56 protein-coding genes (1 of these 56 running past the window's edge) are annotated in these 54,971 nt (G+C 72.6%); 32 read left to right on the top strand and 24 right to left on the bottom strand.

Annotation, left to right across the window (positions count from 1 at the left end; translation table 11 throughout):
• Positions 1-189 precede the first annotated feature (189 nt).
• From ACQPYE_RS30820 to ACQPYE_RS30830, 3 genes are all read right to left on the bottom strand, one after another.
• On the bottom strand, positions 190-1,089 hold the full coding sequence (locus tag ACQPYE_RS30820; protein WP_498716423.1) for a proteasome assembly chaperone family protein: 900 nt from the start codon (positions 1,087-1,089) through the stop codon (positions 190-192).
• 19 nt (positions 1,090-1,108) lie between these two features.
• On the bottom strand, positions 1,109-2,041 hold the full coding sequence (locus tag ACQPYE_RS30825; protein ID WP_498716424.1) for a TetR/AcrR family transcriptional regulator C-terminal domain-containing protein: 933 nt from the start codon (positions 2,039-2,041) through the stop codon (positions 1,109-1,111).
• Between the two features lie 211 nt (positions 2,042-2,252).
• Positions 2,253-2,468, bottom strand: coding sequence for a hypothetical protein (locus ACQPYE_RS30830; protein ID WP_498716425.1), 216 nt, complete (start codon positions 2,466-2,468; stop codon positions 2,253-2,255).
• Between the two features lie 23 nt (positions 2,469-2,491).
• Between ACQPYE_RS30830 and ACQPYE_RS30835 the strand changes: the two genes are divergently transcribed.
• Positions 2,492-2,773, top strand: coding sequence for a hypothetical protein (locus ACQPYE_RS30835; RefSeq protein ID WP_498716426.1), 282 nt, complete (start codon positions 2,492-2,494; stop codon positions 2,771-2,773).
• Positions 2,774-3,180: 407 nt separating this feature from the next.
• The gene (locus ACQPYE_RS30840) at positions 3,181-5,055 is read left to right on the top strand and encodes an ABC transporter ATP-binding protein (RefSeq protein WP_498716428.1); all 1,875 of its coding nucleotides are present in this window, start codon (positions 3,181-3,183) and stop codon (positions 5,053-5,055) included.
• A gap of 7 nt (positions 5,056-5,062) precedes the next feature.
• Here ACQPYE_RS30840 and ACQPYE_RS30845 read toward each other — a convergent pair whose 3' ends face one another.
• The gene (locus ACQPYE_RS30845; RefSeq protein ID WP_498716430.1) at positions 5,063-5,242 is read right to left on the bottom strand and encodes a hypothetical protein; all 180 of its coding nucleotides are present in this window, start codon (positions 5,240-5,242) and stop codon (positions 5,063-5,065) included.
• Positions 5,243-5,448: 206 nt separating this feature from the next.
• On the opposite strand from ACQPYE_RS30845, the gene ACQPYE_RS30850 reads away from it, so the two are divergent.
• From ACQPYE_RS30850 to ACQPYE_RS30890, 9 genes are all read left to right on the top strand, one after another.
• Positions 5,449-6,132 carry an aspartate/glutamate racemase family protein gene (locus tag ACQPYE_RS30850; RefSeq protein WP_498716432.1) on the top strand — a complete coding sequence of 228 codons (684 nt, stop codon included), beginning with the start codon at positions 5,449-5,451 and terminating at the stop codon, positions 6,130-6,132.
• A gap of 91 nt (positions 6,133-6,223) precedes the next feature.
• The gene (locus ACQPYE_RS30855; protein ID WP_498716433.1) at positions 6,224-6,766 is read left to right on the top strand and encodes a hypothetical protein; all 543 of its coding nucleotides are present in this window, start codon (positions 6,224-6,226) and stop codon (positions 6,764-6,766) included.
• A 207-nt stretch (positions 6,767-6,973) separates the two neighbouring features.
• Entirely contained in the window at positions 6,974-8,179 is a 1,206-nt protein-coding gene (locus ACQPYE_RS30860; RefSeq protein WP_498716434.1) for a DUF6801 domain-containing protein, read from the top strand.
• A 362-nt stretch (positions 8,180-8,541) separates the two neighbouring features.
• Positions 8,542-9,831 (top strand): PucR family transcriptional regulator, encoded by a 1,290-nt coding sequence (locus ACQPYE_RS30865; protein WP_498716435.1) that lies wholly within the window; start codon positions 8,542-8,544, stop codon positions 9,829-9,831.
• A 159-nt stretch (positions 9,832-9,990) separates the two neighbouring features.
• Entirely contained in the window at positions 9,991-10,311 is a 321-nt protein-coding gene (locus ACQPYE_RS30870; RefSeq protein WP_498716437.1) for a YciI family protein, read from the top strand.
• Entirely contained in the window at positions 10,308-11,528 is a 1,221-nt protein-coding gene (locus ACQPYE_RS30875; protein WP_498716439.1) for an RNA polymerase sigma factor, read from the top strand. The genes ACQPYE_RS30870 and ACQPYE_RS30875 overlap by 4 nt, the downstream gene beginning before the upstream one ends.
• 93 nt (positions 11,529-11,621) lie before the next feature.
• Positions 11,622-11,768, top strand: coding sequence for a hypothetical protein (locus ACQPYE_RS30880; protein ID WP_498716440.1), 147 nt, complete (start codon positions 11,622-11,624; stop codon positions 11,766-11,768).
• A 169-nt stretch (positions 11,769-11,937) separates the two neighbouring features.
• Positions 11,938-13,191 carry a YncE family protein gene (locus ACQPYE_RS30885; RefSeq protein WP_498716442.1) on the top strand — a complete coding sequence of 418 codons (1,254 nt, stop codon included), beginning with the start codon at positions 11,938-11,940 and terminating at the stop codon, positions 13,189-13,191.
• Positions 13,192-13,263: 72 nt separating this feature from the next.
• The gene (locus ACQPYE_RS30890; RefSeq protein WP_498716444.1) at positions 13,264-13,878 is read left to right on the top strand and encodes a TetR/AcrR family transcriptional regulator; all 615 of its coding nucleotides are present in this window, start codon (positions 13,264-13,266) and stop codon (positions 13,876-13,878) included.
• Here ACQPYE_RS30890 and ACQPYE_RS30895 read toward each other — a convergent pair.
• Both ACQPYE_RS30895 and ACQPYE_RS30900 read right to left on the bottom strand, forming a co-directional pair.
• On the bottom strand, positions 13,859-14,968 hold the full coding sequence (locus tag ACQPYE_RS30895; protein ID WP_498716446.1) for a Gfo/Idh/MocA family protein: 1,110 nt from the start codon (positions 14,966-14,968) through the stop codon (positions 13,859-13,861). The two genes, ACQPYE_RS30890 and ACQPYE_RS30895, sit on opposite strands and share 20 nt — an antisense overlap.
• A complete protein-coding gene (locus ACQPYE_RS30900; protein ID WP_498716448.1) occupies positions 14,965-15,699 on the bottom strand; it encodes a sugar phosphate isomerase/epimerase family protein in 735 nt (244 codons plus the stop codon). Before ACQPYE_RS30900 ends, ACQPYE_RS30895 begins: the two co-directional genes overlap by 4 nt.
• Positions 15,700-15,849: 150 nt before the next feature.
• Here ACQPYE_RS30900 and ACQPYE_RS30905 point away from each other — a divergent pair, with 150 nt between their 5' ends.
• Together ACQPYE_RS30905 and ACQPYE_RS30910 are read left to right on the top strand one after the other, a co-directional pair.
• Positions 15,850-16,632 carry a MerR family transcriptional regulator gene (locus ACQPYE_RS30905; RefSeq protein WP_498716449.1) on the top strand — a complete coding sequence of 261 codons (783 nt, stop codon included), beginning with the start codon at positions 15,850-15,852 and terminating at the stop codon, positions 16,630-16,632.
• Between the two features lie 29 nt (positions 16,633-16,661).
• Positions 16,662-17,864: an alpha/beta hydrolase gene (locus ACQPYE_RS30910; protein WP_498716451.1), complete on the top strand. Its 1,203-nt coding sequence runs from the start codon at positions 16,662-16,664 to the stop codon at positions 17,862-17,864.
• A 95-nt stretch (positions 17,865-17,959) separates the two neighbouring features.
• Here the strand turns inward: ACQPYE_RS30910 and ACQPYE_RS30915 are convergent, their stop codons facing one another.
• A complete protein-coding gene (locus ACQPYE_RS30915) occupies positions 17,960-19,045 on the bottom strand; it encodes a polyprenyl synthetase family protein (RefSeq protein WP_498716453.1) in 1,086 nt (361 codons plus the stop codon).
• A 370-nt stretch (positions 19,046-19,415) separates the two neighbouring features.
• Between ACQPYE_RS30915 and ACQPYE_RS30920 the strand changes: the two genes are divergently transcribed.
• The 3 genes from ACQPYE_RS30920 (at position 19,416) to ACQPYE_RS30930 (ending at position 22,745) form a co-directional block, all read left to right on the top strand.
• A complete protein-coding gene (locus ACQPYE_RS30920) occupies positions 19,416-21,182 on the top strand; it encodes a 1-deoxy-D-xylulose-5-phosphate synthase (protein WP_498716455.1) in 1,767 nt (588 codons plus the stop codon).
• A gap of 236 nt (positions 21,183-21,418) precedes the next feature.
• Positions 21,419-22,099, top strand: coding sequence for an SDR family oxidoreductase (locus ACQPYE_RS30925; RefSeq protein ID WP_498716457.1), 681 nt, complete (start codon positions 21,419-21,421; stop codon positions 22,097-22,099).
• A gap of 22 nt (positions 22,100-22,121) precedes the next feature.
• Positions 22,122-22,745: a DUF4230 domain-containing protein gene (locus ACQPYE_RS30930; RefSeq protein WP_498716459.1), complete on the top strand. Its 624-nt coding sequence runs from the start codon at positions 22,122-22,124 to the stop codon at positions 22,743-22,745.
• On the opposite strand, the gene ACQPYE_RS30935 is transcribed toward ACQPYE_RS30930, so the two are convergent.
• A complete protein-coding gene (locus ACQPYE_RS30935) occupies positions 22,729-23,400 on the bottom strand; it encodes a TetR/AcrR family transcriptional regulator (protein ID WP_498716460.1) in 672 nt (223 codons plus the stop codon). The two genes, ACQPYE_RS30930 and ACQPYE_RS30935, sit on opposite strands and share 17 nt — an antisense overlap.
• A gap of 98 nt (positions 23,401-23,498) precedes the next feature.
• Between ACQPYE_RS30935 and ACQPYE_RS30940 the strand changes: the two genes are divergently transcribed.
• Positions 23,499-24,089 (top strand): DUF4386 domain-containing protein, encoded by a 591-nt coding sequence (locus ACQPYE_RS30940; RefSeq protein ID WP_498716462.1) that lies wholly within the window; start codon positions 23,499-23,501, stop codon positions 24,087-24,089.
• Positions 24,090-24,177: 88 nt separating this feature from the next.
• Positions 24,178-25,080 (top strand): RluA family pseudouridine synthase, encoded by a 903-nt coding sequence (locus ACQPYE_RS30945; RefSeq protein WP_498716463.1) that lies wholly within the window; start codon positions 24,178-24,180, stop codon positions 25,078-25,080.
• A 14-nt stretch (positions 25,081-25,094) separates the two neighbouring features.
• On the opposite strand, the gene ACQPYE_RS30950 is transcribed toward ACQPYE_RS30945, so the two are convergent.
• Both ACQPYE_RS30950 and ACQPYE_RS30955 read right to left on the bottom strand, forming a co-directional pair.
• A complete protein-coding gene (locus ACQPYE_RS30950) occupies positions 25,095-25,664 on the bottom strand; it encodes a DUF305 domain-containing protein (RefSeq protein ID WP_498716465.1) in 570 nt (189 codons plus the stop codon).
• 88 nt (positions 25,665-25,752) lie between these two features.
• Complete coding sequence (locus ACQPYE_RS30955; RefSeq protein ID WP_498716466.1) at positions 25,753-26,511, bottom strand: lytic polysaccharide monooxygenase; 759 nt, start codon at positions 26,509-26,511, stop codon at positions 25,753-25,755.
• Between the two features lie 194 nt (positions 26,512-26,705).
• Between ACQPYE_RS30955 and ACQPYE_RS30960 the strand changes: the two genes are divergently transcribed.
• Together ACQPYE_RS30960 and ACQPYE_RS30965 are read left to right on the top strand one after the other, a co-directional pair.
• Complete coding sequence (locus ACQPYE_RS30960; RefSeq protein ID WP_498716468.1) at positions 26,706-27,722, top strand: C40 family peptidase; 1,017 nt, start codon at positions 26,706-26,708, stop codon at positions 27,720-27,722.
• Positions 27,723-27,733: 11 nt separating this feature from the next.
• Positions 27,734-28,567: an alpha/beta fold hydrolase gene (locus tag ACQPYE_RS30965; protein ID WP_498716469.1), complete on the top strand. Its 834-nt coding sequence runs from the start codon at positions 27,734-27,736 to the stop codon at positions 28,565-28,567.
• A 42-nt stretch (positions 28,568-28,609) separates the two neighbouring features.
• Here ACQPYE_RS30965 and ACQPYE_RS30970 read toward each other — a convergent pair whose 3' ends face one another.
• Positions 28,610-29,677, bottom strand: coding sequence for a glycoside hydrolase family 19 protein (locus ACQPYE_RS30970; RefSeq protein WP_498716471.1), 1,068 nt, complete (start codon positions 29,675-29,677; stop codon positions 28,610-28,612).
• Positions 29,678-29,865: 188 nt separating this feature from the next.
• Between ACQPYE_RS30970 and ACQPYE_RS30975 the strand changes: the two genes are divergently transcribed.
• Together ACQPYE_RS30975 and ACQPYE_RS30980 are read left to right on the top strand one after the other, a co-directional pair.
• On the top strand, positions 29,866-30,642 hold the full coding sequence (locus ACQPYE_RS30975; RefSeq protein ID WP_498716473.1) for an AraC family ligand binding domain-containing protein: 777 nt from the start codon (positions 29,866-29,868) through the stop codon (positions 30,640-30,642).
• 158 nt (positions 30,643-30,800) lie between these two features.
• A complete protein-coding gene (locus ACQPYE_RS30980) occupies positions 30,801-31,310 on the top strand; it encodes a carboxymuconolactone decarboxylase family protein (protein ID WP_498716474.1) in 510 nt (169 codons plus the stop codon).
• Here the strand turns inward: ACQPYE_RS30980 and ACQPYE_RS30985 are convergent.
• Together ACQPYE_RS30985 and ACQPYE_RS30990 are read right to left on the bottom strand one after the other, a co-directional pair.
• Complete coding sequence (locus ACQPYE_RS30985; protein WP_498716476.1) at positions 31,303-32,778, bottom strand: alpha/beta fold hydrolase; 1,476 nt, start codon at positions 32,776-32,778, stop codon at positions 31,303-31,305. The genes ACQPYE_RS30980 and ACQPYE_RS30985 overlap by 8 nt on opposite strands.
• Positions 32,775-33,641: an LLM class flavin-dependent oxidoreductase gene (locus ACQPYE_RS30990; protein ID WP_498716477.1), complete on the bottom strand. Its 867-nt coding sequence runs from the start codon at positions 33,639-33,641 to the stop codon at positions 32,775-32,777. Before ACQPYE_RS30990 ends, ACQPYE_RS30985 begins: the two co-directional genes overlap by 4 nt.
• Positions 33,642-33,927: 286 nt before the next feature.
• On the opposite strand from ACQPYE_RS30990, the gene ACQPYE_RS30995 reads away from it, so the two are divergent.
• On the top strand, positions 33,928-36,702 hold the full coding sequence (locus tag ACQPYE_RS30995) for a glycoside hydrolase family 9 protein (protein WP_498716478.1): 2,775 nt from the start codon (positions 33,928-33,930) through the stop codon (positions 36,700-36,702).
• Positions 36,703-36,985: 283 nt separating this feature from the next.
• On the opposite strand, the gene ACQPYE_RS31000 is transcribed toward ACQPYE_RS30995, so the two are convergent.
• Both ACQPYE_RS31000 and ACQPYE_RS31005 read right to left on the bottom strand, forming a co-directional pair.
• The gene (locus ACQPYE_RS31000) at positions 36,986-37,717 is read right to left on the bottom strand and encodes a maleylpyruvate isomerase family mycothiol-dependent enzyme (RefSeq protein ID WP_498716479.1); all 732 of its coding nucleotides are present in this window, start codon (positions 37,715-37,717) and stop codon (positions 36,986-36,988) included.
• 9 nt (positions 37,718-37,726) lie between these two features.
• Positions 37,727-38,395, bottom strand: a complete 669-nt coding sequence (locus ACQPYE_RS31005) for an alpha/beta fold hydrolase (protein ID WP_498716481.1) — start codon at positions 38,393-38,395, stop codon at positions 37,727-37,729.
• A gap of 42 nt (positions 38,396-38,437) precedes the next feature.
• Between ACQPYE_RS31005 and ACQPYE_RS31010 the strand changes: the two genes are divergently transcribed.
• Positions 38,438-39,394 (top strand): helix-turn-helix transcriptional regulator, encoded by a 957-nt coding sequence (locus tag ACQPYE_RS31010; protein WP_498716482.1) that lies wholly within the window; start codon positions 38,438-38,440, stop codon positions 39,392-39,394.
• Here ACQPYE_RS31010 and ACQPYE_RS31015 read toward each other — a convergent pair.
• A complete protein-coding gene (locus ACQPYE_RS31015) occupies positions 39,348-40,055 on the bottom strand; it encodes an SDR family oxidoreductase (protein WP_498716484.1) in 708 nt (235 codons plus the stop codon). The genes ACQPYE_RS31010 and ACQPYE_RS31015 overlap by 47 nt on opposite strands.
• A 100-nt stretch (positions 40,056-40,155) precedes the next feature.
• On the opposite strand from ACQPYE_RS31015, the gene ACQPYE_RS31020 reads away from it, so the two are divergent.
• Positions 40,156-41,196, top strand: coding sequence for a serine hydrolase (locus tag ACQPYE_RS31020; protein ID WP_498716486.1), 1,041 nt, complete (start codon positions 40,156-40,158; stop codon positions 41,194-41,196).
• A gap of 67 nt (positions 41,197-41,263) precedes the next feature.
• Here ACQPYE_RS31020 and ACQPYE_RS31025 read toward each other — a convergent pair whose 3' ends face one another.
• The gene (locus ACQPYE_RS31025) at positions 41,264-41,431 is read right to left on the bottom strand and encodes a DUF397 domain-containing protein (RefSeq protein WP_498723019.1); all 168 of its coding nucleotides are present in this window, start codon (positions 41,429-41,431) and stop codon (positions 41,264-41,266) included.
• Positions 41,432-41,433: 2 nt separating this feature from the next.
• Positions 41,434-42,309 carry a helix-turn-helix domain-containing protein gene (locus tag ACQPYE_RS31030; protein WP_498716487.1) on the bottom strand — a complete coding sequence of 292 codons (876 nt, stop codon included), beginning with the start codon at positions 42,307-42,309 and terminating at the stop codon, positions 41,434-41,436.
• Positions 42,310-42,464: 155 nt separating this feature from the next.
• Here ACQPYE_RS31030 and ACQPYE_RS31035 point away from each other — a divergent pair, with 155 nt between their 5' ends.
• A complete protein-coding gene (locus ACQPYE_RS31035; protein ID WP_498716489.1) occupies positions 42,465-42,734 on the top strand; it encodes a hypothetical protein in 270 nt (89 codons plus the stop codon).
• 75 nt (positions 42,735-42,809) lie between these two features.
• Here the strand turns inward: ACQPYE_RS31035 and ACQPYE_RS31040 are convergent, their stop codons facing one another.
• The gene (locus tag ACQPYE_RS31040) at positions 42,810-43,670 is read right to left on the bottom strand and encodes a PP2C family protein-serine/threonine phosphatase (RefSeq protein WP_498716490.1); all 861 of its coding nucleotides are present in this window, start codon (positions 43,668-43,670) and stop codon (positions 42,810-42,812) included.
• 181 nt (positions 43,671-43,851) lie between these two features.
• Positions 43,852-44,823, bottom strand: a complete 972-nt coding sequence (locus tag ACQPYE_RS31045; protein WP_498716491.1) for a quinone oxidoreductase family protein — start codon at positions 44,821-44,823, stop codon at positions 43,852-43,854.
• Positions 44,824-45,037: 214 nt separating this feature from the next.
• Here ACQPYE_RS31045 and ACQPYE_RS31050 point away from each other — a divergent pair, with 214 nt between their 5' ends.
• Together ACQPYE_RS31050 and ACQPYE_RS31055 are read left to right on the top strand one after the other, a co-directional pair.
• A complete protein-coding gene (locus ACQPYE_RS31050) occupies positions 45,038-45,625 on the top strand; it encodes an SRPBCC family protein (RefSeq protein ID WP_498716492.1) in 588 nt (195 codons plus the stop codon).
• Between the two features lie 100 nt (positions 45,626-45,725).
• Entirely contained in the window at positions 45,726-47,093 is a 1,368-nt protein-coding gene (locus ACQPYE_RS31055) for a Dyp-type peroxidase (protein WP_498716494.1), read from the top strand.
• On the opposite strand, the gene ACQPYE_RS31060 is transcribed toward ACQPYE_RS31055, so the two are convergent.
• The 3 genes from ACQPYE_RS31060 to ACQPYE_RS31070 are packed head-to-tail and all read right to left on the bottom strand — an operon-like array spanning position 47,090 to position 50,174.
• On the bottom strand, positions 47,090-47,923 hold the full coding sequence (locus ACQPYE_RS31060) for a sugar phosphate isomerase/epimerase family protein (RefSeq protein WP_498716496.1): 834 nt from the start codon (positions 47,921-47,923) through the stop codon (positions 47,090-47,092). The two genes, ACQPYE_RS31055 and ACQPYE_RS31060, sit on opposite strands and share 4 nt — an antisense overlap.
• A complete protein-coding gene (locus ACQPYE_RS31065) occupies positions 47,920-49,038 on the bottom strand; it encodes a dihydrodipicolinate synthase family protein (RefSeq protein WP_498716498.1) in 1,119 nt (372 codons plus the stop codon). The genes ACQPYE_RS31060 and ACQPYE_RS31065 overlap by 4 nt, the downstream gene beginning before the upstream one ends.
• Positions 49,035-50,174, bottom strand: a complete 1,140-nt coding sequence (locus ACQPYE_RS31070) for a Gfo/Idh/MocA family protein (RefSeq protein ID WP_498716500.1) — start codon at positions 50,172-50,174, stop codon at positions 49,035-49,037. Before ACQPYE_RS31070 ends, ACQPYE_RS31065 begins: the two co-directional genes overlap by 4 nt.
• Before the next feature lie 245 nt (positions 50,175-50,419).
• Between ACQPYE_RS31070 and ACQPYE_RS31075 the strand changes: the two genes are divergently transcribed.
• From ACQPYE_RS31075 to ACQPYE_RS31090, 4 genes are all read left to right on the top strand, one after another.
• Positions 50,420-51,460, top strand: a complete 1,041-nt coding sequence (locus ACQPYE_RS31075) for a LacI family DNA-binding transcriptional regulator (RefSeq protein WP_498716502.1) — start codon at positions 50,420-50,422, stop codon at positions 51,458-51,460.
• Between the two features lie 151 nt (positions 51,461-51,611).
• Entirely contained in the window at positions 51,612-52,961 is a 1,350-nt protein-coding gene (locus ACQPYE_RS31080; protein ID WP_498716504.1) for a hemolysin family protein, read from the top strand.
• Positions 52,958-53,992 (top strand): hemolysin family protein, encoded by a 1,035-nt coding sequence (locus tag ACQPYE_RS31085; protein ID WP_498716505.1) that lies wholly within the window; start codon positions 52,958-52,960, stop codon positions 53,990-53,992. The genes ACQPYE_RS31080 and ACQPYE_RS31085 overlap by 4 nt, the downstream gene beginning before the upstream one ends.
• A 52-nt stretch (positions 53,993-54,044) precedes the next feature.
• Entirely contained in the window at positions 54,045-54,503 is a 459-nt protein-coding gene (locus tag ACQPYE_RS31090) for a nuclear transport factor 2 family protein (RefSeq protein ID WP_498716507.1), read from the top strand.
• Here ACQPYE_RS31090 and ACQPYE_RS31095 read toward each other — a convergent pair.
• Positions 54,472-54,971 carry the 3' portion of an LmbU family transcriptional regulator gene (locus ACQPYE_RS31095; RefSeq protein ID WP_498716508.1) on the bottom strand. It continues 175 nt past the right edge of the window, so only the last 500 of its 675 coding nucleotides appear in the window; the start codon falls outside the window, past its right edge — the gene reads right to left on this strand; the stop codon is at positions 54,472-54,474. The two genes, ACQPYE_RS31090 and ACQPYE_RS31095, sit on opposite strands and share 32 nt — an antisense overlap.

Consider the following 54,971-nt stretch of genomic DNA (forward strand, 5'->3'; position numbering starts at 1 on the left):
CCGCACGGCGCGGTCACCCTCACAGAACGTCAGGCAAGCGCCGCGGGGCAGGCAGGTCCGTTCGCAGTCCCGCAAAACGCTTGCGGCACTGCGAGCGAACACGGGTCGGTTGTGGCACAGACCCGCCCGACCCGGCGTGGTGTGACGCGGGGCCTGAGGACAACCGGTGGATATGTGGTTGGGAGGTGATCAGTGGTCGCGTTGCTGTTCGGCCAGGAAGCGTTCGAATTCCGCGCCGAGTTCGTCCGCGCTGGGCAGCGGTTCGTCGTCGTTGATCAGCAGGTTGTCCGAGGCCTCGGTGAAGGCGTCGTACTGCCGCTCCAGCGCCTCGACGACCTGCGCGACCTCCGCCGACTCCGACACCTGGCGGGTGATCTCGGCGTCCGTCCGCCGGGCCGCCTCGTTCAGCGCAGCCGCCTGGACGACCAGGCCCGTCGACTTCGTCAACGCCTGGAGCAGACTCAACGCGGCGGCGGGGTAGGTGCCCTGCGCGAGGTAGTGCGGCACGTACGCGGCGAAGCCCATGGCGTCGTGACCGGACTCACCGAGCCGCAGCTCCAGCAGCGCCGACAGGTTGCCCGGCACCTGCACCCGGCTGAACGGCGAACCCTCCACGACCAGTTCCGGCCTGGTGGCGTGCGAGATCACCGACAACTTCCGGGTGTGCGGCACGCCCATCGGGATGCCGTGGAAGCCGATCGCGAGGCGCAAGCCCCACCGCTCGATCAGCGACCGCACCGCCGCGACCACCGCTTCCCACCGGCGATCCGGCTCGGGACCGGTCATCAGCAGGAACGGCGTGCCCACCGCGTCGTGCATCAGGTGCACGACCAGCTCAGGCGCGTCGTAGGACTCCCACCGGTCGGTGGCGTAGGTCATCGTCGGCCGCCGGGCGCGGTAGTCGATCAGGTCGTCGATGTCGAACCGGGCGATCACCCGGTGTTCGTGCACCTCCAGCAGGTGGGCGGCCAGCGCCGCGCCCGCCGCACCGGCGTCCATGAAGCCGTCGAAGTGGTGCAACAACACCGCTCCGGTCAGGTCCGGGACGTCGGAGTCGACCTCGAACAGATCCTCCGGGTCCAGCGCCACCGCGTGCCTCCCCAAGTGCTCACATGCCAGTCCTCCTATCCGTCAACGTCGACCGACCGCTGATCCATTCCCCGATCCCGTCGAGCATTCGAGCAAGACCGAATTCGAAGAGCGTGTCCAACCTCAAGTCCAGGTCGGAGGCCACCACGCGGCTGAACATCGGGAACTTCCCGGTGGCGACGATGTCCAGCAGGGCCGGCGCCTGCTGGACCATCCACTCGCCCTCGGCGATCCCGGTACCGCGACCCTGCTCGACCTCCGGTTCGAGGTTCACCGCAACACCTCGCACGAAGCCGAACACCGTCACGGCGGCGTGCATCATCTCCTCCAGGCTCAGCCCCTTCCCGTCGAGCGCTCGCAGGATCCACTCGGTGTGCGCGACCGCGCTGGGGAGCAGTTGCGGCCTGGTCAACGACATGGCCGGCGCCAGCCACGCATGTTCCTGGAACAACTTCCACTGCACTCTCGCGCACACCTCCAGCCGTTCCCGCCAGGTCTCGGGCCCGGGCTCGGGCAACGCCTCCTTCCTCAACACCTGGTCGATCATCCGGAGGACCAGTTCGTCCTTGTTCTCCACGTGCCGGTACAGCGACATGGTCGCCACACCCAGCTGTGACGCCACCCGCCGCATCGACAACCCGTCGAGCCCTTCCTCGTCCGCCAAGCGGACCGCCGCGAGGACCAGTCGCTCGCCGGTCAGGTCGGTTTCCCGTGCGCGCGGCCGCACAGGCTCCCCACCTTCCGACGACACGACCGTGCCCACCCCGGCCACGGGACGCACGAAGCCCTCGGAGCGCAAGGTGACCAGCACCTTGGTCGCGGTGGCCATCGCGACGTTCCACCGCACGGTGATCTCGCGCGTGGACGGCACGCGATCACCCGGCCTCAGCCGGCCCGACTCGATCGATTCGCGGATCTCGCGCGCTATCCGCTGGTAGATCGCGTCATTCATGCCCGCCTCCTCGAAGGTAGTGCACCGGATGCTATAGCACTAGTGCACTATCGAGTGATTGACCACGCAGAACACTGATGTACGTTGTACGCATGAACACCGTAATGATCTCCGGTACCGGCATCGCCGGCCCCACGCTCCCCTGCTGGCTGCGCCATCACGGCTCCATCCCGACTGTCGTCGAGCGGGTGCCGGCGCCACGACCCGGCGATCAGGCCGGCGACCTGCGCGGAACGGCACGCGAGGCCACTGAGCGGATGGGCGTGCTCGACCACGTGCGCACCACCACGCCGCCCGACCCGACGAGCGACTCGGGCGGCGTGATCGCCGAGCTGGAGATCCTGCGGGGCGACCTGGTCCGCGTCCCCCACGAGGCGACCGCGACCGGGGCCGAGCACGTCTTCGGCGACGGCACCACCTCGCTCACCCAGACCGGGTTCCGGGGCGGCGGTGACCTTCGAACACGACGAGCCACGCACGCTCGACCCCGTCATCGGCGCGGACGGGTCGCACTCCGGGGTCCGGTCGCCGGCGTTCGGCCCCGAGCCGCGGTTCGCGCACGACCTCGGCGCCTGCATCACCGCCTTCGGCACGACTCAACGGAAAGACCTGTGCGGTTGGCAGCCGATGCACACCGTGCCCGGTCGTAGCGCAGCCATCGGCTCCACTCCGGACGGCTCCGCCAAGGCGATGTTCGTGTTCGCCTCGCCCGGCGGAACACGACCTGCGTAACCCGGCACGGCAGCGCGGGCTGATCGCCACCACGTTCGCGGACGACGGGTGGGAGGTGCCCAACTGCCCGGAATATGCGCCACGCGCCCGACTTCCACTTCGACCGGCTCTGCCGGATTCGGATGACCACCTGGTCGGACGGCACGAACATGGCGTGGGTCGGGCGCGTGCGTCCCCGCAGGCGAGCCGACCACCACACCGGACCACGTCACGGCGTTCGGACGGTACGAGGAGGTGATGCGCGAGTACGTGAGACGGTGCCAGAAGTTCGCGCTGGGCGGGTCGCCCAGCCTGCTGCCGAAGTCGCGGGTGTTCATCCGCATGCGCGACTTCACGCGGCGCGTCGTCGCGGGATTACCGGCCCCGGAGCTTGACCTCCAGCTGGCTCCAGGTCTTACGTTCCGGGCATGGACATGGAGACCACGGCCTGGATGTCGCTGTACCACGTGACGAACGCGCAGGACGACAAGCGGCCGTTCTCCGTCGCCACGTTCCGCCGGATCTGGGCGTTCGCCCAACCGCACCGGGTGAGGTTGGCCCAGTACCTCACCCTGAGCGTGGTCGTGGCGGTGCTGGCGGTGGTGACACCGGTCCTCGCGGGCCGGATCGTGGACGCGATCGTCAACGGCTCGGCCTACCAGGTCGTGCTCGTGCTCGCGGCCGTCATCGCGGGCATCGCGATCGTCGAGGCGGGGTTGGGCCTGGTGACGCGGTGGCTGTCCGCGAGCATCGGCGAAGACCTGATCCTCGACCTGAGGACCACGGTGTTCGACCACGTGCAGCGGATGCCGATCGCGTTCTTCACCCGCACCCGCACCGGGGCGCTGGTGAGCCGGCTCAACAACGACGTGATCGGGGCGCAGCGGGCGTTCAGCGACACCCTGTCCAGCGTGGTGGGCAACCTGGTCACGTTGGCGCTGACGCTGGCGGTGATGATCAGCCTGTCGTGGCAGATCACGCTGCTCGCGCTGGTGTTGCTGCCGGTGTTCGTGGTGCCGGCGCGACGGATGGGGACGCGGTTGGCGCGACTCGAACGTGAGGCGGCCAACCACAACGCCACGATGGGCACGCAGATGACCGAGCGGTTCTCGGCGCCGGGCGCGACGCTGGTGAAGCTGTTCGGCAGGCCCGCGCACGAGTCGGCCGAGTTCGCGACGCGGGCGCGGCGGGTGCGGGACATCGGGGTGCGCACGGCCATGGTGCAGACCGTGTTCCTGACCGCGCTGACGCTGGTCTCGGCGCTGGCGTTGGCCGTGGTGTACGGGTTGGGCGGGTTCTACGCGCTGCGCGGCGAGTTGGACCCGGGGTCGGTGGTGGCGCTGGCGTTGCTGCTGACCAGGCTGTACGCGCCGCTCACGGCGCTGGCCAGCGCGCGGGTCGAGGTGATGAGCGCGCTGGTCAGCTTCGAGCGGGTCTTCGAGGTGCTCGACCTGAAGCCGTTGATCACCGAGAAGCCCGACGCGAAGTCCGTGCCGGACGGTCCGGTGTCGGTGGAGTTCGAGAACGTCCGGTTCGCCTACCCGGCGGCGGACAAAGTGTCCTTGGCGTCCTTGGAAGAGGTCGCGGTGCTCGACAACCGCGGCGGAGTGGAGGTGCTGCACGACGTGTCGTTCCGGGCCGAACCGGGCCAGGTGGTGGCGTTGGTCGGCTCGTCGGGCGCGGGGAAGTCCACGATCGCCTCGTTGTTGCCCCGGCTCTACGACGTGGACTCGGGGACGGTGCGCCTGTCCGGTGTGGACGTGCGCGACCTGTCCGCCGACTCGGTGCGCGGCGCGTTGGGCATGGTGACGCAGGACGGTCACCTGTTCCACGAGTCGATCCGGTCGAACCTGTTGCTCGCCCAGCCGCAGGCGACCGAGGCCGACCTGTGGGAGGTGCTGGGCCGGGCACGACTGGCCGATCTGGTGGCGTCGCTGCCGGACGGGCTGGACACCGTGGTCGGCGAGCGCGGCTACCGGTTGTCCGGCGGTGAGCGGCAGCGGTTGACGATCGCCCGGCTGCTGCTGGCGAAGCAGCGCGTGGTGATCCTGGACGAGGCCACCGCGCACTTGGACTCCACCTCGGAGGCGGCGGTGCAGGCGGCGTTGGGCGAGGCGTTGCACGGGCGGACGGCGGTGGTGATCGCGCACCGGCTGTCGACGATCCGGGCGGCCGACCTGATCCTCGTGGTGGAGGGCGGTCGGGTGGTGGAACGGGGCACCCACACCGAGTTGCTCGCCGCGGGCGGGCGTTATGAAGAGCTGTACCGGACCCAATTCGCAGAGGAGGCGCGAACGTCGTAACCAACACCTACGCGCGGCGCACCGCGTCGTCGGCGGCGGCCGTCGTGCCGGCGGTGGCATCAGCGGCGACGAGACCGAGGATGCCCACGGCCGGCTCGCACCGGGGGTCTTCTGGTGCGAGCCGGCCGGCGCAGAACCACCGCAGCGGCCCGGCGATCAACGGCTCGGCGCCAGAGCGCAGGCGCACCCACGCTGCGGTGCCGACGTGTGAGATGCCCGACGTGTGTGGTGCCCGACGTGTGCCGGAGGTCGATCGGGTCGTCCGCCGACAGCGCCGGCCACCGCGTCGGCGTGGTGCCTGTCGACCAGTGCGTTCCGATCACCCGCACCACGTTGACCAGTGGCAACGCTATCTCGGTTGCCCGTGGGCGGTGGGTCGGCACAATCGTCGTCATGCGCACCATCGGGTTGATCGGCGGGATGAGCTGGGAATCGTCCGCCGAGTACTACCGGCTGCTCAACGAGGAGACGCGGCGCAGGCTCGGCGGTCACCACTGCGCGCCCAGCCTGCTGCTGACCGTCGACTTCGCCGAGATCGAGGAGTTGCAGCGGACGGGCCAGTGGGAGCGGTCGGGTGAGGTGCTGGCCGAGGCCGCGCGCAAGCTCGGAGGCGCGGGCGCCGAGTTGGTCCTCTTGTGCACCAACACCATGCACAAGGTCGCCGACGCGATCACGGACGCCGTCGAGGTGCCGTTCGTGCACATCGTGGACGCCACGGCGAGGAGGTTGACCGAGTACCGCAAGGTCGGTCTGCTCGGCACGCGGTTCACCATGGAGGAGGACTTCTACCGCGACCGGATGCGCGGGCACGGCATCGAGCTGGTCGTCCCGGACGAGCCGGACCGCACGCTCGTGCACGACGTGATCTACCAGGAGCTGACCAGGAACCGGGTCGAGCCGGCGTCACGCGCCGCCTACCGGGACGTGATGGCACGCCTGGTCGACCGGGGCGCGGAAGCGGTGATCCTGGGCTGCACCGAGATCACCCTGCTGGTCGACCAGTCCGACAGCACCGTGCCGCTGGTCGACTCCACCCGCGTCCACGTGGAGACCGGCGTCGACCTCGCGCTGGCCTAGACCCCGGCCGCGCGCCACCGAGCAGCCGGATCCTGCCAGGTCAGGGTTTCCCCTGAGGCTCGGCCCGGTCGTGTGCGGCAGAGTGGACGGCATGGAGATCACCCCGCGCGCCCTGTTCGGACTGGCCAGGACGACCGTCGAGACCGCCGTGTCGGTGCCGGGCCGCGTGCTCGACCTGCTCGGCGCGGCGGAGGCCGTCGTGCGCCGTGCCGATGAGATGGTCACCCGCACCGAACGGGTGCTGGCCGAGACCGAGGCGCTGGTCGGGCGGGCGAAGGCGGTCACCGCGACGGCCGAGGACGTCACCACCGACGTCGGCCGCACCGCCCGGACGTCACGCGAGCTGCTGGACAGCTACGCGCCCATCGCGAAGAAGGCGCAGCCGCTGGCCCAGCGGTTCGTGGACGACCTGTCGCCCCACGAGGTGGACGCCGCCGTGCGGCTGGTGGACCAGTTGCCGGTGCTGACCAAGCACCTGATCGAGGACGTGCTGCCGATCCTGGCCACGCTGGACCGCGTCGGGCCGGACATCCACCAGCTGCTGGACGTCACCAACGACGTCCGGCAGGCGATCCTGGGCATCCCCGGGTTCACCTTCATGCGCCGCCGCGGCGAGGCCAAGGAAGACGACTAGGCGCACCGGCGTTATTCGCGCGATCACGAGTTCGACGCGCCGCGTTCTTGTCACCACGTGAGTGCCGTCAGCGACACCCCAACAATGTCCGGTGCGTTGTTTAGCGGGTTTCGAAGGTTTTCCGGGCAACCCTTGCCGCTGGTCCGCGCACCTCATTAGCTTCCGTCGAGTCGGCAGATTTCCGGCAGATTCGAGGAAGGACCACCCGTGAGGTTGAAGACCATACTGGGCGCGGGCGTGACGTCCGGGTTCGTCGTGGCCGGTCTGCTCGTCGGCGTCGGCACCGGCTCGGCCGCGCCCGTCCAGGTCGACAAGACGCTGACGTTCACCTGCCCGTTCCCGCTGATCGGCAACCAGGTGCTGAGCACCCGGATCCGGGCCACGATCGACGCGCCGGCCTCGGTCGGCGGCGAGGTGAAGACCACGGACTTCTCCGCGACGGTCACCGTGCCGCCGACCGCGACGCAGGGCCTGACGCTGGTCGGCTCCGCGACGGTGGAGGGCTCCGCCGAGGCGGGCGTGACGCTGGACAACGCCGGCGGCAAGATCGACATCGGGATCCCCGGCCTGACCGTGCCGAAGACCCCGGTGCCCGCCGAGGGCGCGTTCGACGTGGTCGCGAGCGGCCCGGTGCCGACCGCGGTGATCACCGGAGCGGGCACGACGACGGTGACGGTCGGCAACTACAGCACGACGTTGACCCCGAAGAAGACCGACGGGACCGACACCGGGCTCGGCACGTTCACGTCCGACTGCGTGCTGGACCCGGGCCAGGACCCGACGCTGATCCGGTTCGACGTGTCGGGCGGCGGCCCGACGACGACGACGACGACCACAACTACTACAACGACGACCACCGTCCCCACGACAACCACGACCACGACGACCCGGCCTCCCGGCGGCATCAAGCACGCCTACTCGCTGAACGGCACGTCGAAGATCAAGAAGCTGGGTGGCGCGGTCGCGCTCGGCCCCGGCAGCCTGAACGCCGACCTGGACCTGGCCACCGGCGCCTTCACCGGCGACCTGGCGCTGCCGCCGACCTCGGGCAGGTTCAGCCTGTTCGGGTTCGTGCCGGTGAAGGCGAAGATCGAGTTCGTGCCGGCGGGCAAGACCACCGGCACGCTCACCGCCGGCGCGGTGAGGTCGAGCTCGAAGGTCACCATCAAGCTGCCGTCGGTCACCGCGTTCGGCATCCCCATCAGCCACGACCCGAACTGCCGCACCACCACGCCCGCGGACATCGGACTGGCCTCGGCGGCGGGCTTCGACCCGCTCAAGGGCGGTGAGCTGTCGGGCACGTACACGATCCCGGCGCTGACGGGCTGCGGTCCGCTCAACGACTTCGTCAGCGGTCTCACCGCGGGTCCGGGCAACACGATCAACCTGACGCTCACCGCCAAGACCGCATGAGAACCACGGGAAGCCCACCGGAGACCGCCGCGTCCGACCGCGGCGGTCTCCTCAGCACCCGGGCGGATCAGCGGTTGGAGGAGGGGGAGGATGTCTTTCGCGGACCGACACGTCCCAGGAAATGTGACGGAGATAATGCGCAGTGCATTAATACGGGCCGGCCAGTCCGGGTCGACCGGTCGACTTGTCATCCGCGTGCGTGTTTCCACAACCGAAGTTGTAATGCTCCTACAACAAGCATCATCACTCGAAAGAGTGAACGCCGGGCAAGACCGGAAGAATATTTGACACGCCGTCGCGGGTGATTTTATGGTCAGCCGGGCGAAGTCCCAGGGCGGTGCTTCGCGCAAGGCGGAGGCGGCATGACGATCTCACCGGACGGCGGGTCGGTGCGGCAGCGGACGCACAGCGCGGCGCGCCGGCCGTGGTCCACCATCCCGGGCGAGCTGGCCGAGAAGCTGGCGCCGCTGTCGGGCGGCCTGGTGCGGGACGTGGTGCGGGAGATCCGCCGGTCCGTGCCCGCGTACGCGCAGCCGCTGGAGGGCAAGTTCCGCGAGGTGCTGGTGGGCGCGGTCGAGATGGCGATCGTGAAGTGCTTCGAGAACATCGCCAACCCGGACGCGGCGCAGGCCGACTGGCAGGCCGTGCTGCGCTACAGCGGGCGGATGGAGTACCTCGAAGGCCGCACCACGGACTCGTTGCAGACCGCGGTGCGGGTCGGGGCACGGGTCGTGTGGCGGCACCTGAGCGAGCACGGCCGCGCCGCGGGCGTCTCCACCGACACCTTGTTCGTGGTGGCCGACGCGATCTTCGCGTGGGTCGACGAGCTGTGCCGGGTGGCCATCGAGGGCTACTCGGAGGCGCGGGCCAACGCCGGCGGCGCGTTGGAGCGCAGGCGGCGGCAGCTGCTCAAGCTGGTGCTGGCCGAGCAGCCGCCGTCGCCGAGGTCGCTCGCGGACCTGGCGGGCACGACGGACTGGCCGCTGCCGGAACGGGTCGCGGTGGTGGCGCTGGAGTACCGGGAGGACCAGCACCGGCTGCCGCCGGTGACGCTGGGCCGTGACGTCCTGGTGGACCTGGAGAGCTCCACGCCGTGCCTGGTGGTGGCCAACCCCGAGGGGCGGTCGCCGCTGGAGCTGCGCGGTCGGCGTGCCGCGGTCGGTCCGACGGTCCCGCTGGCCGAGGCGCGGCAGTCGTCGGCGTGCGCGCGGCGGGCGCTGGGGTTCGTGCGGCGCGGCCTGCTGCCCGCCGTGCCGGTGACGTGGTGCGACGACCACCTGGCCACGTTGGCGCTGCTGTCGGACGAGTTCCTGGTGGGCCGGCTCAGCAGGCGGGCGCTGGGTGCGTTCGACGGCCTGACGGTGAAGCAGCGGGAACGGCTGGAGACGACGTTGCTGGCGTGGTTGGAGACGCGTGGCGGCATCGGCGAGATCGCGAGCCGGCTCGACGTGCACCCGCAGACCGTCCGGTACCGCATGCACCAGCTGGAGGAGCTGCTCGGCGACCGCCTGGCCGATCCCGACGAGCGCTTGGCGCTGGAGATCGCGTTGCGCGCCCGGCGGCTGCTCCGCCGGGCGCGTGACGCTCAGCAGGCGTCGCGCGCGGGCACGCAGGCGGAGCGCGCCCCCAGCCGGGCGAAGGCCTCCGGGTAGGCCGCGACCAGGCCGCGTGCGCCGGCACGGGCGAGGTGCTGGACTTGGCGTTCGCGCCCGGGGCGCACCGGCCTCACGGCACGGATCGCAGGAGGGTGTCCTTCTCGGCGGTCCCCGTTCGTCGTAGTGGTGGAATGCACCGGACGACAGGAGTGACCGATGAAGTACATGCTGCTGATCTGCGTGGACGCCGACATCGAGCCGACCGCGGGCGACCCGACCATCGAGCAGTGGCTGGCCGAGGTCGGGGACAGGCGACTGGACGGCTCCCAGCTGCGGTCGGTGCAGGACGCCACGACCGTGCGGACGCGGGGTGACGAGGTGCTGCTGAGCGACGGGCCGTTCGCCGAGACGAAGGAGCAGATCGTGGGCTACGACGTCGTCGACTGCGCCGACCTGGACGAGGCGATCCGGATCGCCTCGCGGCACCCGTGCGCGCGGTTCGGGTCGGTCGAGGTGCGGCCCTTCTACACCGGATGACGGTCGAGGCGGAGGTCTCGGAGCTGTTCCGGGCCGAACGGGGGCGGATCGTGGCCACGCTGATCCGCCTCACCGGCGACTGGGACCTCGCCGAGGAGTGCCTCCAGGACGCCTTCGCGCGGGCGCTGGAGTGCTGGCCGCGCGAGGGCGTCCCCCACCGTCCCGGCGCGTGGCTGACCACGACCGCCCGCAACCGCGCGCTGGACCGGTTGCGGCGGTCGAGCGTGGAGGCGGCGAAGCTGCGGGAGGTGGCGGCGGTGCCGGACGACTCGCCGGGAGGGGAAGAGGACGACGGCATCGGCGACGACCTGCTGCGGCTGATCTTCACGTGCTGCCACCCGGCGTTGACGCTGGAGGCGCGGGTCGCGCTGACCCTGCGCACCGTCGCCGGCCTGACCACGGCGGAGATCGCGCGGGCGTTCCTGGTGCCGGAGGCGACGATGGCCAAGCGGCTGGTGCGGGCGCGGCAGAAGATCCGCAACGCCCGCATCCCGTACCGGGTGCCCCCTGCCCACCTGCTGCCCGAACGCACGGGTGGCGTGCTGGGTGTGCTGTACCTGCTGTTCAACGAGGGGTACGCGGCCGGCGGTGGCGCCGACCTGTCGCGGCGCGACCTGTGCGTGGAGGCGATCCGGCTGGCCCGCACGCTGGTCGCGTTGATGCCCGATGAGCCGGAGGCGGTCGGCCTGCTCGCGTTGGCCCTGGTGCAGGACTCCCGCCGGGACGCGCGGTTCGACCGCGCGGGCGACCTCGTGCCGCTCGACGAGCAGGACCGGTCCCGGTGGGACGGCGGGCAGGTCGAGGAGGGCGTGGCGCTGCTGGACTCGGCGCTGCGCCGCGGCCGGCCGGGGCCGTACCAGGTGCAGGCCGCCATCGCCGCCTGCCACGCCACGGCCGCACGCGCGCAGGACACGGACTGGCCCCAGATCGCCCTGCTCTACGGCGAACTGGCCAAGCTCGTCCCGTCGCCGGTCGTGCGGTTGAACCGGGCGGTGGCCGTGGCGATGGCGGACGGCCCGGCGGCCGGCCTGGCGCTGGTGGACGACCTCGCCGACGAGGTGACCGGCCACCTGCTCCCGGCCACCAGGGCGGACTTCCTGCGCCGCCTGGGCCGGACGACCGAAGCGCTCGCCGCCTACGAGCAGGCCCGGGCGCTGGCCCCGACCGACGCCGAACGCCGCCACCTCACCCGCCTGATCAGCGCGCTGGGTGGGTGAGGCCGATCCGCCGGGGCCTCGGAAACGCAGGTCCACCAGGTAGTCGTACCCCACCTGGGCGGTGACGAGGGCGTCACGCGGCTGGTCGTTCACGTGGAACTGCCGCACCCCGGGGAAGTGGGCCCGGTGCACCGCCACCGGGTCGACCCCGCCGACCACCGCCGAGTGCAGGTCCAGCTCCAGGTGCACGTTGCGAACGTGCGGCGGGACGGCATGGGTGACTCCTCGATCAGCGGATGATGACCTGTGGCCCAGCTCACGAGCGCCATTCTGTTCAGAATCAACCGAAGTTGACAATGCTTTCGCTGGTTCTAGACAAAAGCTAGGCCCCGGCGGCCGGCAGACCTGCGTCCGCGCGCACGGTCCGTCACTACCGACGCCCTGGTCGGCGGTGGTCCACAATGGTCCGGTGGACGTGCTGCCGTGCGGGCATGCCGCGTACGCCGCCGAGTCCCGTGGCTGCGCGCACCTCGTCGTCGAACGGCCCCCTGACCACTACGGGTGGTTCACCGGGGTCGGCTTGGCCTACGACCGGCTGTGCGAGGCGTGCGCGAAGTGGGAGGACCCGCCCCTGATCGTGCTGTGCGTCGGGTGCGCGGAGCGGGTGGACGACTACAGCGACCTGGTCGGCTGGCTCGGCCGGCCGGAGGTCCGCCGGCACGACACCGATCCCGGCGGCACGTGGACGACCGCGCGGTGCCCGGTCGAGCCGCTGAACGCGTGGTGCGTGGCGCCGTTGCCCGGCGGTTGGCTGGTGCTCGCCGAAGCCGGCCTGGTGCGGGTCGACGAGGCCGGGACGGCGTTCGTCGCGCCGGTGTCGCCGCCCGTCGAACCGGCGGACCTCCGCTCGGCCGACCCGCCGCGCCCGGCGGTGCACGCCTCGCCGGACGGGCGGCACGCGGCGGTGGTCACCGACTTCGGCCGGTACGGCGTCGTGCTCGACCTGGTCGCCGGCACGCCGGTGCTGACCCTGGACCGGGGCGACTACCGCTACCGCCACACGTGCTTCCCGCTGGCGTTCGTCGGATCGGACCGGGACGCGGTCGTCGTCGCCGCGACCGACTGGAACCGGCTCGACGCGTTCGACCTCGCCTCCGGCCGACTGCTCACCGAGCGGGTGACGGCGTGGTCGGGCAACGGCCCGAAACCCGAGCACTACCTGGACTACTTCCACGGCGCGCTGCTCCTCGACCCGTCGGGGCGGTGGCTGCTGGACGACGGCTGGGTGTGGAGCCCGTCCGGCGTGACGCTCGTGCACGACGTGGCGGCGTGGCTGGGCGGTGACGCGCACGCGACCGAGCACGGCAGGCAGCTGGCCGTGCGGGAGGCGTGGGACGTGCCGATGGCGTGGCTGGACGAGCGCACCGCGGTGCTCCAGCCGATCGACCGCCACGACCGGCCGGCGGTGGCCGGCGTCGAGGTGCACGACGTCGTGGACGCGCGGCGGGTGGCGGCGTTCGCCGGTCCGGTCGGGCGGATGTGGGGGCACGACGGCCTGCTCTACGTCGGCGCGTCGGCGGGGCTGGAGGTCTGGGACCCGGTGGACGGCGCGCGGACGGGCGTGGTCGAGGGCTTCACGCCGATCGTGCACAACCCGCGCACCGGCAGGTTCGCCGAACTGGCGGCCGGCCGGCTCAGGACGTGGACCCCGCCAGCACCGTGAGCAGGAATCCCAGCGCTGCGCACGGGCCCGCGAGGCGCGCCGCAGTCAGGGACCGTGCGGCATGATGTCCGGGTGCGCGAGACGACGGCGGGCCCCGCGACCGGCGGTTACCTGAAGGGCCGGATCCGCCGCGAGGACATCATCACGGCGGCGGTCGCGGTGTACGGGGAGGCCGGCTACCACGGGTCGTCGCTGCGCGAGATCGCCAAGCGCGCCGGGATCACGCACGCCGGGTTGCTGTACTACTTCCCCACCAAGGAAGCGCTGCTCGCCGCCGTGCTGGAACGGCGTGACGCGGAGGACGCCGAGCGGGAGCGGCTGGCGGTCGCTCCCGGCGTCGACGTCCTGCGCCACTTCCTCGCCCTGGCCGAGCACAACGTCCGCCACCCCGGCATCGTCGACCTCTACTCGCGCCTGGCCGCCGAGGCCGTCGCCGCGGACCACCCGGCGCACGACTACTTCGTCCGCCACTACCGGGCGGCGCGCGAGGGCGTGGTCGGCTCGTTCCGGGCCCTCGCGGACCGCGGCGAGCTGCGCCCGGGCGTCGACCCGGCGGCGGCGGCGCTGGCGTTCATCGCGTTGATGGACGGCTTGCAGGTCCAGTGGCTGACCACGCCGGACGAGGTCGACCTGGTCGGCTCGTTGCGGTTCTACCTGGGTGGCCTGCTCACCGTTCCGCTCGACTGAGGGTCGGCGCGTGCGGGTCCCAGTCGACCGGCAGCGCGGGCGGCGGCTCGACGGTGCTGCCGACCTCCACCGGGCGCCCGAGCTCGATGGACCGCTCCGCAGCCAGCATGGCGTCCAGCACGTGGTGGGCGAGCTCGCCGGAGGCGCGTTCCGGCTCGCCGGCCCGGATCGCCCGCGCCAGCTCCAGCACGCCCGTGCCGCGCGACGCCGGATGCCCCTGCGGCGCAAGCGTTTGCACGCCGTCGAACAGGTGCAACGCGGTCGGGCCTGCGAAACCGTTCGGGTCCGGCAGCACGGCCGTGCCCAGCGTGCCGGCGACCTCCACGAAACCCGTGCGCGACAACGCCGAGTCGAAGCTGAACACGGCCTGCGCGGTGCCGCCGCGCTCGAACTCGACCAGCGCGGTCACCGTGGTGGGCACGGTCACCGCGAACTCGACGCCCGCGCGCGGCCCGGAGCCGATCACCCGCGTGTCCCGCGCCCGACCGCCGGTGGCGGTGACCCGGCGGATCGGGCCGAGCAGGTGCACCAGCCCGGTCAGGTAGTACGGGCCCATGTCGAGCAGCGGCCCGCCGCCCGCCTGGAACAGGAACTCCGGCGCGGGGTGCCAGCTCTCCGGACCCGGCGTCTGGAACAGGGCCAGCGCGGTGCGCGGCTCGCCGATCCGACCGGCGTCGACGGCCCGCCGCGCGGTCTGCCACCCGGCGCCCAGCAGGGTGTCGGGCGCGCACGCGACCCGCAGACCCCGTCGTGCGGCCAGGTCGAGCAGGTCGCGCGTGCCCCGCAGGTCCAGCCCGAGCGGTTTCTCCACCCACACGTGCTTCCCGGCCTCGATCGCGGCCCGGCTGACCGCGACGTGCGCGGCGGGCACGGTCAGGTTGACCACGATCCCGATGTCCGGGTCGGCCAACAGCTCCTCCACAGTGGACGATCGCGGCACGCCGTGCCGGGCCGCCCGCGCCGCCGCGCGTTCCGGGTCGAGGTCGGCGACGGCCGACACCCGCAGGTCGGGGAACGCGGTCAGGTTGCGCAGGTACTCCTCGCTGATGACGCCCGTGCCGACGACCCCGACGCCGACCGGGGCGCTCACGCCGCGACCCCGGCGAGGAACGCGTAGCTCTGGGCGAGGGCGGCGAACACGTCGCCGTCGTAGGCGTCGAACTCGACCACGCGCAACGCGTCCGGCGCGGCGGCCAGCACGTCCGCCACCGGCACGCGCCCCTGTCCGGCCGGGACCTGGCCCGACGCGTCCCGCGCGAGGCCGCCGTCCTTGACGTGGATCGCGTGCACCCGGTCGCCGAGGCGGCGCAGCAACGCGGGCGCGTCCTCACCGCCGACCGTCGCCCAGTAGGTGTCGACCTCCAGCACCACCTCGGGGTCGAGGTGGTCCGCCAGCAGCTCGAACGCGCTGCGACCGTCGATCCGGGACGCCAGTTCCCACCAGTGGTTGTGGTAGCCGACGCGGACGCCGTGGTCGGCGGCGATCCGGGCGGCGGCGTTGAGCGCGGACGCGGTGGCGGCGACGTCGGCCGGGTCCCGCCACCGCTCCGCGTCCACGTGCGGGTCGATCACGACCTCGATGCCGCACTCGGCCGCGGCGGCGAAGACGGCGGGCTGGTCCGCGCCGATGAGCCGCGCGTGCGCGGTCGGGGCGGTGAGGCCGTGCTCGGGCAACGCGGTGCGCAGCACGTCGACGTTCTCCAGGACGCCGTAGGGCTCGACGCGGGTGAAGCCGATCGCGGCGAGGCGTCGCAGGGTGTCGGGGGGATCGGCCGCGAACGCGTCGCGGACGGAGTACAACTGCACGGAGGTTCTGCTCATCACGGGCTCCTGACGTCGTCGTCGGCATGCGTGGAAGCGCTCCCACAGATTTCTACCACTTGGTAGAAATCTGCGCCACGACCGAACGCCGTCACCCGACCGTGAAACGGACTTGAACCTGACGTCGCGTGAGGTTCTAGGGTCTGTGCCATGAGCGCGAAGGGGGGCCTCGACCAGCCGCGGTGGAGCGTCGGCGCGCTGGCCAGGGTCGCCGGGATGACGGTGCGGACGCTGCACCACTACGACGAACTGGGCCTGCTCCGGCCGAGCGAGCGCACGGCGTCCGGGCACCGGCGCTACACCGAGGCCGACCTGCACCGGCTCTACCAGATCCGGCTGCTGCGGCAGCTCGGCATGTCGTTGGAGGAGATCGGCGGCGTGCTGTCCGGCGCGTCCGACGCGGGACCGCTCGGCCGGGTGCTCGCCGCGCACCTGGAACAGCTGGACGAGCAGGTCTGGCGGCTCAACGCGTTGCGCCGCCGGACGAGGGGGCTGCTCGCCCAGCTGACCGGACCGACCCGGCCGGACCCCGACCGGCTCCTCGCGTTGCTGGGCAGCACCACGATCTTCGACGGGCACCTCACCCGGGAACAACGCGACTTCCTGGACGAGCACGCGGTCGAGATCGGCCCGCGCGCCCGCGAGAGGCTCGACGAGGAGTGGCCCGACGTGCTCGCGAAGGTGGTCGGGCACTACCGCGCGGGCGACCCGGTGGACGACCCGGAGGTCCGCCGGACCGCTCGACGCCTGGTCGACGTCGGTGAGACGTTCGCCGCGGGCGACCGGGAGATCCTGCGTTCGATGGGCGCGTTCTTCCGGGAGAACGGCCGCGGCGTGCTGCGGGACGTGCTGCCGGGTCAGCCGGTGGACGACCTCGGCGACGGTCTGTGGGACTACGTGGCCCGCATGTACGCGGCGTTGTCAGCCGACTGAAGAACCGCTCGGAATCAACAGGGGGAGAAATGTCTTGCAGGACAAGTGCGTCCGCGGCGGCCCTGGTGGTCCTCGCCGCGACGCTGACCGGCGTCGCCGGGGCGGAAACGGGCCCGGACCCGGGTTCGACCTCGAACCCGGGTCTGGCCTTGGACCTGCCCGCGCCGACCGGCCCGCACCGCGTCGGCGTCACCGCGCTGCACCTGGTCGACGCCGACCGGCCGGACCCGTGGTCCGCCGACGGCCGGCCCCGCGAGGTGGTGGTCTCGGTGCACTACCCGGCGCTGGACGTTCGCCACCACCCGGTGGCGCGGCAGCTGACGCCGGGCGCGGCGGCGGCGTTCCCGTCGTTCGTGCCGTGGGGGTTCGCGCACCTGCCGACGAGCGGCGTGGACTGGGCCGCCACCCCCACCCACTCGCACGTGGACGCGCCCGCGCTCCCCGTGCGCCGACCGGTCGTGCTCTACAGCCCCGGGTTGGTCGAGCCGCGCGCGTTCGGCGTCGGCACCGCGGAGGAGCTGGCGAGCCGCGGCTACGTCGTGGTGACGATCGACCACCCCGGTGAGACCTTCACCGTCGACCTGCCGTCGGGGCCTCGACCGGTCGGCCTGCCCGGCGATCCCAGCACGGATCCGCGGCTCTACGAAGCGGTGATCGCCACTCGGCTCGCGGACACGGACCTCGTGCTCGACCGGCTGGAGGTCCTGGCGGCGGGTGGCAACCCCGACGCCGAGGGCCGTGCGCTCCCCGAGCACCTCGGTCGTGCCCTCGACCCGCGCCGGGTCGGCATGTACGGCCAGGGACTGGGCGGCACGATCGCCGCCGAGGCGATGTACGAGGACCAGGGCCGCCGGATCGACGCGGCGATCAACCTGGAGGGCTTCCTGGACTACCACCCGGAGCGGCCCGGCCAGGACGGCGAGCTCCTGCCTGTCGCACGGCACGGGGTGGACCGGCCGTTGCTGCTGGTCGGCACGGCAGGCTTCCAGAACGACCGGTACCGGCGCGCGTGGTCGGCGGTGCTCGCGCACGGCCACGTCCGGCAGCACGTGATCGCCGACGCGAACCACTGGACGTTGACCGACTTCGCCGCCATGGTGCCGCGACTGCACGCGGCGGGCTTGGTGGACGACGCCGGGCGCGCGGCGATGGTCGGCACGCTCGACCCGGCCGTCGCGGTGCCGACCGTGCGCCGGCACGTGGTGTCCTTCTTCGACCGCACCTTGCGGTAGGCGCGCGGGGCCGTCGCCACGGCGGTCAGTCGGTCGGCCGTGGCGCCGGTGGCCCGTCGACGGCCGGCGACGACGACGGCCTCGACCGGTCGGTGCTACTCGACCGGCCCGCGGCGGGTCGCGTGAGTGATCAGCTCCGCCAGCGGCGCCTTGGCGGCCGGGTTCATCGACGACGAGCGCACCACGCCCGACGCCCGGTCCGCGCGGATCTTGATCAAGTGCTCCACCCGGGCCACCGCGCCGGTCGCGAGGACCACGTCGCGCAGCCGCGCGGCCCGCTCCTCGTCCAGCTCCGGATCCCCGTGCAGGGTCGAGATCACCTCGCGCTGCGCGGCGGTGGCCTGCTGCCGGGCCAACGCCATCAGCACGGTCGGCTTGCCGCCACGCAGGACTTCCAGGGAGGGCTCACCGGTCACCCCGGGCTCGCCGAACACGGCGAGCAGGTCGTCGCGCAGCCGGCACGCCTCCCCGACCGGCCGCCCGTACGCGCCGCACACCCGCGTCAACGCCGTGCCGCCACCGGCCAGCGACACCCCGATCCGCAACGGCAGCTCGACCGCGTACCGGGCGGTCTTGAGCCGGATCACCCGCCACGCCGACCGCACCGGGTCCGCCGCGGCGCGCGGGTCGCCGCCGAGGTCGAGGTACTGCCCGGCGATCAGCTCGGTGCGCATGGTGTGCAGCAGCACGCGCACCTCGCGCCACCGCGTCCGCTCGACGTCGGCCCGGTCCAGCAGCTCGTCGGTCCACGTGGAGCACAGGTCGCCCACCAGGATGGCCAGGTTCACGCCGAACCGCTCGGCCGCCGACCCGTCGCGGTCGACGCCGGTGAACCGCCCGGCGAGCGCCCGGTGCACGGTCGGCCGGCCGCGCCGCAGCTCGGCACGGTCCATGATGTCGTCGTGCACCAGCGCGAAGGTGTGGAACATCTCCAACGCCGCGCCGGCCCACACCACCGCGGGGTCGTCGGGCGAGCCGCCCGCGGCGAGGAAGCCGCAGTGGCAGGACAAGGGGCCCAACCGCGCGCCGCCGGCCACGAACCCGCGCAGCACGTCCACCAGCGGCGGCAGGCACGGGTCGGGCGCGGTGCGCGCCTTCTCCGCCAGGAAGCGGTCGAGCGTCGCGTCCACCCCGGCGCGGACGCCGACGAGGTCGCCGCGCACGGCGTCGGTGACTGTCATGGAACCTCCACGAGCGCGAACAGGACCGGGTTCCGACGGGGACGCGGGGCGCGGCGGGTGCACACGGTCGCGGTCCGGCGGTCGGCCGTGGTCACCTCCCGGCGCTCCCGAAGCTAACACCGGCGGGGCGGGACCGGCGGCTGACGACCCGTTCGGGGCCGTCCCCGGCCCTCGACACGGGGTGGCGCGAGCCCGACGACGCCGAGGAGTGCCGGTTCCCCGTTTCCCGCGAACCACACGCACACGTCCGTGTGGCGCCCGTGATCCCGTTCGCGTGAAACCCGGCGGCCCGCTTGTCCCGGCCGGCCGGGTGCGGCACGTTCGCCTCACCTCACGTTGCCGAGGCCTTCGCACCGCCTGGAGTGGCCTGATGACCGACACCACCACCCTGCCCAGAGCCATCCGGCCCCCCGCGTCGCGGATCACCGGTCCGGCCGACCTGCGCGGCCTGTCGCGCGGCGCGCTGGACGAGCTGGCGCGTGTGCTCCGGACACGCCTGGTCGAGGCGGTGGGCCGCACGGGTGGCCACCTCGGGTCGAACCTCGGGGTGGTCGAGCTGACGCTGGCGCTGCACCGGGTGTTCCGATCGCCGCGCGACCGGATCGTGTTCGACACCGGACACCAGTCCTACGTGCACAAGATGCTCACCGGCCGGGCCGAGGGCTTCGTCGACCTGCGCCGCGAGGGCGGCCTGTCCGGTTACCCGAGCCGGGCGGAGTCGCCGCACGACCTGGTGGAGAACTCGCACGCGTCCACCGCGCTGTCCTATGCGGACGGTCTGGCGCGGGCGGCGCGGCTGCGCGGCGAGCACGACCGGCACGTGGTGGCGGTCGTCGGCGACGGCGCGCTCACCGGCGGCATGGCGTGGGAGGCGTTGAACAACCTGGGCGGCGTCGACCACCCGGTGGTCGTGGTCCTCAACGACAACGGCCGGTCGTACGCGCCGACGGCGGGCGCGGTGGGCAGGCACCTCGCCGCCCTGCGCGCGGGCGGTGGCGGCGACGTGTTCGCCGCCTTCGGGTTGCCCTACCTCGGCCCGGTCGACGGGCACGACGTCGTCCGGGTGGAGGAGGCGTTGACCGCCGCGAAGGCGTTGGGGCGACCGGTCGTCGTGCACTGCGTGACCGAGAAGGGCAAGGGTCACCCGCCGGCGGAGAACGACCCGGTGGACCACCTGCACGCCGTGCCCGCGCCGTCGGCCCGCCGCGGTCCGGGGTGGACGTCGGTGTTCGGGCAGCACCTGCTGGTGCTCGCCGACCGGCACCCCGACCTGGTGTGCCTGACCGCGGCCATGCCGGACCCGACCGGGCTGACCGCGTTCGCCGAGGCGTTCCCCGACCGGGTGCTCGACACCGGGATCGCCGAGCAGCACACCGTGACGTGCGCGGCGGGCCTGGCCATGGGCGGGCTGCGGCCGTTGGTGGCGGTGTACTCGACGTTCCTGACCCGGGCGGCCGACCAGGTGCTGATGGACGTGGCGCTGCACCGGCTGCCAGTGACGTTCGTGCTCGACCGGGCCGGGGTGACCGGCGAGGACGGTCCCAGCCACCACGGCGCGTGGGACCTGGCGCTGCTGCGCGGCGTGCCCGGGATGCGGGTGGCCGCGCCCCGCGACCGGGCCAGGCTGCGCGAGCTGCTGGACGAGGCGGTCGCCGACGACGGACCGACCGCGGTCCGCTTCCCCAAGGGCACGATCGGCGCGGACGTCGCCGCGGTGGACCGGCTCGGCGGGGTGGAGGTGCTGCACCGCCCGTCGCGGCGGGACGTGCTGCTGGTGACCGTCGGCGGGCTCGCGTCCGACGGGGTGGCCGCCGCCGTGGCGCTCGCCGGCGAGGGCATCGGCGTGACCGTGTGCGACCCGCGCTGGGTGACTCCGGTCGACCCGGCGGTGGTGGCGTTGGCCGCCGAGCACCGGGTGGTGGTGTGCGTGGAGGACGGCGTGCGCGGCGGCGGGATCGGCGAGGCGGTCGCGGGCGCGCTGCGCGAGGCCGGGCTGAGCCGCCGGATCCGCGTCCTGGGGCTGCCCGACGACTTCCTGCCGCACGGCTCGCGCGCCGACATCCTGCGCATGCACGACCTGGACGCCGCCGGCATCGCCCGCACGGTGGCCCGCTTCCTTCCGGGGTGGACCTCGTGAGCACCGCGCGACGCTGCCGACGCCACGCGGGCCGTCACCGACGTTGGGCCGTCACCGACGCCCGGTCGCGGACACCCTCGGACGTGACCGACGGAGCGAATCGGGAGTTCCCGGGGTCTCGTGCACGGCGATCTCCCCAAGTCCACCCGGATCCTCCCCGTCATCGAACCTCATCGGCCGGATCGGTGGCCGACCGGGGAAGAATGTCCGAGGGGCACGACTCTGGGGAGGATGGCATGGCGGACGCGCCGGTGGCGGTCGTGACGGGCGGGAACAGGGGTATCGGGCTGGAGGTGTGCCGGCAGCTGGCGTCACTGGGCCACGTCGTGGTGCTGACCGCGCGTGACGCGGACAAGGCCCGGTCGGCGGCCGAGCGGCTGGGCGTCGACCACCACCGGTTGGACGTGACCGACGACGCGTCGGTGGCCGCGCTGGTCGAGCACGTGACCACGCGGCACGGTCGGCTGGACGTGCTGGTGAACAACGCGGCCATCCACTACGACACCTGGCAGCGGGCGTCCTCGGCCGATCTGGGGGTCGTCCGTGAGGCCATGGAGACCAATTTCTACGGACCGTGGCGCACGGTCCTCGGCCTGCTGCCGCTGCTGCGGGCGGCCCGGCGCGCGCGGGTGGTGAACGTGTCGAGCGAGGCCGCGTCGTTGGCGTCGATGGGCGGCGGGACACCGGCTTACGGGACGTCGAAGGCGGCGTTGAACGCGTTGACCTTGACGTTGGCCGCCGAACTGCCCGCGATGAAGGTCAACGCGGTGTGCCCGGGGTGGGTCGCCACGGACATGGGCGGACCCGGCGGGCGGCCGGTGGCGCAGGGCGCGGCGAGCGTGGTGTGGGCGGCGACGCTGCCCGACGACGGGCCGACCGGCGGGTTCTTCCGCGACGGGAAGCGGGTTCCCTGGTAGCGCGCCGGGGTAACCCGGCGGCATGAAGTGGCGCAGCGGTGTGGCGGCGGCGGTGCTGGTGGCGGTCGGGGTCCTGGTGGCGGCGTTCTTGGTGGTGCCCCGGTTGCTGACGGGCACGGACACGATCGACCGCAGCCAACCGGCGTTGTTGCAGTCGTTGCGGGACCTGAGCCAGTACCACGCGTCCGTGGGCGAGTTCCAGGTGGTGCTCGACATCGAGCGCGACGTCCGGTACGTGCCGTCGGCGTTGGCCGGGCAGCGGACGCTGTTCGTGGCGGCCGGGACGGTGAACGCCTACGTGGACTTCGGCGGGTTGGCCGAGGGCGCCTTGGAGGTGTCGCCGACGACCGCGTCCGGCGAGGCGCGGAAGGTCCGGCTGGCGCTGCCCAAGGCGGTGCTGGACAAGCCGAACCTGGACCAGGAGCGGTGTTACGTGTTCGCGCAGGAGCGCGGGCTGCTCGACCGGCTGACGTCGTTGGTGCAGACGCAGGACCAGCAGCCGTTCTACGTGGCGGCGGAGCAGAAGATCTCGGACGCGGCGCGGGAGTCCGGGCTGCTCCAGCGGGCCGACGACAACACCCGCAAGATGCTGACCGGCATGTTCGGCGCGCTGGGCTACCAGGCCGAGTTCACGAGCCTGGACTGACCTCCGCCGCCGGGAGCCACCCCGCCAGGCCGTCGAGGATCACGCCGAGCCCGAACGGGAACTCGTCGGCGAAGTCGTGGCCCGGTCGCAGGACGTGCTCGGTCGCCATCTCCACGAGGTGCGGGTAGGCGCCCTCCGCGAACCGGGCCATGATGTCCTCGGTCACCTCGGTGGCGGAATCGGGGCCGGTGAACGGGAGCGCGGCCTCCTGGAGCGCGAACCCGTAGACGTAGCTGTCCAGCAGGGCGCAGGCGTGGGCGGTCATGGCGACCGGGAAGCCCGCGCGGCGCAGGGTGCCGATGGTCGCGTCGTGGTGCCGCAGCGTCGCCGGGCCGGGCGCCTTCCGCGACTCCAGCAGGCCGATCGCCCACGGGTGGCGCTTGAGCACGTCCCGCGCGGAGTGCGCCCGCTTGACCATCTCCTGCCGCCAGTCGCCGCCGGGGGTCGGCAGCTCCATCCGGCCGAAGACCAGGTCCACGATCCCGTCGAGGATCTCGTCCTTGTTCCTGACGTGGTGGTAGAGGGACATCGGCTTGACCCCGAGCGCGTCGCCGAGGGACCTCATGGTCAACCCCGCGATCCCGCCCGCGTCGGCGATGGCGACGGCGGCGCGCAGCACGCGTTCCCGGGTCAGCGGTGCTCCTGCCTTCGACATCCGACCTCCGTGGCGACTGGTGCGTGGTGCGTGCGTACTAAGTAAGGTACCGTCCGCCTTACTAAGTAAGGTCGGCACCACCGTCGAAGGGGAACCCCATGTCATCGAGAGCCATCGGCCGGGCCATGGGGACGCTGTTCCTCTTGGCGTTCGTCGCGTACGGCGCCGGCGCCGCCCTGGTCGGCTCGGGGTCGAGCGCGCTGGTGGCCGCGGGAGCCCTGCTCATGCTGCTGAACTCCGCCGTCGTGGTCGGCATCGGCGTGCTGGCGTTCCCGGTGCTGCGACCGCACGGCGAGCTCACCGCGCACGCGTACCTGGTCGGCCGGGCGGTGGAGGCGGTGCTGCTGGCCGTCGGCGTCGTGTTCGTGCTGCTGCCGGCGTCGGCCGGGGTGGGGGTGGCGGGCAACCACTACAGCTACCAGGTCGCGATGACGGCCGTGGGCGCCGTGGGCGTGCTGTTCTGCCGCGTCCTGCTCCGCGCCCGCCTGGTGCCCCGCGCCGTCGCGGTGTGGGGTGTGGTCGGCTACGCCGTCTTCCTGCTGGGCGCGGTCCTGGAGGTCCTCGGCTTCGGCGTCGGCGTGGCGCTCTCCGTCCCGGGCGGCCTGTTCGAGATCGCGCTGGGCGTCCTGCTCATCGCCAAGGGCTTCACCCGGTCCGCGGTCGACCGGGAACCGGCGATGGCGGGTTAGCGCATCCGCGCGCCGCCCGCCCTGGCCAGGGCGCGGGGTGCCGGAGGACACCGGGGCGCCGGCCCGGTTCGGCGTATGCTGCCGGACGATGAGGCGCAAGCTCCGACCGCCGCTGGACCAGCGCCACGGCCTCGACCCGGCCCGGCTGCGGTTCCCCGACGACGGGCCGTGGGCCACGGTTCGCGATCACCTGGTCGAGCGGCTGCCCCGGGTCGCGCCCGAGCGGATCGACCTGATGCTCGCCGAAGGCCGCGTCTACGACCTCACCGGCCCCATCGCGCCGGACGCCCCGTTCACGCCCGGCGGCGCGGTGTGGTTCCACCGCGACCTGCCCGACGAGGTGGCGGTGCCGTTCGAGATCCGGGTCGTGCACCGGGACGACGCCATCCTCGTGGTCGACAAGCCGCACTTCCTGGCCACCATCCCGCGTGGCAGGCACGTGGTCGAGACCGCGCTCGTGCGGTTGCGCCGCGACCTCGGGCTGCCGCACCTGACCCCGGCGCACCGGCTGGACCGGGTGACCGCCGGGCTGGTCATGTTCGTGGTCGAACCGACCCTGCGCGGCAAGTACCAGACCCTGTTCGCGGACCGCGCGGTGCGCAAGGAGTACGAGGCCATCGCGCCGCACGACCCCGCGCTGACCCTGCCGACCCACGTGAGCAGCCGGATCGTCAAGGTCAAGGGCGTCATCACCGCCCAGGAGGTGCCCGGTCCGCCGAACGCCGAGACGCGGGTCGAGCTGGTCGAGCACCGCGCCGGCTGGGGCCGCTACCGGCTGGCACCCCTCACCGGCCGCACGCACCAGCTCCGCCTGCACATGGCCTCGCTGGGCGTGCCGATCCGCAACGACGACTTCTACCCCGTCCTGCGCGAGAAGCCCCTGGACGACTTCACCGACCCGCTCCAGCTGCTGGCGAAGGTGCTCGAGTTCACCGACCCGGTGACGGGCGAGCACCGTCGCTTCACCAGCGGCCTCCGGCTCGACCTCTAGTGCCGTGACCGGCGCTAGTCGAGGTAGCCGAGCATCTGCGCGATCTGCGCGGTGCGGGACTGGAAGATCCGCTCCGCCAGGTCCTTCGCCTGCGGGTTGACGCCGCCCTCCTTCTCCAGCTTCGCCATCGCCACCGCGTTGTGCTGGTGGCCGATGAGCAGGTTCAGGAACGCCCTCTCGAACTCGCCCGCGCCGGTCGCGGCCACTTCCGCGATGGCCTCCGGGCTGGTCGAGTGGTCACCGCCGTGGCCGGCGTGCAGCTGCGGGCTGTCCCCCGCCGTCTCCGGCTGCTCCCAGTCCGCCAGCCACTTCGTCATCGAGTCCACTTCGGACAGCTGGGTGACCTCGATGGCGGCGGCCAGGGTCTTCACCTCGGCGCGCACGGGGCCGTCCTCGGCCAGGCGCGCGATCTCCAGCCCGGCCTTGTGGTGCGGCACGGACATCTGGAGGAACATCACGTCGGTTTCGTTGAACTCGTCGGTCTCCACCACGGTCGACACGGGCGGCGGCGCCGCCGTGGGCGTGGTGGAGCCGCAACCGGCCAGCACGAGCACGCCGGCCACCAGGGCTGCGAGGCGTCGCAAGGTCGTCCTCCTTCACCGGACGGCCCGCCCGCGCCGTCACAGGGTCGGCGCGGACGGGCTGCGGTCACATCGGCTCCGCGTCAGGGTTTCAGAGCCGCTGCCACAGGGACGCGGTGTTCGGCGGCTCCCAGCCCACGAGGGACGTGTGGGCTTGGATGCAGCGGTAGTTGACGCCGCCGTACGTCACCTGCGAGCCGACCGGGTACGCGGTGTTGGCCGCCCACGTGCCGCCCACCGGGGGTGCGGTCGTGGTCGTCGTGGGCCGCGTGGTGCTGGTCGGCGTGGTCGTGCTGGTCGGCGTGGTCGTGGTGGTCGGCGTGCCGCCACCGGACCCCACCTGGAGGTCGACGCACGAGTAGAACGCCATGGGCGTGTCCGCGATGTTCCAGACCGCCAGCAGCTTGATCCGGCCGGTGCGACCGCCCAGGCTCACGTTGTGCGTCACGGTGGCCGCGGGCTGCCGGCCGCCGTCGTTGAACTCGGCGATCTTCGAGCCGCCGACGAAGTACTGCCACGTGGTGGTCGAGTGCCGGGCGGTGAGCGTCCAGTTGAACGTCACGTTGTTGCCCACCGAGGTGGTGGGCCACGCCCGGCTGTCGTCGCTGAGCTGGGCGAACTGGCTCAGGCCGGCGTGGCAGTTGTTCTGCCCCTTGGCCCCTTCCACGCTCTGCGGCTCGTAGACGATCGGGCCGCAGTTCGAGACCCGGCCCTGCGCGCACATCGCTTGCCTGCTGGGCGGCGACGAGATGTAGCCGTGCGCGCTCGCCGTTCCCGCCGACATCACGACGAAGAACGGGGTGATGCCCACGGCGGCCAGTACCACCGCGAGCTTGCGTTTCAGGCTCATGTGTCCAGCTCCTTCGGAGGAAACCCGGGAGGGGTCTCCAAGGCAGGGTCCATTTCCGCGGCGGCCGGAACACGCGACGCGTGACGAGCCGGGAACGGTCCGTCACACCACGCGATGTGGTCTAGACCATAATCGGGAACGGCAGCCGGGTCAAGGATCTGAACCGAGTGGTCCAGCCGCCCGTAACCCCGACTGTGAACGCACATCCCGGTAGGCGTGCCACCGCGCTGGTCGCGGCCGTCGTCGCGGCGCTGACCGCGCCGTGGCCCGCCGTCGCCCAGCCGACCGCGTCGGACGCGCTCGCGACGTACGAAGAGCTGTCGCGCGAGGCCGAACGGCTGCACGAAGAGCACCTGAGGGCGCAGGACGACCTCAAGGCCAAGCAGGGCGAGCTGGACCGCGCCAACGCCGACCTCGCCGACTCGGCGCGGCTCGGCGACCGGGCGAGAGCCGACCAGGAGGCGTTGCGCGGGCAGGTCGACCTGCTCACCGAGGCGTCGTTCGAGGGCGCGCGGTTCACCCGGCTCTCCGCGCTGCTGGTCAGCGATTCGCAGCAGGACTTCCTGGACCGGATGAGCGCGATGGGCGTGCTCGCCGCGGACAACGACGAGGCGTTGGGCCGGCTGTCGGCCGCCGTCGACGACGCCGCGCGGGCCACGGCCGGGGCGCAGGACGCGCAGCGACGCGCGGCCACCGCCGCCGGCGAGGCGGAACGACTGGTCACCGACCTCGCCGCCCGCGAGACGGCGGTGGACCGGCAGGTCGAGGACGCGCGGGCGCAGTACCGGGCGCTCAGCCCGGCCGACAAGGCGGTGCTCGCGTCCCCCGGTGACACCTCCGACGTCGCCGTGCCGCCGGGAGCCGCCGGCGTGGCGCTCGACTTCGCCCTCGCCCAACGCGGGGAGCAGTACGTGTTCGGCGCCGACGGACCCGACGCCTGGGACTGCTCCAGCCTCACGCAGGCCGCCTACCGCGAGGCGGGCGTGACGATCGGGCGCACCACGTACGTGCAGGCCACGGCGGGTCGGGCGGTGACGCGGGCGCAGGTCCAGGCCGGCGACCTGATCATCTACTACGCCGGCCAGTCGCACGTGGCGATGGCCGTGGACAACGCGCGCGCGGTGCACGCGTCGACCGAGGGCGTTCCCGTGAAGATCGCCGCCATCGACTCGATTGGTCCGATCAGTGTGATCCGACGCCTGGTTGGTTGACACTGGGCCGCATGGAGGAGCACAAGGTCATCGCGGACGACGGCCGCGTGGTGTGGGCAGCCGACTCGGGCCGCGCCGGAGCGGGGCTCGCCGTCCCGGGACGGGGCGAGCCGCTGGTGCTGTGCCACGGCGACCCCGGGCCGTGGGACGTGTTCGAGGGTCTCGCGGACCTGCTGGCCGACCGGGTCCGGGTGATCCGCTGGGACCAGCGCGGTGGTGGCCGGTCCGAGCGCGAGGGGCCGTACCCGGTGGCCCGGACGCTCGCCGACCTCGACGCCGTCAGGGTCCACTTCGGACTGCCGAGGATGGCCCTGCTCGGCCACTCCCGGGGCGCGGACGTGGCGCTGCACTACGCGTTGGCGCACCCGGACCGGGTCTCGTCGCTGGTCTACGTCTCCGGCACCGGGTTGGGGCAGGGGTGGCGCGAGGAGTACCGCCGCAACCGCGCCGAACGGCTGGGCGAGCCGGACGTCCCGGGCCCGATCGGGCGGGACGCGGCGGTCCGGCCGTGGACGGCGGACTTCGCCGACCCGGCGACGGCGCGGTGGCGGGCCGAGGAACCGGCCACGCCGTGGTTCGGCGTGGACGAGGAGGCCAACGCCGCGTTGAACGCCGAGTCGCACGCGTGGGACGAGGCGGAGCTGATCGCGCGCTGCCGCGGGCTGGACGTGCCGACGCTGATCGTGGACGGCGCGGCGGACGTGCGGCCCCGGTGGTCGGTGGACTCGCTGGCCGACGCGCTGCCGGACGTGGCGCGGGTCGTGCTGCCCGGCGCGGGTCACGTGCCGTGGGTCGAGTCGCCGGGGTCGTTCGGGTGGGCCGTGCTCGCGCACCTGGGCCGGTGACGCGGGACGGGGGCCGCCGCGCGACCCCCGCCACCACGCCGCTCAGCAGTACAGGTTGGCGCCCGCGGGCACGCCCAGGATGGCGACGAACCGCTGGTAGGCGTCGACCCGGCTCTGGACCTGCGCCGGGTTGCGCCCGCCGCACTCCAGCGACCCGTTGATGCTGCGGATCGTCTCGCCGAAGCCGTACCCGTTGACCATCGCGTTGTGCGGGGTCATCGTGCCCGGGCCGGACTGGGTGTTCCAGTACCAGAGGGCGGTCTTCCAGGCCACCGAGGCGTCGTTCTGCACCAGCCACGGGTTGGTCAGCAGCGGCAGGCCCAGCGCGTCGCCCGCCGCCTTGTAGTTGAAGTTCCAGCTGAGCTGGATGGGACCGCGGCCGTAGTAGGCCGCCTGGCCGGCGGGGCAGCCGTAGGGCTGGCCCGCGTCGCAGTAGTGCGGGTAGTTCGCCTGGTTCTGCTCGACGATGTGGACCAGGCCGCCGGTCTCGTGGTTGGCGTTGGCCAGGAACGCCGCCGCTTCCTGCTTGCGGACGGTGTCCGAGCCGGTCTTGGCGAACCCGGGGTACGCGCCGAGTGCGGCCGTGAGCCCGGAGTAGGTGTAGAACGCGTTCCGGTTCGGGAACATCTGCTGGAACTGCGCCTGGCTCACCGCGAAGCCGCCCGGCACGGGGGTGCTGGTCGTGGTGGTCGGGGTCGAGCCGCAGTCGTGGGGGTTCCAGTACCAGGTGCTGATGATCGGGTCGTAGCCCGGGTTGTCGTGCTCGGCGACGTAGTACTTGCCGTCGGTGTAGCGCACGACGCTGCCGGCGGTGTACCACTGGCCCTGCACCCACGCGGGGTAGTCGCAGGCGGGCGGCGGCGTCGTGCCGCCACCGCAGGCGCCCTGGTCGGCCCAGACCGCGGCCGAGCCGGGGGTCTCGTTCTGGGTCCACCACTGGGCCCGCCAGTTGTGCCCGCCGTGCGACGCCGTCGTGCCGCCGGTGTAGACGGCCGACGAGGTCCACGCGGACGCACAGGCCGCGGCGGACGCGGAGTTGGCCACCACGACGGTCAGTGCCGCCCCGACCACGAAAGCGGCGATCGCCGCCACTGCGCGGAATCTCGACACAAGAATCACTCTTCTCCGTTCGAGCGCCCTCGGACGTGTGACGGGGGCCACTCAACCGGAAATGGTCTACACCAGTCAAGAGCAAAGGCGAATCACTCGCACATTTCCGCCGATTCCATGGGAGCGCTCACACGGACGGGTGGTCGACCATCGCGCGGGCGGCGCGACCGCCGGTGTTGAATGGCGACGTGCAGTGGACGCGGTACTGGCGCGCGGCGGATGAGCCGGTCGAGGCGATGCACGCGCACTTCACGTCGCACCGGTACCACCGGCACAGCCACGACGCCTACTCGTTCGGCGTGACCGAGCAGGGGGTGCAGGCGTTCCGGTGCCGGGGCGGCGCGCACACCAGCGCGGCGGGCGAGGTGCTCGCGTTCAACCCCGACGAGGTGCACGACGGCCGCACCGCCACCGAGGACGGCTTCACCTACCGGATCGTCCACATCGGACCGTCGCTGGTCGCCGAACTGCTGCCGCGCCTGCCGCTGTTCCGCGACCCGGTGGTGCACTCGCCGGCGCTGGCCGACGCGCTGCGCCGCCTGCACGACGCCCTCCCGGACGGCCACCTGGCCCGCGACGAGCACCTGACGCACGCCGTGCTCGCGATGGCGGCCCACGTCGTGCCGCTGCCCACGACGACGACCCGGCCACGGGGCGACGCCTCCGCCGCGCGCGACCTGATCGAGGCCCACTACGCCGACGACGTCACCACCGGGGAGCTCACCAGGGCGACCGGCCTGAGCAGGTTCGCGCTCTACCGGGCGTTCCGCGCCGAGTACGGCCTCTCCCCCAGCGACTACCAGCGCCAACGCCGCCTCCGCGCGGCCAGGCGGCTGCTGGCGGACGGCCACCCGGCGGCCGAGGCGGCGGCGCTCGCGGGGTTCGCCGACCAGGCGCACCTGACCCGGTGGTTCCGCCGCTGCTACGGCATCACCCCCGCCGCGTACGCCCGTTCCGCGCGCTGAGGACGCGGCGCGGAGCGTTGACGCGCGACCGGACGCGGACCGCGACGACCTTACGGGTGAACGAGGGCCACGATTCGGGCGAACGCTTCACATAACTGTGTTGTGTTTTCGTCCGATCGCCGCTCGACCGGGTGTCACGCGCTGGGGACACTGATCACATGCCGCACATCGAGTTGGACAACGCCCTGCCCGGGATGGCCGGGCTGATGAACTACCGCCCCGAGACGGGCCGCCCGCTCTCCGAGCTCACCGAGGTGCTGCTGCGCGGCCCGAGCGACCTGACCCGCGGCGAGCGCGAGCTGATCGCCACGCACGTCTCCGAGTTGAACAAGTGCAAGTTCTGCGCGGGCTCCCACGGCGCCTTCGCCGCCGCGCAGCTGCCCGAGGACTACGAGCACACCCCCAAGATGGTGGCGCTGCTCGACATCGCCACGGCGGTGACCGACAGCGGGCGCGCGGTGACCGCCGAGCTGATCGCGAAGGCGAAGGAGAACGGGGCCACGGACGTCGAGGTGCACGACACCGTGCTGATCGCCGCGATGTTCTGCGCGGCCAACCGCTACGTCGACGGGCTGGCCACGTGGGCGCCCGACGACCCGGAGGCCTACCAGCGGATGGCCGAGAGGATCGTGCCCAACGGCTACACCTCGATCATCGGCATCAGCTGACGCGCCGGAACTCCGCCCACCACCGGTTGTCGGTGCGGTCGACCAGCACGGCGCGGAGGTCGTCGTCGGCGTACGACTCGACCTCCGCGCGCACCAACGGCCACGGCGGGCCGGCCACCGGCCCGTCGTCGTCGCGGGCGTGCGCCAGCAGGACGAACGTGCCGCCGGGCGCGACGAACCGGCGCATGGCGGCGATGGCGGCCGGCCGCACGTCGGCGGGCAGCGCCTGGGCGATCAGCACCTCCACCACCACGTCGAACGCGCCCCACCACTCGGCGGGCGGGTCGAGCAGGTCGGCCACCACGAACCGCGCGGCCGGGAACCGCTCCGCCGCCACGCCCACCGCGGTCGGCGAGATGTCGAACCCGAGGGTGTCGAAGCCCAGGCCGGCGAGGAACCCGGCGTCCTGCCCGTACCCCGCGCCGATGACGAGCGCGCGCTTGCCCGTGCCGTCCACGCCCTCGAAGCGGTCCAGGATCAGCCGGTGCGGCTCCTCGCGGTGCCACGGCACGTCCACCTCGCCGCGGGCCGCGGCGGCGTAGAGCCGTTCGAACGCCGTGCTCGCGTCCACCGTCCCGAGCCGCCGGATCCGCGCCAGAACCTCGTCGCGTCCCGGCTTGACCGAGTCGGTGTGCGCCACGATCGCCGGGACGACCACGTCCCAGACGCCGGGCGGCAGCTCGTGCCCGCAGTCCTCCAGCAGCAGCAACCGTGCGCCGGGCACCTCGCGCGCCATCGCCTCGCCGTGCCCCGGCGGGGTCAGCGGGTCCACGTCGCCGTGCACGACCAGCGTGGGCGCCGTGATCGCGCCCAACCGCGGCCGCCACGACTCGATGCGGTCGATCCGGAAGTGGTTGCCGCTCGACGCGATGTCCCGCGCCCGGTCGAACACCCGTCCCGCCGTCGCGCGCGCCGCGTCCACGTCCACCGGTCGCGGCCCGGCGTAGGGCCGATCAGCCGCCGCCAGGTGCTCAACCGCGGCGGCGCGGTCGGTCCAGTCGGGCGCGGGCGGCGCGCCGGCGGCGAAGTGCTCCAGCAGCGCGGGCGACATGGGCGGCAGGTCCGGCGCGCCGGGACCGGCCGGGCTGGTGGCGATCAGCGTCAGCGACGCCACCCGGTCGGCGGCGTCGAGCGCGAGGAGCTGCGCGAGGCCGCCTCCCATGGAGATGCCGACGACGTGCGCCCGCGCCACCGCCAGGGCGTCCAGCACGCCGACCGCGTCCGCCGCCAGGTCCGCGAACCCGTAGCCGGGCTCACCCACCGGGTACGTCACCGACTGCCCGGTGTCGCGGTGGTCGTACCGGATGACGTGGCGCCCGCCGGCCGCGAGCCGCGCGCAGAAACCGTCGGCCCACGACAGCATCGACCCGGTCGCACCGGCGATGAGCAGCACCGCCGGGTCCGCCGGCGTGCCGAAGGTCTCCACGCACAGGTCGACGCCGTTGGCCCGCACGATCCGCTCGGTCACGCGGCCACCGTAGCGCGCGCGACCAGCTCGGCCTGCCGGAACCGGTCCTCGGTGAACGGCATCGCGACCACCCGGTCCGCGCCCGCCTCCGCCAGCCGGCCGAAGTGGTCGCGGGCCCGCTCCACCGACCCGGTCACGAGCACCTCCCGCGCCTGCTCCTCGGTCAGCCCGTAGTCGGTCATCGACCGGATCCGGTGCTCCACCGCGGACCCGGGCACGTCGCCCAGCGCCACGCCCACCCCGACCGTCACCCCGCACACCGGCCGACCGCGCTCCTCCGCCAGCTCCCGCAACCGCGCCACCCCCGACGACACCGCCCGGAGCGGCACGAACGCCGGGTACCAGTGGTCGCCGAACCGCGCCGCCCGCCGCAACGCGGCCGCGCCGCCACCGCCGACGAGCACCGGCGGCACCACCGCGCCCGGCGACAGCACGACGTCCGCGCCGTGCACCCGCGCCGCGTCGCCCCGCACCAGGTCCGGCAGCACGGCCAGCGCCTCGTCCGTCCGCCTGCCCCGCTCCGCGAACGGCACGTCGACCGCGCGCCACGCCGCCTCGCCGTGCGCCTCGCCACCGCTGCCGACGCCGAGCAGCACCCGTTCCCCGGACAGGTGCTGGAGGGTGGCGACCTGCTTGGCCGCCCAGGCGACCGGACGCAGCGGCAGGACCATCACGCCGAACCCCAGCTTGACCCGATCGGTCGTGGCGGCGACCGCCGCGAGGACCAGCGTCGCGTCCAGGAACGGGGCCACCGGGACCAGGTGGTCGCCGTGCCACACCGACTCCAACCCCAGCCCTTCGGCGTGCCGCGCGTGCTCCACCGGGTCGGTCCCGAATCCCGGCAGGGTGATCCCGACGTCCATCACCGCATCTCCACGATCATGCTCACAGCCTGTGACCTCAAGTTAACCGGAGGTCAAATCCAGGCTTGTGAATGTGCGACGAGTCACTCTAGAGTCCCTGGGAGCGCTCCCAGGGAGCGCTCCCAGAAGCGTCGTCAACCGTCAGAGCAGACGGAGGAGACCCAAGTCCATGAGATCGCTCCCTTCTCCCCGGTGGCGCCGCCAGGCCACCGCAGCCCTCGCACTAGTGGCGGTCAGCGGCGCGCTAGCGTCCGGAACGGCCTACGCGGCCGACTACGAAAGGCTGGTGAACGGCTCGTTCAGCGCCGGCTCGGCCGACCCGTGGTGGGCCAGCGCGGGCGTGTCGAACCGCGTCACGAACGGCGAGCTGTGCGCCACGGTCACCGGCGGCACCGTCAACCCGTGGGACTCCCTGATCGGCCAGAACGGCGTGCCGTTCGAAGCGGGCCAGTCCTACACGATGTCCTTCGACGCCTACGCCTCGGTCGCCAGGCCGGCGGCGGCGGTGGCCGGTGAGGGTGTCAGCCCGTACCGGCAGATCGCCAAGCACGACGTCGCGCTGACCACGACGAAGCAGCGCTTCAGCTTCACGTTCACCTCGGAGCTGGACTTCCCGGACGCGGGGCCCGGGCAGGTCACCTTCCACCTGGGCGCGCAGGCGGCGGACACGACGGTCTGCGTGGACAACGTCTCCCTCATCGGCGGCGTGAAGCCGCCGGGCGGCGACCCGGCCAACCCCCCGAAGAAGATCAACGTCAACCAGGTCGCCTACGTGCCCGGTCTGCCCAAGCAGGCCACGCTGACCTCGGACGCGCTGACCGCTCAGACGTGGGCGCTGAAGAACTCGGCCGGCACGACCGTGGCGACCGGCCAGACCGTGCCGAAGGGCTCCGTGGACCCCGAGTCGGGCGACTCCACGCACCTGATCGACTTCTCGTCGTTCGACACCGCGGGCGCCGGCTACACGCTGACCGTGGGCGCGGAGACGAGCTTCCCGTTCGACATCGCGACGGACGAGATCAAGAAGCTGCGGTACGACTCGCTGGCGTACTTCTACCACAACCGCAGCGGCATCCCGATCGAGGCGCAGTACGTGGGCGAGCAGTACGCGCGCCCCGCCGGCCACCTCAACGTCGCGCCGAACCAGGGTGACAACAACGTCCCCTGCCTCGCGACCGTCACCTGCGGTTACACGCTCGACGTGCGCGGTGGTTGGTACGACGCGGGCGACCACGGCAAGTACGTCGTCAACGGCGGCATCTCGGCGTGGCAGGTGCTCAACACCTACGAGCGCGCGAAGCTGATCGGCGACGCCGCCGCGCTGGGCGACGGCAAGCTGAACATCCCGGAGAAGGCCAACGGCGTCCCGGACATCCTGGACGAGGCCCGCTGGGAGGTCGAGTTCCTGCTGAAGATGCAGGCGCCCGACGGCATGGTCCACCACAAGATCCACGACCAGAACTGGACCGGGCTGCCCCTGCTGCCCCACCTGGACCCGCAGGCCCGCAGGCTGTCCGCGACCAGCACGGCCGCGACGCTGAACACCGCCGCGGTGGCGGCCCAGGCCGCCCGCATCTGGAAGACGATCGACCCGGCGTTCTCGGCGAAGGCGCTCGCGGCGGCCACCAAGGCGTACGCGGCGGCGAAGGCGAACCCGAACAAGATCGCCGACCCGAACGACGGCACCGGCGGCGGCTCCTACAGCGACGCCACGCTGACCGACGAGTTCTACTGGGCCGCGGCGGAGATGTTCACCACCACCGGTGAGTCCGCCTACCGGACCGACCTCACGTCGTCGACGCACTTCAAGGGCAAGAGCGTGACCACGCGCGGCTACGACTGGGGTTCCACCGGTCCGCTGGGCGACATCACGCTGGCGCTCGTGCCCAACGGCCTGCCGGCCGCGGACGTCTCGGCGATCAAGTCGGCGTTCACCGCGGTCGCGGACTCGCTCCTGACCCGGATGGCGGGCCAGGCGTACCCCGCGCCGTACCAGCCGACCGAGGGCTACGACTGGGGCTCCAACGGCCTGGTCGCGAACAACATCTCGGTGCTCGCGCTGGCGCACGACTTCACCGGCGCGGCCAAGTACCGCGCGGGTGTGTTCCAGGGCCTGAACTACCTGCTCGGCCGCAACCCGATGTCGTACTCGTACGTCTCGGGCTACGGCGAGCAGGCGGTCGAGAACGTGCACCACCGGCACTGGGCGAACCAGCTCGACCCGACGCTGCCGACCGCGCCCGCGGGCGCGCTCTCCGGTGGCCCGAACAGCGCGCTTCAGGACCCGATCGCCGCGCGCCTGCTCACGGGCTGCAAGGCCCAGAAGTGCTTCGTGGACCACATCGAGGCGTACTCGGTCAACGAGGTCACGGTCAACTGGAACTCCGCGCTCGCGTGGATCGCCAACTGGGCGGCCGAGAAGGTCACGACCGCCCCGCCGGTCGACACCACCGCGCCGTCGACGCCGGGCACCCCGGTGGCGTCGGACATCACCACGACGGGCGCGAAGCTGACGTGGACGGCGTCCACCGACGCGGAGAGCGGCGTCAAGGAGTACGACGTCATCTCCGTCGAGGGCGACGCGCTGCGCGTGGTCGCCACGGTCACCTCGCCGTCGGCGACGCTGACCGGGCTGCGGCCGGACACGGCGTACAGCTTCACCGTGGTGGCGAAGAACGGCGTGAACCTGCGGTCGGCCATGTCGCCGCAGGCGAGCGTGCGGACCAAGCCGGACGTGGTGGCGGGCTACTGCAAGGTGACCTGGCAGGCGTCCTCGTGGTCGACCGGCATGTCGGTCAACATCACCGTGACGAACACCAGCGCCCAGGCGTGGAACGGCTGGAAGCTCGAGTTCACCATGCCGGGCAACCAGAAGATCACGCAGGGCTGGTCGGCGACGTGGGCGCAGTCGGGTCAGGCGGCGTCCGCGACGAACCTGTCGTGGAACCGCACGCTGGCGCCCGGCGCGTCGGCGGGCATCGGCTTCAACTCCTCAGGGTCGGGTTCGACGGCCAAGCCGACCGACTTCCGGGTGAACGGGAACCCCTGCACGGCGGGGTGACCTCGTAGGACGGGCGGTCCGGCACCACGGACCGCCGCACGACCGGTGGCGGGGTTCCCACGAACCCCGCCACCGCCTTTTCCGAGAGTCCTACCTTCACCCCGCGAGAGTCCTACCTTCACCCCGCGAGAGTCCTACGCTCAGGCCGCGAGAGTCCTACGTTCAGGCACCCCGAGTTCAACGCTCGGCATACCGGCTGGTCTGCCGAATGTTGAACTCAGGGGTCGCGAACGTAGGACTCACGAAGCGTGAACGTAGGACTCTCGCGTGCTGGAGGTACGACTCACGAGTTGGTGGAGGCGTTGCGGGAGCGGCGGTTCGGGGGTGGTGGGTCGAGCACGACCTTGACCACGGCCTTCAGCCGCTCCAGCGTTCCGCGCGGCGGCGGGGTGGCGACGCGTTCGCGCAGCAGCGGCACCCCGTCGCCCTCCAACGCGTCCAGCCCCACGGCACGGCCGCTCATCGCCAGCACCAGCGACTCGGCGTCACCCCGCACCGCCGCGCCGGCGCCCGACACCCAACCGGTGTCCACGGCCTCCAGCCGCAGCCCCGCCAACCGCGAGCCCAGCGCGTACCCCGGCGACGGCTTGGCGGCCAGGTGCTGGAACGCCACCCAGAGCCGGTCCTCCGGCACGTCGCGCCCGATGCCCAGCGGCACGCGGATGTCGTAGTCGTGCAGCACGATGTCGGTCAGCACGGGGTCGTAGCCCGAGCGCGGGATGGTGGTCTTCGACGTCGACCACCGGCGCAGCCGGGCGGTGAGCTCCGCGGTCGGCAGCCGGGCGGCCTTGGCGGTCAGCTCCCGGTTGAGCCGGTCGAAGTCGGCGGCCATGGACACGATGCACCAGTAGATCTTGAGCTGCCCGAACCTGAGGTAAGTGGTCAGATGCGCGCCGACGTCGTGCACGGTCCACCCCGCGGACAGGCTGGGCGTGGCCAGTTGGCCGGGGTCCAACCCGTCGAGGAGGTCCGCCATCCGCCGCCGCTCTTCAACGAGCATGTCGTGGACCTTCATCCGTCCACGCTAGGGCGCACGATCGATCACACTGTTATTCCCGCTTGCGGACTTCAACACCGCCAAGAACCGCTCCGGCGCGTCACGCAGCACGTTGTGGCCGGCGGGCCACGCCTCGACCCGCCACCCCGGGTCGTCGCGCAGCCGTTCGTAGGTGGTGGCCAGCGGGCTGTCCGGGAAGTCGGCCATGAACAGGTACCGGCGATCGGCCACCCGGTCGACGGCGCCGCTGATCGACGCCCGCTGCACCAACGTGGCCAGCGGGTGGGGCGTCGCGCGCTCGTCGAAGATCGGCAGCGGAGCCATGGCGAACCCGTCCCCCGCCGCGCCTCCGACGTACCACTCGCGCCAGGCGCCGTGCACGATGTCGTACGCCGACTCGCCGTCACGCGGCACGAACGCGTCCACGTACACCAGCGAGGCGACCCGGTCCGGCACGCGGTCGGCGACGACGGTGATCACCATGCCGCCGTAGCTGTGCCCGACGAGCACGGCGTCACGCACGTCGTGCCGCTCGACCAGGTCCAGCACCTCGGCCACGTGGTCCTCCAGGTTCACCCGCCCGGTGCTCAACGTGACCGCGTGCACCTCGTGGCCCTCGGCACGCAGCCGTTCGGAGATCGGGTCGTAGTACCAGCCGCCGTGGCAGGCGCCGGGGATGAGCACGTAGGTCGTCATGGGCACCACGCTAGGAGCCCTTCAGGACATAAGGTGTCCGTGATGACGATGCCGGGGAGGATGCTGCGCCTGCTGTCGCTGATGCAGGGCAGGCGCGACTGGACGGGACCGGAGCTGGCCGAACGGCTCGGCGTCACGGACCGGACGGTGCGCCGCGACGTCGAACGGCTGCGCGAGCTGGGCTACCCGGTCGACGGCACGACGGGCGCCGCGGGCGGCTACCGGCTCGCGTCGGGCCGCAACCTGCCGCCGCTGCTGCTGGACGACGACGAGGCGGTGGCGGTGACCGTCGGCCTGCGCACGGCGGCGGGCGTGCACGGCATCGAGGAGTCGTCCACCAGGGCGTTGGCGAAGCTGGAGCAGGTGTTGCCGTCCCGGCTGCGGCAGCGGATCGCGGCGGTGCGGGACGCCATCGCGGTCATGGCGGTCGACGGCCCGGTGTCCGACCCGGCGGCGCTGGGCGTGCTGGCGTCGGCGTGCCGGGACCACGAGGTGGTCGCGTTCACGCACCGGGGGCGGGAGCGGCGGGTGGAGCCGCGCAGCCTGGTGACCGCGTACCGGCGCTGGTACCTGCTGGCCTACGACCCGGCGCGGGAGGACTGGCGGACGTTCCGGGTGGACCGGATGGGCGCGCCGCGCGCCACCGGCCGCCGCTTCACGCCCCGTGAGCTGCCCGAGGACCCGGCCACGCACGTGGCCCGCTCGCTGACCACCGCGCCGTACCGGCACACGTGCACGGCGGTGGTCGACGCGCCGGCGGCCGTGGTCCGGTCACGGCTGGTGGTGGCGCTGCCGGGTCGGGTCGAGCCGATCGACGAGCGGACGTGCCGGGTGCGGTTGGGCTCGGACGTGATCGAGCACGTGGCCGCGGACCTGCTGCTGCTCGGCGCGCCCTACGCGCTCGACGCCTCGCCCGAGGTCCTCGCGGCGCTGCGCTCGGTCGGCTCCGGGCTCACCGGTAGGCGTCCTGACCCACCGGGCGGATCAGGATCTCGTTGACGTCCACCGAGGGCGGCTGGCTCACCGCGTACAGCACGGCGCGGGCCACGTCCTGCGGGTCGAGCTTCGGGTCGGCCGCGCGCGACGCCGGGATGCCGCCGGTGTCGGTCAGGCCGGGCTGCACCAGCGTGACGCGGACGCCCGTGCCGACGCACTCGGCCCGGATCGCCTGCGCGAGCCCCGTCACCGCCCACTTGGTGGCCGAGTAGAGGTTCCCCGGCCGCACACCGCGCCCGGCCGCCGACCCGGTCAGCACCAGGTGTCCGGCGTGGCGCATCAAAGCGGGCATCGCCGCGCGCGCCGTGAACGCGGGGCCGCACACGTTGGTCAGCACCATGTCGCTCCACTCGGCGGGCGGCGCGCCGTCGGTCGAGGTGAACGACGTGGTCACGCTGGCGCCCGCGTTGGCGAACACCACGTCGAGGCTCCCCCACTCCTCCTCGACCCGCCCCACCAGGGCCGCGAGCTGCTCGTACACCCGCACGTCGCACGAGGCCACCCACACCCGGTCGGGTCCGCCGAGCCGGGCGGCGAGCTCCGCCAGCGCGTCGGCGTCCCGGGCCGTGAGGACCAGCCGGTACCCCGCCTCGGCGGCCAGGCGGGCGGTCGCCGCGCCGATGCCCCGGCTGGCGCCCGTCACCAGGAATACCCCTGTTCCCATGGGTCGCAGGTTACCGCTGGTCAGACGGGATTCACCGGATCGGAGCAACATAAGAGCGGCCTGTGGCGTCTTAAGGGGGGTATCCACTGATTGGGGGCACATGAACATCAACCGCAGGTTCGCGCTGGGGCTGGGCTCGGCGGCGGCGGCGAGCGCCGTCCTCGGTTCGACCGCCGGGACCGCGCAGGCCCAGACGACCGAGGCGGAGTGGGACGCGGTGATCCCGACGACGGCCGAGCAGGCGTGTCGCAAGATCTCGCTCAAGTACGCGTGGGAGACGGCGCGGGCGCGGGGCACGTGGTCGTCCTACATCGGCGTGGCCGACCCGGACGGCGTGGTCAAGCCGGCCGTCGAGGCCGAGGCCGATCGCGTGGTCGAGGCCTACAGCGTGAACAAGATCGCCGTCGCGCTGGCCGTGCTGGACAAGGTCGACCGCGGCCTGATCACGCTGGACCAGCGGGTCGAGGTCACCTCGGACATCGTCATCCGGGACACCGACGGCATCTTCCACCTGGACGGCGGCTACCCGAGCTCGGTGACCGTGGGCCACGCCCTGGCCAACCTCCTCACCGTGTCGGACAACACCGCGGTGCGCCTGTGCGGCCTGGTCGTGCCCGCGCTGGAGCTGAACGAGATCCTGCGCGCCAAGGGCTTCGTGCACACGCAGGTCGTCCCGGTGGCCAACCCGAACCGGTTCTACCTCGGCACCACCACGGCCCGCGAGACGTTCACGATGCTGCGCGGGCTGGCGGCGGGTGAGCTGCTGTCGGCGGCGTCGACGCAGCACCTGTTCGCGGTGCTGCGGTCGCTGACGTCGTTCACCGACGGGATCAGGCTCAACCTGACCTCGGCGGAGCGGCTGAACGTGGCGACGAAGGCGGGCTGGGAGGCCGACGGCCGCAACGAGGCGGGCATCGTGTTCGACGTGAACGGCAAGCCGATCATCACCTACGCGCTGTTCGCGTCCGGCCAGTACAGCGGCAACCAGGCGGTGAACGCGGACAACTACGGGGCCACCCACCCGGCCCTGCGCGCCCGCGCCGCCCTCGGCCGCACGCTGTACGACTCGGTCCTCCGCATCACCGCGAACACCCCGCGCACCTACCGCACCCCGCAGTACCGCCCCGGCAACGGCGGCTGACCACGAGAACGGCCGATCACGGCGGAGCCCGCCCCCGGTGCCGCCGGAGGCGGGCTCCGCCGTGTGGTCAGGAGTTCTTGAGCCCGGCCAGGAACTTCCGCCACTCCCCTGTCGGGAACGACAGCGTCGGCCCGGTGGGGTTCTTGGAGTCACGCGTGGCGACCCCCTCACCGACCGGCGCGACTTCGACGCAGGATTCGCCTTCCCCGCTGTAGCTGCTCTTGCGCCAGGCCATGATCACCCGAACTTCCTCCGTCCATGACTGTCGGCGATCCCGGCGATCAGCTCGACCGAGTCGTCAGGGCTCTTGGCCACCGCGACCAGGTGGTCGAAGCTGTCCCGGAAGCGCTCGATGTCGGTGTCGGACTCCAAAAATATCTCACCCGCATGGCTGTCGATGTAGACCAAGTCGGTGTCCAGTGGATCATCGAAGTCCAGGATGAGGAACTGACCCGGCATCCCGAGGTGCGCGCCCGCGCTGAACGGGACCACCTGGATCGTCGTGTTCGACACCTCGGCCGCTTCCACCAAGCGGTCGAGCTGCGCCCGCATGACGTCCCGACCCCCGACCTCGTGGTGCAGCGCAGCCTCGTCGAGGATCGCCCAGAGCTTGATCGGCCGCTCCTTGGTCAGGACCGCCTGTCGCTCCATCCTGGTGCGCACCCGGTCTTCGACCTGATCAGGGGATGCCGCATACGAAATCCCGCGGACCACCGCGCGGGTGTAGTCCTCGGTCTGGAGCAAGCCGGGGATGAACATGGCCGAGTAGTGGCGGAGGCCGTGTGCGTCACGCTCGAAGCTGATGTAGGCCGTGTACTCCTCGCGCAGGCTCTCGTGCCAGGGCTGGATCCAGCCCTCCCCCGCCGACTGCTTGTACAGCGCCTTCAAGCGGATCTGCTCGTCGGTCGGGATCCCGTACAGCTTGAGCAGCATGTCCAAGGTCCGGTACTGCGGGCGGGCACGGGCGGTTTCGATGCGGTAGAGGGTGGTGGAGTGCAGGCCGGTCCGCTCCTCCACGTCCTCGCGGCGCAGGCCGGTGCCGTCGCGGAGCCTCCTGAGCTGACCGGCCAACCTGCGCAACCTGATGGTCGGCGTGCTCCTCTTCGCGGCCACGATGTCCGTCCTCCTCGGTGCTGCACGGCGAACGCAAGGCCTCTCTCTGCGTTTTTTGCGTTCCACGTCGGAGGTCGGCAGCCTTGCGGGCAGTCACGGTATCGATGACGCAGCGTAATCACCACCGGCTGGACCGGTGGGGCGGGAGGAGCGACATGACCGAGCAGGAGTTCGCCGTGCTGGTGCAGGAAGTCGCACGGGAGGAAGCACCGCGGCTGTTCGCCATCGTGGAGGAGCACGGCGATCGGGAGAGCGTCCGGGTGGCGGGCTACGGCGTCGCCTTCGAGGACCGGGCGGAGGTCAGCGCCGTGGAAGGCGGTTTCCACCTCAGCTCCCGGAGCCCTGAGAACGCGCGCACCCTGTTCGAGATCAGCTCGCGGTCGGCCGGGACGCGTCGGGCCCACCTGCTCTGGCTCGACCGGTGACGAGCAGCGGCACCCGGCCGGACGCGGTCGGTGAGTCGGCGTCGGACGGCGTGGCGTGACACGCCGTCCGGCGCGTCAGGCGACTACTTCGACGGCACCGTGGGCAGGGTCTGCGTCGGGCTCTCGTCCGGCGGCGGGTTCCGCGGGTCCGGCGGGTTCTTCTGGTCGGCGTTCGACATGGTTGTTCCTCTCGTCCGTGCCATGAGCGGTCGCAGGGCGGTCGGGGTGGGGGATGACCAGGGCCGTGACGTCGTCACGGCTGCCGTGCGCGCGGGCCGCGGCGACCAGTTCCCCGGCGCAGCGCTGCGGGTCGTCGCCGTGGGCGAGGAGCAGCCCGCGGAACTCCTCGTGCGGCAGCTTGAGACCGTCGGAAGCGAGGACCAGCAGCCGGGCGACGGCCTCGAAGCCCTCGACGCCGTAGAGCGGGACCCGGCCCAGGTTGTGCCGCAACTTGTGATCGTGGGCGGCGGCTTCGGCGTCGGTGGCGCCTTGGCTCCGCATCTCCTCGCCGAGGGTGTGCGGGGTCGTGAAGCGGCGCAGGGTTCCGTCGTCCTTGAGGCCGTAGGCGGAGCTGTCGCCGGCGTGGGCGATGCGCCAGTACCCGCCCGACCGCACCGACGCCACGACGATCGCACCGTTGGGCTCGGGGCTGTCGTCATCATCGTGGTCGGCGTAGGGGGCCGAGGCTGCGACGACGCCGAGCACGGGCGTCGCACGAGTGGCGACGCGGGCGGCGACGGACGCGGCGACGTGGGCGAAGTCCACGACCCCGGGTGTCGAGCCGGTGCCGTCCACCACCGCCGCCGCGAACGTGCCGCGGTAGGAGTGGTGGGCGTGGGCATCGGCGTTGAGCGGGCGGTCGGGCCCTCGGGAGGTCGCCGCGCCCACCTGGACGCGGGTGGAGGACACCACCGGGATACCGGCTGACGTGGTCATGGGCGGATCCTCTCGCGGCGACGACCGCTCGGGCGTGACCGTAGAGCCGAAATCCCCACCACCGCACGGGAAACACCTGTCAGTGCCACGCGCACCACCCAGCCGGGTGATACGGGCACACGGTGCGACCGCCCGCCGTCCCGCCGGGCAGGCGGCGGCACGGCGGTCGGCGGCCCCTCGCTCAAGGGATCAGCAGCAGCTTGCCCGTCGAGGCGCGCTTCTCCAGGTCCGCGTGCGCGGTGCCGGCCTCGGCCAGCGGGTACTTGTGCCCGATGTGGACGGTCACGGCGCCGTCGCGCACCCAGGCGAACAGGTCGTCCGCCCGGCCCATCAGCTCCTCGCGGGTGGCGATGTAGTCCGGGATCATCGGCATGACCAGGCGGGGCGAGCCGGGCTTGCCCGCCCGCATGTCGATGGACGTGATGGGGCCGCTGGTCTGCCCGTAGAGGACGATGGTGCCGCGCGAGCGCAGGGCGGCGAGGTCGCCGTCGATGGTGTCGTGGCCGACGCCGTCGTAGATGACGTCCACGCCCCGGCCGCCGGTCAGCTCCCTCGCGGCGGCCGCGAAGTCGACCTCCGTGTACCGGATCACCTCGTGGGCGCCCGCCGCCCGTGCCACCTCTTCCTTCTCGGCGGTGGACACGGTGCCGATGACCCGCGCGCCCCGGAGCCGGGCCACCTGCGTGAGCAACCGCCCTAACCCGCCCGCCGCCGCGTGGACGAGAACGGTCTCGCCGGGGCTCACCGGGTAGCACGACCCGGTGAGGTAGTGGGCGCTCAGGCCCTGCAGCAGCACCGCGGCGGCCTGCTCGGCGCTCACGCCGTCGATCACCGGCACGACGCTGTCGACGGACACCACGACCTGCTCGGCGTAGGAGCCGGTCGGGCCGAAGACGAGGCTCGCGACGAGGTCGCCGACGGCGACCCCGGTGACGCCGGAGCCGACGGCCGCCACGGTCCCCGAGCACTCCAGGCCGGGGACGTACGGCAGGTCGCGCGGGAACAACCCGATCCGCTGGTCGATGTCGTGGAAGTTGACGCCGGCGGCGGCCACGTCGATGAGCACCTCGCCCGGACCGGGCGCCGGGGTCGCCCACTCGCCGAACGTCAACTGCTCGGGACCGCCTTGGTGGTGCACTACGGTTGCGCGCACTGCGTTCACCCTTTCGCTGACCACGAAGTTGGACGGGGGCAAATGTCCCCGCGTATCCGAATTCTCTTCGCAATCAGCCGTGGCGTTACCCCCCATTATTGCTGCTCACGATGGGTGTGACGGCGGTAAACAGAAAGTGACGTAGATCACTTACAACACTTCGGGCCCTTGAGCGCAACTTACGGGTTGCACGTCCGTCAGGTGCGGTGCGACCATGGCGGCACGCTCGACGCCCGTCGTGACCACCGCCCACCACCACGCGCACTCGGGAGAGCTCATGGACGGCCAGGACTTCAGCACGACCATCTCGACGAACCGGACGCCCGAGGAGGTGTTCGCCGCCGTCGTCGACACCAGGGGGTGGTGGTCGGAGCACATCGACGGCGGCACTACCGAGGTCGGCGACCGGTTCACCTACCACTACTTCGACAACCACCGCTGCACGGTCGAGCTGACCGAGGTCGTGCCGGGCGAGAAGGTCGTCTGGCGGGTGCTGGAGAACTACTTCAGCTTCACCCAGGACCGCACCGAGTGGACCGGCACGGAGCTGGTCTTCGACATCTCCCGGACGGCCGACGGCGCGCGGCTGCACTTCACCCACTTCGGCCTGGTGCCCGAGTACGAGTGCTTCGACCTCTGCTCGAAGTCGTGGGGCTTCTACGTCGGCACCAGCCTGCGCGAGCTGATCGACACCGGCAAGGGACGCCCCAACACCAGGACGGCGGGCGGCGAGCTGTACCGGGCGCCGGCGCCGATCCGGTCCGTGATCGGCACGCGCGACGCGGCGTCACGGCGCTCGTGACCCGTCGTCGGCCGCGCCGCCGACGAGCCGCGCGCTGACAATCCGTTCCCGGGTGTATCCGGAGCGCGACGTGCGCCTCCTGTAAGCAGGGGGGTGGACGATGACCGACCTGCTGCACCAGCGCGCACGACGGCGGGAAGTGCCTCCTCCGCTGCGCCGGTCCCACGACATCCAGGGCAACGTCCTGGCCGCGTTCAACAAGGACCACCAGCTGTTCCGGTTCGTCCGCTTCACCGACGACCGGCTCGGGCGCACGTGGCTGGCCGCCATGCTCGGGCACCTCGACGTCACCTCCGACGTGGAGGACTTCAACGAGGTCTTCTCCCTCGGGCGCACGATGTCCGGCGGCGACCCCGCCGGGCTCAGGGCCACCTGGGCGAACGTGTCCCTCACGCCCGAGTGCCTGATCGACCTGAGCGTCAACCCCGACGCGACCCGGGAGGACCTCCGGGAGCACTTCCCGCACACCGCCGAACAAGCGGCGCGGGCCAACGGCGACACCGGCGACTCGGCGCCCGCGCACTGGCTGTTCGGCCGCGCGGACCAGCGGGTGCACGCCGTGGTCACGGTCGCGTCCGACGACCCGGACCGGGTGGCCGGGACCGCGCGCGACCTCGACGTGCTCGACACCCTGCTCGGCGTCACGACGGTCCACGAGCAGCACGCCGCCACGCTGCCGGGTGACCGGCGCGGGCGCGAGCACTTCGGTTACAAGGACGGCGTGTCGCAGCCCGGCGTGCGCGGCTTCCACCACGAGGACCGCGAACGGCCGGGTCACCGCGCCGGGCGGCCGGGGACGCTGCTGGTGAACGCGGGCGAGTTCGTGTTCGGCCACCCGACCGAGTCGGCCCGCCCGCACGCCGCCGCGTGGCTGGCCGACGGCTCGATCCAGGTGGTCCGCCGCCTCACCCAGGACGTCGACGGCTGGCGGGACGCCGTGGAGCGGCACGGCCGGGGGCCGGAGCTGATCGGCAGGCGCCCGGACGGCCGCCCGCTGGCCGCGGGCCCCGACTCCGGCCACGCCAACGACTTCGACTACGCCGACGACCCGGCGGGCACGGCGACACCGTGCCCGGCCCACATCCGCAAGACGAACCCGCGGTCGTTCGCGCACCGGACGCCCCGGGAGCACCGGATCCTGCGCCGGGGCATCCCGTTCGGCCCCGCCGAAGCAGAGGCCACCGGAACAGGACCCGCTGGAACGGGACCCGCCGCCACCGGGTCGACCGACGACGAGCGCGGCCTGGTGTTCGTGGCCCACTGCACGTCGTTGGCGGAGCAGTTCGAGCACGTCCAGCGAACGTGGGCGCTCAACCCGGACTTCGCGCCGGGCGAGCGCGGCGCGCCCACCGGCGTCGACGCCGTGATCGGCGGCGGCTTCGTGCGGACCACCGGCGCCCTCTACGCGCTGACGCCGTCGGTCAGCACCCTCAGACTGCTCGCCGCGGGTCGCGAGCTGCCCCGTTAAGGGGTGACGGGGAGTCGGTCGTGGCCGCCGTCCACGACCGGCTCCCAGCCCGTCGCGTGCCGCCGCACCAGGTCCGCCGCGACCGCGTCGAACGGCCGCGACCACACCTCCTCGTTGAACACCTCGACCTCCACGAACCCGTCGTACCCGGTCTCCGCGACGAGCGAGGTCAGCCCGACCAGGTCGATGTGCCCGTCACCGGGCAGGCCGCGGCCCAGCAGCACGTCGGCCGGCAGCGGCGTCACCCAGTCGCACACCTGGTAGGAGTGGATGCGCGGGCCGGCCCGCCGGACGTCGGCCGCCAACGCCGGGTCCCACCACACGTGCAGGGCGTCCACGACCACCCCGACCACCGACGACGGGTATGGCGCGGCCAGCTCCAGCGCCTGCCCCAACGTCGACACCACGCCCCGGTCGGCGCAGAACACCGGGTGCATGGCCTCCACCGCCAACCGCACGCCGGCCGACTCCGCGTACGGCGCCAGCACCTCCAGCGCCGTCGCTACCCGTCCCCTGGCCGCGACGAGGTCGCGGTCGGGCACGCCGCCGGGCACCAGCACCAGGCACCGCGCGCCCAGCGCGGCGGTCTCGTCGATCGCCCGCCGGTTGTCGTCCAGCCGCTGGTCGGACCCGGTGAAGAACCCGCCGCGGCACAGCGACGAGACCTCCAGCCCGGCCGACGCGACCAGCGCGGCCGTCCGCGCCAGCCCGTGCTCGGCCACCGGGTCGCGCCACAGCCCGATCCCCGGGATGCCGTTGCGCACGCACACGTCGACCACCTCGGGCACGGACGCCCGCTTCACCGTGGCCTGGTTCAGCGAGAGCCTCACGTCAGCACGTCCAGCAGTCGTCCCCACCGCCGGGCGGCGAGGTCCGGGTCCGGCAGCAGCCCGGCCAGGTCCGCCAGCCGCAACGCCTCCCCCAGGTGCACCACGTCCCGGGCCGACTGGAGACCGCCGACCATGCCGAACGCGTCTTGGAACCCGCCGAGCCAGGCCAGGAACACCACACCCGTCTTGTAGTGGTACGTCGGCGCGCCGAAGATGTGCCGGGACAGCGCGACCGTCGGCTCCAGCACCTCGTCGTACCGGGCGCGGTCGCCCGCGTCCAAGGCCCGCAACGCGGTGGACGCGGCCGGCGCGATGGCGTCGAAGATGCCCAGCAACGCGTCGCTGTGCCCGAGCTCGTCGCCCGCGATCAGCTCCGGGTAGTGGAAGTCGTCGCCGGTGTAGCACCGCACGCCCGCCGGCAGCGACCGCCGCAAGCCCACCTCGTGCGAGGCGTCCAGCAGCGACACCTTCACGCCGTCGACCTTGTCCGGGTACGCCTTGATGAGGTCGAGGAAGTGCCCGGTCGCCGTCGGCACGTCCGACGAGCCCCAGTAGCCCTCCAGCGCCGGGTCGAACGCCGGGCCCAGCCAGTGCAGGACCACCGGCTGGTCGACTTCCTCCAGCAGGGCCCCGTACACCTCCTGGTAGTCCTCGGGCCCGCGCGCGGCGGCGGCCAGCTTCCGGCTGCACATCAGGATCGGTTGCGCGCCCGCCTCCACGACGGCCGCCAGCTGCTCCCGGTACGCCGTCAGCGGGTCGGCGGTGTCGTGGTCGGTGCCGACGCCCGCCGCCAGCCTCCCGGACGCGATCGACGCGCTGCGCCGGATCAGCTCCAGCGCCGTGCCCCAGTCCAGGCCCATGCCGCGCTGCGCGGTGTCCATCGCCTCCGCGACGCCGAACCCGTGCTCCCACAACCGCGTCCGGTACGCCAGCGTGGCGTCCCAGTCGAGCACCGCGGGCGCGCCGGGGACGTTGCCGGCGAACGGGTCGGCCACCACGTGCGCCGCCGCGAACGCCACCCGCGACTCGAACGGCCCGGTCTCCCACGCCTTCGGCTCACCCAACCGGTGCTCGCGGAACGCGCCGTCCCGGCCGGGCAGCACCACCGACGTCACGCCGGCACCTCGATCCGACGGCCGGTGCGCGAGGACTCCAGGCCCAGCGCGGCCAGCCGCACCGTGCGCACGCCGGAGTGGAAGTCGTGCGAGTACGGCGTCCCGACGGCGACGTGCTTGAGGAACTCCTCCCACTGCACCATGAACCCGTTGTCGAACACCTCGTTGTCCGGGACCTCCTGCCACAGGGACCGGAAGTCGATCGACGACGGCACGTCCGGGTCCCACACCGGCTTGGGCGTGATCGCCCGCGACTGCACCTTGCAGTTGCGCAGCCCGGCCACCGCGCTGCCCAGCGTGCCGTCCACTTGGAACTCGACCAGCTCGTCGCGGTTCACCCGGGTCGCCCACGACGAGTTCACCTGCGCCACCACGCCGCCGGCCATCTCGAAGATCGCGTACGCCGCGTCGTCGGCCGTCGCCTCGTACGGCGCGCCGTTCTCGTCCCACCTGGTCGGCACGTGCGTGACGGCCCGCGCGGTCACCGCCTCCACCGGGCCGAGCAGCCCCTCCAGCAGGTAGCTCCAGTGGCAGAACATGTCCACCACGATCCCGCCGCCGTCCTCGGCGCGGTAGTTCCACGACGGGCGCTGCGCGGCCTGCCAGTCGCCCTCGAACACCCAGTAGCCGAACTCGCCGCGCACGGACAGCACGCGGCCGAAGAAGCCGCCGTCCAGCAGGCGCTTGAGCTTGCGGATGCCCGGCAGGTAGAGCTTGTCGGCCACCACGCCGTGCCTCACGCCCGCCGCGTCGGCGTGCCGGGCCAGGCCCAGCACCTCCTCGGGCGTGGCCGCGACCGGCTTCTCGCTGTAGACGTGCTTGCCCGCGTCGATCGCCGCGGTCAACGCCGACACGTGCGCCGACGTCACCTGCGCGTCGAAGTAGACCGACACGTCCGGGTCGCCGAGCGCCGCGTCGAGGTCGGTGGTCCAGCGCGCCAGGTCGTGCCGCTCGGCGATCTCCTTGAGCTTGGCGGGGTTGCGGCCGACCAGCAGCGGCTCGGGGACCAGCACGTCGTCACCGACCTGGATGCCGCCGCGCTCGCGGAGGGCCAGGATCGACCGGACGAGGTGCTGTCGGTACCCCATCCGCCCCGTGACCCCGTTCAACGCGACGCCGATCGTGCGCACCGCCATGCGTACACCCCGCTCACATTCGTGGAAAGCGCTTTCCAATACGCTACGGTCGGCCCCTCGTGGACGTCAACCTCCGCGTGGGCCGGCGACCGGCCGGTGGCCTCCGGCCGGTGGTCGACACGCCCGCGCCGCTTCGACGAGGATCCCGGCTGACCACGGCCGGTCGCCCCACTCGGTGAACTCGTCCCCGGCCGGCGCCCGGCAACGGCTAGTCTCGCCCGACCAGGAACGCGAAGGAGGCGGCGTTGACGTCGCGGCAGGTCACGCTGGCGGAAGTGGCGAAGCACGCGGGCGTGTCGCTCGCCACCGCGTCACGCGTGCTCAACGGCAGCACCCGGCAGGTCAGCGAGGAGCTGCGCGAACGGGTCCTCGGCACCGCGCGCAGGCTCGGCTACCTGCCCAACGCCTCGGCGCAGGCGCTGGCGCGCAACTCCAGCGTGCTGGTGGGCCTGGTGGTGCACGACATCGCCGACCCCTACTTCTCCAGCATCGCCGCCGGTGTGACGAGGATCGCCGAGGACGCCGGGCTGGTCGTGGTGCTCGGCACCACGGGCCGCGACCCCCGCCGCGAGGTGGAGCTGGTCAACACGCTGCGCGCGCACCGGGCCCGCGCCCTGGTGATCGCGGGCAGCCGCACCACCGACCGGTCGGCGTCCCGGCTGCTCGCCGAGGAGATCACCGCGTTCACCGCGCAGGGCGGCCGGGTGGCGTGCGTCTCCCAGGCCAAGCTCGGCACGGACACCGTGGTGCCCGCGAACCGCTCCGGCGCCCGCGCGCTGGCCCGCCGGCTGGCCGCGCTCGGCCACCGCCGGTTCGCCGTGCTGGCCGGCCCGCCGGACCTGCTGGTGGCGCGCGACCGGCTGGCCGGGTTCAAGGCCGGGCTGGCCGACGAGGGGCTGGAACTGCCCGACGCGAACGTCATCGCCAGCGGCTTCACCCGGGACGGCGGGCACGCCGCCGTGGCCGACCTGATCGCCGCGCGCACCGGCGCGACCTGCGTGTTCGCCGTGAACGACGTGATGGCCCTCGGCGCGATGGCGGGCTTGCGCGAGCACGGCCTGCGGGTGCCGGAGGACGTCTCGGTGGCCGGGTTCGACGACATCCCCACCCTGCGCGACCTGGTGCCCGCGCTGAGCACCGTGCGGCTGCCGCTGGAGGAGATGGGGGAACGGGCGGCACGGCTGGTGCTGGACGACGTGGTCGCCTCCGCGCGCACGATCCGGGTGGCCGGCGAGGTCGTGCTGCGGGCCTCGACGTCACCGCCCAGCGGTATCGGACTGCGCTGACCGGTGATTACGCTCTATTCTGGACGTTGTTCGACCACCCCTCACGAGGAGTGATCTCTTCCGTGCGCGACGCGCAGTCCCCGGGCTGCAGTACCGAGCCGGGTCCGATACCCGGCTGCCGACCCCGCCCGACCCACCACCGGTGGGCCCGATGACCATCCTGCTCAGCCTGCTCGGCCTCGTCGCCGTGGTGGTCCTCACCATCGGCACGTTCATCGCGGTCGCCGCCGAGTTCTCCCTGACCGCGCTGGAGCGCAGCACCGTCGAGGCGCACGTCGCCCAGGTGGGCGACACCAAGGCCCTGACCGTGGAGAAGGCGCACCGGTCCCTGTCGTTCCAGCTCTCCGGCGCGCAGCTGGCGATCACCATCACCACGCTGATCACCGGTTACATCGCCGAACCCGCCATCGCCCAGCTGATCTCCCCCGCGCTGACCGGCGTCGGCGTGCCCGCGGCGGTGGCCGGGCCGATCGCGTTGACGCTGGCGCTCGCGCTGGCCACCTCGCTGTCGATGGTGTTCGGCGAGCTGGTGCCGAAGAACCTGGCCATCGCCAAGCCGCTGGAGACCGCGCGTGCCGTCGCCGGCGTGCAGGCCGGGTTCTCCGCGGTGTTCAAGTGGCTGATCACCCTGCTCAACGGCACCGCGAACTGGCTGGTGCGCAGGCTCGGCGTGGAGCCCGCGGAGGAGCTGGCGTCGGCCCGCTCGCCGCAGGAGCTCGGCGCGTTGATCCGCTCCAGCGCCGAGCAGGGCACCCTCGACCCGAGCACGGCGACCCTGCTGGACCGCTCGCTGCGGTTCGGCGACCGCACGGCGGAGGAGCTGATGACGCCGCGCGTGCGGGTCGAGTCGCTGCGCTCGGACGCGACCGTGCTCGACCTGGTGGCGAAGGCGCGGGAGACGGGCTTCTCCCGCTTCCCCGTCTACACCGGCGACCTGGACGAGGTGCGCGGCATCGTGCACGTCAAGCAGGTGTTCGGGGTGCCCCGGTCGCAGCGGGCGACCACGCCGGTGTCCGCGCTGACCAGGCCGGTGCAGACGGTGCCCGCCACGTTGGAGGGCGACGCGCTGCTGGACCGGCTGCGCGCCTCGGGCCTGCAGACGGCGCTGGTCGTCGACGAGTACGGCGGCACGGCGGGCCTGGTCACGTTGGAGGACCTGGTCGAGGAGATCGTCGGCGACGTGCGCGACGAGCACGACCGGCGGGAGACCTCGCCGGTGCGTCGGCTCGGCGGCGAGGCGTGGCTGGTGTCCGGGCTGCTGCGCGACGACGAGGTCGCCGAGGCGACCGGGTTCCGGATGCCCGAGGGCGACTACGAGACCGTGGCCGGCCTGGTGCTGGCCCGGCTCGGCCGGATCCCCGACGCGGGTGACGAGATCCGGGTGGACGACTGGCGGATCACCGTGGTGCAGATGGACCGGCACCGGGTGGCGGAGCTGCGGGTGGCCCGGGTCGACCCCGCGGCCGACCCGGCGACCGACCGAGTGGAGTCGTCCCGGTGATCGTGCTGGTGATCTTCCTGCTGCTGGCGGGCAACGCGTTCTTCGTGGGCGCCGAGTTCGCCATCATCACCGCCCGCCGCGACCGGCTGGAGGCGTTGGCCGAGCAGGGTGGCGGCCGGGCCCGCACCGTGATCAAGGCGGGCCGCGAGCTGCCGCTGCTGATCGCGGGCGCGCAGCTCGGCATCACGCTGTGCTCGCTCGGCCTGGGCGCGCTGGGCGAGCCGGCGGTGGCGGCGTTGCTGGAGGCGCCGTTCCACGGCGTCGGCGTCCCGGACGCGGTGCGGCACGGCGTGGCGTTCGCGGTGGCGCTGATCATCGTCGTCGCGCTGCACACCGTGCTGGGCGAGATGGTGCCGAAGAACCTGGCCATCGCCGGTCCGGAGCGCACCGCGCTGCTGCTGGTGCCCGCGCACTACTGGTTCTGCCGGCTGGTCGCGCCGCTGCTGCGCGGGTTCACCGTGGTGTCGACGGCGGTGCTGAAGCTCGTCGGCGTGACGCCGAGGGACGAGCTGGAGTCGGCCTACACGCGGGACGAGCTGGCCCTGCTGATCGGCCAGTCGCGGCAGGAGGGCCTGCTGGAGGACTCCGAGCACCGGCGGCTGACGAAGACCCTGTCGTCGGCCGAGCGGACCGTGGCCGACGTGCTGGTGCCGTTGGACCGGATCACGTCGGTGCCGTCGCGGCCGACCATGGAGGAGGTGGAGGCCGCCGTGTCGGCCACCGGCTTCTCCCGGTTCCCGGTGCGCGAGGACGACCGGCTGATCGGCTACCTGCACGTGAAGGACGTGCTGGACCTGGCCCACGCCGACCCGGCCACGCGGGTGCCGCCGGGCCGGGTGCGCGGCCTGCCCCGGGTGCCGGTGGACGCGACGCTGGACGACGCGGTGGCGGCGCTGCGGCGCTCGCAGAGCCACCTGGCGCAGGCCGTGTCGGCCGACGGCGTCGTGCGCGGCCTGGTGGCGCTGGAGGACCTGGTCGAGGAGTACGTCGGCACCGTCCGCGACGGCACGCACGTCCGCCGCGAGCTGTGACGGTGGCGCCGGCGTCGTGATCACGGCGCCGGCGCCGCCTAAGGTCTTCGTCGTGATCACCACGAACGACCGCGCCGAGATCGTCGAGACGACCACCCGCATGGCGTGGTTCGCCGACCGCCGCGACTGGGACGCCCTGCTCACCGTGTTCGCCGACGAGGTGGACCTCGACTACACCAGCCTCACCGGCGGCGAGCCCGCCCGGCTCCGGGCCGCCGACATCGTCGCCGGGTGGCGCGCCGGGCTCGGCGGCCTGGACGCGACCCAGCACCTGGTGGCCAACCACCTGGTCGACGTCGACGGCGACCGGGCCGTGGTGACCGCCCAGTTCCAGGCCGTGCACGTGCTGGCGAACCCGCACGGCGACCCGACCTGGACCCTGGGCGGCCACTACCGCTTCGGCCTCGTCCGCGCCGGGGGCGGCTGGCGCATCGACGCGGTCACCATGACCACGACGTGGGCCGCGGGCAATCAGCAGATCATGACGCTGGCCGCACAGCGGGCAGGCTGAGGTACTCCCGCTCCGCCGCCGGCCCCTCCAGCGGCTCCGTCAGCGGCGGCACGCTGACCAGTTCGAGGTCGTGGTCGGCGGCGCGGTCGAGGGCCGTCACGATCCACGCCTCGAAGTCGGCGTTGGCGGCCATCGCCGCGCGCCGCCACCGGTCCACCGCGTCGCTGCCCGCGTTGACCCGCGGCATCACCACCCGCTCCGACCTCGATCCGGGGTGGCGGCTCTCCCGCAACGCCCGCCGCAGCGCCGTGCGCGACCAGCCCTCCCGCTGGGCCCGGTCGAGCCACTCGTCCTGCTCGGCCGGCGGCAGCGCCGCGACCTCGGCGTGGTGCTGGAACGGCAGGCCCTGCCGCCGCCGCGGCGGTTCGAACTTGCGCGCGATCCACGCGTAGTTGCGCAACGTCTGGTAGTCGAGCCCCACCGCCTCGACCGCCCGGCGGTACCTGTCGGTGTACCTGTCCTGGCCGA

Origin of the sequence: Actinosynnema sp. CA-299493 (assembly GCF_050946825.1) — a bacterium.
GTDB lineage: Bacteria > Actinomycetota > Actinomycetes > Mycobacteriales > Pseudonocardiaceae > Actinosynnema.

Coding starts and splice junctions, on each gene's coding strand:
- ACQPYE_RS30825 (WP_498716424.1), bottom strand. CDS start 2,041: ATGAATGACGCGATCTACCAGCGGATAGCGCGCGAGATCCGCGAATCG.
- ACQPYE_RS30840 (WP_498716428.1), top strand. CDS start 3,181: ATGGACATGGAGACCACGGCCTGGATGTCGCTGTACCACGTGACGAAC.
- ACQPYE_RS30850 (WP_498716432.1), top strand. CDS start 5,449: ATGCGCACCATCGGGTTGATCGGCGGGATGAGCTGGGAATCGTCCGCC.
- ACQPYE_RS30855 (WP_498716433.1), top strand. CDS start 6,224: ATGGAGATCACCCCGCGCGCCCTGTTCGGACTGGCCAGGACGACCGTC.
- ACQPYE_RS30865 (WP_498716435.1), top strand. CDS start 8,542: ATGACGATCTCACCGGACGGCGGGTCGGTGCGGCAGCGGACGCACAGC.
- ACQPYE_RS30870 (WP_498716437.1), top strand. CDS start 9,991: ATGAAGTACATGCTGCTGATCTGCGTGGACGCCGACATCGAGCCGACC.
- ACQPYE_RS30875 (WP_498716439.1), top strand. CDS start 10,308: ATGACGGTCGAGGCGGAGGTCTCGGAGCTGTTCCGGGCCGAACGGGGG.
- ACQPYE_RS30900 (WP_498716448.1), bottom strand. CDS start 15,699: ATGAGCAGAACCTCCGTGCAGTTGTACTCCGTCCGCGACGCGTTCGCG.
- ACQPYE_RS30905 (WP_498716449.1), top strand. CDS start 15,850: ATGAGCGCGAAGGGGGGCCTCGACCAGCCGCGGTGGAGCGTCGGCGCG.
- ACQPYE_RS30910 (WP_498716451.1), top strand. CDS start 16,662: ATGTCTTGCAGGACAAGTGCGTCCGCGGCGGCCCTGGTGGTCCTCGCC.
- ACQPYE_RS30915 (WP_498716453.1), bottom strand. CDS start 19,045: ATGACAGTCACCGACGCCGTGCGCGGCGACCTCGTCGGCGTCCGCGCC.
- ACQPYE_RS30920 (WP_498716455.1), top strand. CDS start 19,416: ATGACCGACACCACCACCCTGCCCAGAGCCATCCGGCCCCCCGCGTCG.
- ACQPYE_RS30925 (WP_498716457.1), top strand. CDS start 21,419: ATGGCGGACGCGCCGGTGGCGGTCGTGACGGGCGGGAACAGGGGTATC.
- ACQPYE_RS30930 (WP_498716459.1), top strand. CDS start 22,122: ATGAAGTGGCGCAGCGGTGTGGCGGCGGCGGTGCTGGTGGCGGTCGGG.
- ACQPYE_RS30935 (WP_498716460.1), bottom strand. CDS start 23,400: ATGTCGAAGGCAGGAGCACCGCTGACCCGGGAACGCGTGCTGCGCGCC.
- ACQPYE_RS30940 (WP_498716462.1), top strand. CDS start 23,499: ATGTCATCGAGAGCCATCGGCCGGGCCATGGGGACGCTGTTCCTCTTG.
- ACQPYE_RS30945 (WP_498716463.1), top strand. CDS start 24,178: ATGAGGCGCAAGCTCCGACCGCCGCTGGACCAGCGCCACGGCCTCGAC.
- ACQPYE_RS30955 (WP_498716466.1), bottom strand. CDS start 26,511: ATGAGCCTGAAACGCAAGCTCGCGGTGGTACTGGCCGCCGTGGGCATC.
- ACQPYE_RS30965 (WP_498716469.1), top strand. CDS start 27,734: ATGGAGGAGCACAAGGTCATCGCGGACGACGGCCGCGTGGTGTGGGCA.
- ACQPYE_RS30980 (WP_498716474.1), top strand. CDS start 30,801: ATGCCGCACATCGAGTTGGACAACGCCCTGCCCGGGATGGCCGGGCTG.
- ACQPYE_RS30990 (WP_498716477.1), bottom strand. CDS start 33,641: ATGGACGTCGGGATCACCCTGCCGGGATTCGGGACCGACCCGGTGGAG.
- ACQPYE_RS31000 (WP_498716479.1), bottom strand. CDS start 37,717: ATGAAGGTCCACGACATGCTCGTTGAAGAGCGGCGGCGGATGGCGGAC.
- ACQPYE_RS31005 (WP_498716481.1), bottom strand. CDS start 38,395: ATGACGACCTACGTGCTCATCCCCGGCGCCTGCCACGGCGGCTGGTAC.
- ACQPYE_RS31010 (WP_498716482.1), top strand. CDS start 38,438: ATGACGATGCCGGGGAGGATGCTGCGCCTGCTGTCGCTGATGCAGGGC.
- ACQPYE_RS31015 (WP_498716484.1), bottom strand. CDS start 40,055: ATGGGAACAGGGGTATTCCTGGTGACGGGCGCCAGCCGGGGCATCGGC.
- ACQPYE_RS31020 (WP_498716486.1), top strand. CDS start 40,156: ATGAACATCAACCGCAGGTTCGCGCTGGGGCTGGGCTCGGCGGCGGCG.
- ACQPYE_RS31025 (WP_498723019.1), bottom strand. CDS start 41,431: ATGGCCTGGCGCAAGAGCAGCTACAGCGGGGAAGGCGAATCCTGCGTC.
- ACQPYE_RS31035 (WP_498716489.1), top strand. CDS start 42,465: ATGACCGAGCAGGAGTTCGCCGTGCTGGTGCAGGAAGTCGCACGGGAG.
- ACQPYE_RS31040 (WP_498716490.1), bottom strand. CDS start 43,670: ATGACCACGTCAGCCGGTATCCCGGTGGTGTCCTCCACCCGCGTCCAG.
- ACQPYE_RS31050 (WP_498716492.1), top strand. CDS start 45,038: ATGGCGGCACGCTCGACGCCCGTCGTGACCACCGCCCACCACCACGCG.
- ACQPYE_RS31055 (WP_498716494.1), top strand. CDS start 45,726: ATGACCGACCTGCTGCACCAGCGCGCACGACGGCGGGAAGTGCCTCCT.
- ACQPYE_RS31070 (WP_498716500.1), bottom strand. CDS start 50,174: ATGGCGGTGCGCACGATCGGCGTCGCGTTGAACGGGGTCACGGGGCGG.
- ACQPYE_RS31080 (WP_498716504.1), top strand. CDS start 51,612: ATGACCATCCTGCTCAGCCTGCTCGGCCTCGTCGCCGTGGTGGTCCTC.